A 56,455-nucleotide genomic window follows, 5' to 3' on the forward strand; every position below is an offset into this window, starting at 1 on the left:
CGGGCGCTGGTGGAGGACTGGATCAAGTTTTGTGGTCGTTGGCACGACATCGGCTGGGAAGCGTCGGTCGTTACCCGCCGAATTCTGTCCTGGCTGGCGCATTCGCCCTTCATTCTTCAGGACGGCGATCACGAGTTCTACCGCAGTTTCGTGCGGTCACTGGCTCGCCAGGTGCGTTACCTGCGCCAGACCATCAACGAAACGGAAGACGGCGTCGAGCGCCTGCATGCAGCCCTTGCCATGGCATCCGCCTGTATTTCCATGGCGGGACAGGGCCGCTTTGCACGCCAGAGCATCCGTCGTCTCGATCAGGAGCTGACACGCCAGATCCTGCCCGATGGCGGCCATATCTCGCGCAATCCGAAAGCGCTGATCGACATTCTCGCGGACCTGCTTCCGGTTCGCCAGGCCTTCGTAGCGCAAGGGCTGGAGGTGCCGCCGGCGATGGTGCAGTCGGTGGACCGGATGATGCCACTGCTGCGCTTCTTCCGTCATGGCGACGGGGCTCTTGCCCATTTCAACGGCATGGGCTCGACGCCGAGCGACCTTGTCGCCACCATCCTTGCCTATGACGATGCACGGGGCGCCCCACCGCAGAATGCGCCGCATTCCGGCTATCAGCGCTTAACCGGTGGCAATTCCGTTGTCCTGATCGACACCGGCCCTGCCCCGGCCATCGGCGTTTCCGGCGACGCTCATGCAGGCTGTCTTTCGTTCGAATTCTCCTCCGACAACAACCGGATCGTCGTCAATTGCGGCGTCTCGCCCAAGTCCAATCCGGCCTGGCGCCGGGTCAGCCGCTCGACGCCTGCACACTCCACGGCGGTGATCGAGGATACGTCCTCCTGCCGGTTCCTTTCGAACCGGCCGTTCGGGCATATTCTGGGCGCACCCATCCTGTCCGGTCCGGTCAGGGTGCCGGTGGAGCGGGAAGACGATGCGGCCGGCAGCCGGATCACGGCCTCGCATGATGGTTATGCCAGCGAGTTCCATGTTTTGCATGAGCGCGACATTCGCCTTGCAGGCGACGGCACGGTGCTGGACGGCATCGACACGTTTTCGGCAATCGGTCCTGTGGACAGCGAAAACCGCTATGCAATCCGCTTTCATCTGCATCCGGGCCTGCGCAGCTCGCTCATCCGCGGCGGATCAGCGGTGCTCCTGGTGTGCCGGGACGGCGAAGCCTGGGAATTCGAAGCGCCCGGGACCGAGGTCATGCTGGAAGAAAGCATCTATCTTTCGGATGTCTACGGCCACCGCAAGACCGAGCAGATCGTGATCTCCGGCGCCGTGCTCGAGGCCCCCTCCGTGGGGTGGCAGTTCCGCAAGACGGCGACGGCCAAACTCAGCCGGCGCGGCACCAGCGATTTTGACGAGCCGGACGAACTCCCGCTGGAAGAATAGAGACCTTCCGCTTTTGCTGAAGACGTGATAGGGCGACGGCAACTCCCGGACCGTCCCCAATTGCGAGGCAAATTCATGGCCATTGTGTCCAAAGCCGTACCCGTTCCCGAGCTGGTTCCCGTCAAGCGCGCCCTTCTGTCCGTCTTCGACAAGACCGGTCTTGTCGACTTTGCAAAAGCGCTGTCCGAGCGCGGCGTCGAGCTGGTCTCCACCGGCGGTTCCTACAAGGCGCTGAAGGAAGCAGGGCTTAAGGTTCTGGACATTTCGGAAGTCACGGGCTTTCCGGAAATCATGGATGGCCGCGTGAAGACGCTGCATCCGAAGGTGCACGGCGGTCTGCTGTCGATCCGTGATGATGCCGACCACCAGAAGGCGATGAGCGAGCATGACATCGTCGGCATCGATCTCTTCTGCGGCAATCTCTATCCGTTCGAGGACGTTGTCGCCTCCGGTGCCGACTACGCCACCGGCATCGAGAACATCGACATTGGTGGACCGGCAATGACCCGTGCGGCCGCCAAGAACCATGCCTATGTTACCGTGGTCACCGACCCGGCCGACTACGATGCAGTGATTTCCGAGCTTGATGCCAACGGCGGCAAGGCCCCGCTGGCCCTGCGCAAGAAACTGGCGCAAAAGGCCTTTGCCCGCACGGCTGCCTATGATGCCGCCGTCTCCAACTGGATGGCGGATCAGCTGGGCGAAGCAACGCCCGCCCATCGTGCGGTTGGCGGTTCGCTTGCCGAAGTCATGCGCTATGGCGAAAACCCGCATCAGACGGCAGGTTTCTACACCACCGGTGAGCAGCGCCCGGGTGTTGCCACGGCCAGGCAGCTTCAGGGCAAGACGCTGTCCTACAACAACATCAACGACACCGATGCCGCGTTTGAGCTGGTGAGCGAGTTTGATCCGGCCCGCACCAGCGCTGTTGCCATCATCAAGCACGCCAACCCGTGCGGTGTGGCCGAAGGCGCAAGCCTGAAGGAAGCCTACGAGCTGGCCCTGCGCTGCGATCCGGTTTCGGCTTTCGGCGGCATCGTCGCCCTGAACCAGACACTGGATGCCGCTGCGGCCGAGGAAATCGTCAAGATCTTCACGGAAGTGATCATCGCGCCGGATGCGGACGACGCGGCACGCGAAATCATCGCGGCGAAGAAGAACCTGCGCCTTCTGGTCACCGGCGGCCTCGCCGATGCACGCGCCAAGGGCCTCTTCGTCAAGTCCGTTGCCGGCGGTCTCCTGGTCCAGTCACGCGACAACGGTGTGGTCGACGACCTTGACCTCAAGGTCGTTACCAAGCGCGCCCCGAGCGAGCAGGAACTGGCCGATCTGAAATTCGCCTTCCGGGTTGCCAAGCACGTGAAGTCCAATGCCATCGTCTATGCCAAGGACGGTGCGACCGTTGGTGTCGGGGCCGGTCAGATGAGCCGGGTGGATTCCGCACGCATCGCTGCCCGCAAGGCTCTGGATGCGACCGAGGCCGCCGGTCTTTCCGAACCGCTGACGAAGGGATGCGTGGTCGCCTCCGATGCGTTCTTCCCGTTTGCAGATGGTCTTCTGTCGGCCGCCGAAGCCGGAGCAACCGCCGTTATCCAGCCGGGGGGCTCGATGCGCGATGACGACGTGATTGCGGCAGCCGACGAAGCTGGCCTTGCCATGGTCATGACCGGCATGCGTCATTTCCGGCACTGATTTCGGGTATTCGCCGATGAATTGAAGTGCCGGTTTTCATTCGAACCGGCACTTCATCTGAGCTTGTAAAACATTAGCAAGCTAACGATCCAAAATTACTGTCAAAAATAACAGGGGTCGTTAAGAAAAACCCTCCCACTGAAGACCTTGTTAACGCCCAACGGGTAGTCTGCAGCAAGCTTTGGCAGGTATTCGCCTGCCGTTTTCTTGCGATTCGCGGAGATTGCCGGTGTTTAGAAGAGCGAAGGTCACAACAAAGCTCATTGGGGCCAGTGCGGCGACCCTGACGGTTGCCCTTGTGGTCGGCATCAGTTTTATCGGATGGGAAGCGTCCCGCATTACGGGTGATCTTGCACGGTCCGAAGCCGAGACAGTGGCACGCGAGCAGGCGCAATTCGTCCAGCGCGGCCTGGAAAACGGCCTGAAATCCGCACAGACCTTGGCAAGTTCCCTCGGCGGCATGAAGAAAGCCGGATCGGTCGACCGTGAAGCCTGGAACGCCGTCGTTGAAAACCTGACGCTGACCAACAAGGACCTTTCGGGCACCTGGGGCGTGGTTGCCGGAGACGAGCTCGACGGCAAGGATGCCGAGTTCAAGGGCGACGAGAAATGGGCCGAAGACGGCGAATGGCAGCCCTATTACTTCCGCAAGGCGGACGGAACGCTGGCCTACCGGCCCATCGAGAAGATCGCCGTCGGTGATCTGAGTGCAACCAGCGACCTCTGGTTCAATGGTGCCTATGTGTCCGGCAAGGACTACATGACCGAACCCTACAGCTGGGAAGCCGATGGCAAGACCGTAACCGGTGTGTCGTTCTCCTCGCCGATCCGAGACGGGTCCAAGGTGATTGGTGCTGCCGGTGGCGACATCCTTCTGACCCCGCTGTCCGAAGTGCTTGGCCAGCAACGGCCACTGGACACGGGATCGGTTCACCTCCTGTCGCAGAACGGCGTCTGGATTGCCCACGCCGACCCGGCCGTTCTCGGCAAGCCATGGATGGAAGGCCAGTCCGAAGCCGACCTTGCCGTGCAGGACAAGCTTCTGGCGGCGGTCAAGAACGGCGAGCCATTTGCCTATGACGGATATTCCAACACGCTCGGCACGGAAGTGCACCGCATCGTCATGCCGGTCCATGTGACCGGTACCGATGCCAAGCTTGCCGTGGTGGTCAACGTGCCGCTGGCGACCCTCAATGCGGCTTCGTCTTCGATCACGACCATGATCGTCGGGGTCGGCGTCGTGTTGCTCATCGTCGTGGCTCTTTCCATCTATCTTGTCGGTAACACGATTGTTCGCCGTCCGCTGGAGCGCGCCGTGCGCAGCATCCAGGCGCTCATCGATCGCCGTTACGACGAGCCGATCCACGATACCGACCGCCAGGACGAAATCGGCGAGATCAGCAAGGCGCTGGAAGTCTTCCGCGACAAGGCCCGGCAGGCCGAGGCACTGGCCGCCGAGCAGGAAGAAGCGCAGCGTCAGCAGCTGGAGCGTGCAGGCCGGATCAGCGAGCTGTCGCAGGATTTCGACCGCCAGATCTCAGAGCTGACCCAGACGGTGATGCACCAGGTGCAGGACCTCAACGCGGCATCGATGACGCTGACGGCGGGAGCCGACGACACCAGCGAGAAGAGCACGGCAGTGGCTGCCGCTTCCGAGGAAGCGTCGTCGAACGTGGAAACGGTTGCGTCCGCGGCTGAAGAACTGATGGCATCGGTCGGTGAAATTTCCCGCCAGATGACCCAGTCCACCGAGATTGCCTCCCACGCCGTGGAACAGGCTCAATCGACGAACCGCAAGATCGAGGGGCTCGCGGAAGCTGCCAACCGGATCAGCGAAGTGGTCAAGCTGATCACCGACATTGCCGAACAGACCAACCTTCTGGCGCTGAACGCCACCATCGAGGCGGCACGTGCCGGCGAAGCGGGCAAGGGCTTTGCCGTTGTTGCCGCCGAGGTGAAGGAGCTGGCCAACCAGACCGCCAAGGCGACCGAAGAAATCTCCCTGCAGATCCAGTCGGTGCAGACGGAAACCGCCGGATCGGTCGACGCCATCAAGGGCATTTCCGAAACCATCGAAAAGATGAACGAGATCTCCTCGTCCATCCAGGCTTCGGTCGAACAGCAGGGCCTTGCCACCGACGAGATCGCCCGCAACATCCAGGAAGCCTCCAACGGCACCCAGGAAGTGGCGCAGAACATCGTAAAGGTGGCAGCCTCTGCCGACGACACCGGCAATGCCGCCCGTCAGGTTTCGGCCTCCGCCAACGTCCTGCAGACTGAAGCCGACCGGCTCAAGCAGGAAGTCGAAGGTTTCCTTGCCAGCGTCCGTCAGGTCGCCTGAGGCGAGACTGGCAACATCTGAACATGAAGCGCGCCGGATTTTCCGGCGCGTTTTTGTTTGAGCAATGCCCGCACCGTTTCCTGGCAAAGGCGTCTGTTAGCGCTCCCGCACCCGCAACAACAACAGGAGGCCAACACCGAAAAAGACCAGGATGACGGACATGCCTGCGGGTTGGCTGGCAGTCAGGGCGGTTACCACGCCGACGGTAAGCGGGGCCAGGAAGCTGGTGACCTTTCCGGAGAGCGCCAGAAGGCCGAAATACTGGGTCACGTGCTGCGGCGGGGCTATGCGGACCAGAAGACTGCGGCAGGAGGCCTGCAACGGGCCGGACACCGCGCCGATGACACCGCCGAGTGCAATGAACACCTGTTCCGGCAGCGACGCGAAGAGGGCACCCTCGGGGGCAGCAGCGGTCTTGATGACAAAGAACACCGTTGTCCGGTCGATGGAGATCATGCCGAGGCCGCAGATCATCAGAACGATGAGCGAGAAGACAATCACCGGCTTGGCCCCGAAACGATCATCCATCGGCCCGCCCAGCAACAGGCCCAGTGTTCCGGTGATGGTCAGGATGATGCCGAAAGTACCGATTTCGATGGATCCCCAGCCAAGCTGGCCGGCGGCATAAATTCCGCCGAACGCGAAGAGGGCGACAAGGCCATCCTTGAAGATCATGTTGGAGAGAAGAAACAGGAAGATATTCCTGTTGGTGCGTGCCTGGGCCAGGCTCATGCGCAGGTTTGCAAGGCCGGCGCGGATGGCCGGACCGATCTTTGCCTGGTGCGGCACGTCCGGCACGAACAGGAACATCGGCAACACGAAAACGAGATACCAGAGCGCGGAGAACGGCCCGACGGCGCGATCGCCTTCCTGGGTCGCCGCATCAAGACCCAGAACCGGCTCGAAACCCAGCAGGGTCTTGCCCGACTCGGGGCTGGCGGCGAAAAATCCGAGGGCGATCACCAGCGTGACCAGTCCACTGGCGTAGCCGAGTGCCCAGCCGAAACTGGACAGGCGTCCGATGCGTTCCGGCGGCACCAGCGAAGGCATCATGGCGTTGTTGAAGACGGTCGCGATTTCGATGGACAGCGTGCCGATGGCAAAGGCGACAAGCGCGATGGCGATGCCGTTCGGGCTTCCCGGAGCGGCGTACCAGAATGCCCAGCAACAGATGACAAACGGCAACGAAAAGAGAAGGATCCAGCGTTTTCGCCGGCCTGTTGCGTCCGCGATCGAGCCCAGTACCGGTGCTGCAAAGGCAATGCAGAGTCCGGCGGCCGCAGTTGCGTATCCCCAAAGCGATTGGCCTTCGGCCGGGGTCGCGGCCAGCGTCGAGGCAAAGTAAGGCGCAAAGACGAATGTGGTGATCAGCGTGAAAAAGGGCTGTGCTGCCCAGTCGAACAGGGCCCAGGAGAGGACGGCGCGCCTGTCGGTAGATTGCAACGGGATGTCTGAAACGGTTGTCATGGAAAAGGGCAACTCGCTGCCTGGGGGATCAAGGCCGGGACGAGCCCAACTCATTCATGCATACCGCTTCCCGCTCTTGAAGCCCACAGGTGTTTGCGAATATCCGGTGTCTGTTGCAGGAGAGAGTTTCGGTTGGCGTATGCGGCCCATCCTTCGAGACGCCGCTTGCGCGGCTCCTCAGGATGAGGGTGTGGGAAGGTAGGCCTCTCACCACCCTGGCAAGACATATCACCTCAACCTGAGGAAGCGTATAGCGCTGTCTCCAAGGTCGGGCCTCAGCCTCCATGCGCCTCCAGCGGATCCAAAAAGCGGACAACGAAGCGTCCGTGAGCAAGGTTCTCAAGGCCCCAACCGCGTCATCCCGGACACCGCGCAGCGAAGATCCGGGATCGGTGAGCCAAAGACCATCTTGGGAAGGTGCGCTTTGCCTTGGGTGCCGCTGGCTCTCCGTTCCCCGCTCGCGCATAGCGTTGCCGGGGCGAGGGCAATACCGCTGAAAAGCCAAGGCCGGCAGCGGAACTGCCGGCCCCATAACGCGATTTCCGCCCGGTTACGCGGTGCCGCAGATTTCCGCGAGCAGGCTTGCCGCCACGGAGAATTTCGACACGCTGAGACCGCCGTCGAGGATTTCGGAAACAGAGCGTTTGCGCCGGCCCACTTCCGCCTCGTGTTCTTCCAGCCAGCTTGTAAAACCGCCGGCGCGAACGGCCGCGATGGCCAGGGCGCGCTGCGCGGAGACCAGCATGGCCCGTGCCCGGTCGAGCGCGAGGCCGTCGTAGTAGTCCCGGACGTCGAGATCGTTGGCGAGTTCGAGCATCGCACCGAGCTGGAAGTGGTGAGCAACTTCGAAATAGGCCCTTGCAGCCGTATCCAGATCTGCCCCGGTTTCTTCCGACACGATGACGATATCGGGAATGGCCCGCTCGGCCGGCAGCCAGGCGATCCGCCGGGCGAGACTTTCCGGAACACCCTGCTCCACGAAGGCTGCGGTGCGCTCCGCCAGGACCGCGGCGGGTTCTTCCGGCAAGACCGCTTCCAGGCGGTCGCGCAGTGCGGCGATACCTGCACGGAACCGCTCGACAACGGCAAACAGGCCCTTGTCAAAGGACACGTTGCGCTTGAACCAGACGACCCGTTCCAGAAGCAGCGACTGGATTTCCGAATAGAGCTCCAGCTGCAGAGCGCCGTCGATCTTCGTGTCGAGCTGGTCGATCTCCGTGTTGAGATCGGTCAGGTCGTAGCTGTTGCGCACGGCAACGAAGCCCTGAGCGATTTCGGTCGCGGTTGCGTCGGTCTGGTCACGCAGACGGGTGATGAAGGTCGCCCCGCCCCGGTTGATCATCGAGTTGGCCAGCATCGTGGCGATGATTTCACGCCGCAGGCGGTGGCCGCTGATCTCGTCCTTGTAGGTGTCGGCCATCTGGTCCGGGAAATAGCGGAACAGTTCACGGGCCAGATAATCGTCGTCCGGAACCGAGCTTTCCAGCAGCGCGTCGTAAAGCGTGATCTTGGCATAGGCCAGCAGCACGCCCAGTTCGGCGCGGGTCAGCAGCAGCCCGGCCTTGCGCATCTCGTCGAGTGTTGCCTCGTCCGGCAGCTGTTCGACCACCCGGTCCAGAAGGCCTGCCTGTTCCAGCTGGCGCATCATGCGCACCTGGTAGCCGAAGTCTTCCATGCCGCGCAGTTCGGTCATGGAGATGGCCAGGGTCTGCAGGTAGTTGTTCCGCAACACGAGTTCGGCGACCTCGTCGGTCATTTCGGCCAGAAGTTCGTTGCGCTGCTCGATGGTCAGCTTGCCGGATTTCACCGCGGCGCCGAGGGCGATCTTGATGTTGACCTCCATGTCCGAGGAGTTCACCCCGGCGGAATTGTCGATCGCATCGGAGTTGCAGCGTCCACCCTTCTTGTTGAACTCGATACGGGCGAGCTGGGTCAGGCCGAGGTTGGCACCTTCGCCGATCACCTTAGCGCCGATTTCCGATGCGGTGATGCGGATCGGGTCATTGGCGCGATCGCCCACATCGGCGTCCGTCTCGGACTTGGCGCGAATATAAGTGCCGATACCGCCGAACCACAGCAGGTCGACTTCCATCTTCAGGATGGCGGTCATCACTTCCTGCGGCGTTGCGCTGCCCTTGTTCAGGTTGAGCAGGGACTGCATCTCCGGTGAAAGCGGAATGGACTTGAGCTGGCGCGAGAAGATGCCGCCACCCTTGGAAATCAGGTCGGTATTGTAGTCCTTCCAGGACGAGCGGCCGAGGTCGAACATCCGCTTGCGCTCTTCCCAGGTCTTTGCCGGGTCCGGATCCGGATCAATGAAGATGTCGCGGTGATCGAAGGCCGCGATCAGTCTGGTTGCCTTCGACAGCAACATGCCGTTGCCGAAGACGTCGCCGGACATGTCGCCGACACCGGCCGCCGTGAAGGGCTGGGTCTGGATATCCCGGTTCATCTCGCGGAAGTGCCGCTTGACCGCTTCCCAGGCGCCGCGTGCGGTGATGCCCATCTTCTTGTGATCGTAGCCGGCGGACCCGCCGGAGGCGAAAGCATCGCCCAGCCAGAAGTGCCTTCCTTCCGAAATGCCGTTGGCCGTATCGGAGAAAGTGGCTGTGCCCTTGTCGGCTGCAACCACCAGATAGGGGTCGTCACCGTCATAGCGCTGCACGCGCTCCGGCGGCAGGATGTTGTCCTCGCCGAGGTTGTCGGTCACGTCCAGAAGGGCGTTGATGAAGATCTTGTAGCTTTCGGTGCCTTCCTTGAACCAGGCATCGCGATCGCTCATCGGCGGCAGGTTCTTGGGCACGAAACCACCCTTGGCACCGACCGGGACGATCACTGCGTTCTTCACCTGCTGTGCCTTCACCAGACCGAGCACTTCGGTGCGGAAGTCCTGCGGCCGGTCAGACCAGCGCAGGCCGCCACGGGCAACCATGCCGAAACGAAGGTGCACGCCTTCCACGCGGGGGCTGTAGACGAAGATTTCCCGGAACGGACGCGGTTGGGGCAGGTCGTCGATCTGGCGGCTGTCGATCTTGAAGGCAAAGGTTGGCTTGGGCTGACCCTTCTTGTCGAGCTGGTAGAAGTTCGTGCGCAGGATCGATTCAATCGTGTTCTGGAACCGGCGCAGGATGCGGTCGTCGTCAAGGCTGGCGACGTCCTCCAGATCGGCGGTCAGTTCGCTTTCCAGCCGTTCCGTGCCGAGGTCCCGGTCCTTTTCGGTGACATCCGGGTTGAAGCGCAGGTGGAACAGTTCCACCAGTTTGGCTGCGATCTTCGGGTAGTTGTTGAGCGTGGACCACATGTAGTCTTCGGAGAAGCGGATGCCGGCCTGGCGCAGGTATCTCGACAGCGCGCGGATCACCGCCACGTCGCGCCAGGCAAGCTCCGCCGTCAGCACCAGGCGGTTATAGCCGTCGTCCTCCGCCAGCCCGGTCCAGACTGCCATGAACATGCTTTCCAGCCGGGGGTGCAGCTGATCGGAAAAGACGATGTCTTCGCCGCTGCGCGATTCCAGCGTCATTTCGTGCAGGTAGGACATGGGGGCATCGGCCGGCGTGATGCGGTAGGTCCGCTCGTTGATCACGCGGAAACCCATGTTTTCCAGAAGCGGCACGCGCGCGGACAGCGGGATCGGCGAACCGCGGTGATAGACCTTCAGCGACAGGCGGCTGTCCCTGGTGCCTGCCTGGCGGTGGAACGTGATGGTGGTGTCGTTCTTGTCGGACAGGGTTTCCAGCTTGACGATGTCGAACAGCGCGGACTGGGCGTTGTAGACTTCCTTGTAGCCGCCATGAAACGAAAGCGCGTAGCGGTCGGCCAGCTTGCGGGCCTGTGAAGGCGCGAATTCGTCCTTGAGCGCATCGCGCACACTGTCGGACCAGGTGCGCACCATGTCGGCAACGGCAGCCTCCAGCTCTTCCTGCTGGGGCGTCGGCGTTTCCCCGCGATCGCGGCCGATGATGTAGTGAACCCGCGCCAGCGGACCTTCTGGATAGGTAACGTACCAGGCCGACACGCGTCCTTCATAGACCGAGGCCAGATAGGTGCCGACGTTCAGGCGAACTTCGGTGGAATAGCGGTCACGCGGGACGAAGACCAGAATGGAGACATAGCGGTCGAACTTGTCCGGGCGGGACAGCACGCGAATGCGCGGGCGCTCGTCCAGCTGCAGGATGGCGATGGAAAAGTCGAACAGGCGCTCCCGTTCGATCTGGAACAGCTCGTCACGCGGGAAAGCTTCCAGAACGTTGCGGAGGGCGCGACCGGAATGGCTTTCCGACCCGTAGCCGGCGCGGGCCAGAACGCTGGCAACCTTGCGGCGCAGGAACGGGATGGTGCTGGTCGGTTCGGTATAGGCGGTCGAGGCGAACAGGCCGACAATGCGCAGCTCGCCGTTCATGTTGCCTTCGTCGTCATAAAGCTTGGCGCCGACGTAATCCATGTGCACGCGTCGGTGCACGGTGCTCTTCACGTTGGCCTTGGCGATGATCAGCGGTTCGGGTTTCTTCAGGAACTCGCGAATTTCCGGCGTGATCTGCACGAACTCCGTGCCGCGGCGGAGAACGCGCACGTCCGGGTCGGACAAGAGGCCGAGACCCGTGCCCTCATGGGGGGAAAGCTCGCCCTCCTCGACGCCGCCTTCGAACATGTATTCGCGCATGCCGAGGAAAATGAAGTTGTCGTTCTCCATCCACTCCAGGAAGTGGATTGCCTCCCACAACTCATCGCTGCTGCCGGGAATTTGCGTGGTCTTGTAGGTGTCGATGGCCTCCGCCAGGCGTTCCTGCATCGGCTTGAAGTCCGACACGACGGCGCGGACATCGGACAGAACCTTGTCGAGCCGCGCCTTGAGGGCCGCGCGGGCTTCGGGCGAATCAATCCGTGTCACGTGGATATGGATGAGGCTTTCCTGCCGGTCGGTCCGCTTCGGTGGTTTCTTGCGGGCCGTGGCGCTTGTCAGTTTGCCGTTGTCATCCCGTTCCACGATGAAGATCGGGTGCAGAACCAGATGCACTTCGATCTTGCTTTCCTGCAGCTCGTCCATGACGGAATCGACCAGGAAGGGCATGTTGTCGTTGACGATCTCGATAATCGAGACGCCCTTGACCTTGCTGCCCTGGGCCTTGAACGCCGGATCGGCGATGCTGACACGATGCGTGCCGAGTTCGTGGTTCTGGAAATCCTGCCAGGCGTCCCGGGCAAAGCCGGTCAGCTCTTCCGCGGTGTAGGCCACCAGGTCTTCCGCTGCGCCCCGGTCATAAAAGGCGCGGGAAAACTCGGCGAGAGCCGGATCTTCCTGATTCAAGGTTGCTTGGACCGCGTCGATGAGTTTGAGTTTCTCGACGTCGTGTTTGTCCGGCATTTTCCATCCCCTTAGGCGATCGTATGGTTTGGCTCTGTCGCTCGCTCGTTCTAAGACTTAAGTTCATATTTCAGCGACATAAACGGTTTCATGACGGGAGGAGCAAATTGTCAAGTAAAGTCACGGCCTTGCAAATCGATTCAAATGTAACATTGAGTGAAAAGACACAGGCTTATTTCGACTTGTGCCAGGAGAAGCTGGGTCTCGTTCCCAACGTCCTCAAGGCATATGCGTTCGACGAAACGAAGCTGCGCGCCTTCACCGACATGTACAACGACCTCATGCTGGGCGAATGTACACTCTCCAAGCTCGAGAGGGAGATGATTGCCGTTGCGGTATCCGCGGTCAACCGCTGTTTTTATTGTCTGACGGCTCATGGTGCTGCGGTGCGCGAGCTTTCCGGGGACCCCGTGCTGGGGGAACTGATGGTGATGAACTACCGCGTTGCGGACCTTTCGCCAAAGCAGCGGGCGATGCTCGACTTCGCCGTCAAGTTGACGGAGAAGCCGGCGGAAATCGTGGAAAGCGACCGGCAAGCCCTTCGGGATGTCGGGTTTACGGATCGCGACATCTGGGACATCGCCTCGGTAACGGGCTTCTTCAACATGTCCAACAGGGTGGCTGCGGCGTCCGACATGCGCCCGAATGATGAGTATCACTCAAGGGCCCGTTGAGATAACGGAGCGTCGCGCGGCGGTGACAAGCCGCGCGATTGGGTGTATGACGCTTGCGATTTTGCACCGATCTGCCTGACGGCTTTCGGGCCCTGGGGTTCGAAACTGGCGGCGATCATGAGAGGGAGAGGAACGGGCGATGGTTGCGCGCGTGTTTATTGATGGTGAAGCCGGTACGACGGGTCTGCAGATCCGCGAGCGCCTTGCCATGCGCCGCGACCTTGAGCTGATCTCCATTCCGGACGAAAGCCGGAAGGATCCGGCAGCCCGGGCCGACTACCTCAACAAGGCCGATATTGCCATTCTTTGCCTGCCGGATGCGGCGGCCAAGGAAAGTGTTGCCCTGATCGAGAACGACACCACCCGTGTGATTGATGCGTCCAGCGCCCACCGGGTTGCCGAGGGCTGGGCCTACGGTTTTGCCGAAATGGACCTCGACCAGGCCGACATCATCGCCGCAGCCATGCGCGTTGCCAATCCGGGCTGCTGGCCGCAAGGCCTGATCGCGGCGGTTCGTCCGCTGATCACCGCAGAGCTGCTGCCGTCGGACTTCAACCTGACCTATTTCGGCATCTCCGGGTATTCCGGTGGTGGCAAGGGCATGATTGCCGATTACGAAGCCGCCGGAACCAGCGCAAATTCGTTTGCGCCGTACGCGCTCGGGTTCAATCACAAGCACCTTCCGGAAATGACGGAATACGGCCTGCTCGACGCAGCTCCACTGTTCACTCCGACTGTTGGCGATTTCTACAAAGGCATGCTGACGGTGGTTCCGTTGAACCTGGCAGGCCTTGCCAAAGTGCCGACGGGCGAGCAGCTGCATGCGGCGATCGCCGATCATTTCGCTTCGGCACCTGGCGGTTTTGTCGAGGTCGCGCCGCTGGAAGCGCTCGAGAAATCCGACAGCCTCAACCCGCAGGCGCTCAACGACACCAACAAGCTGCATCTGCACGTCTTTGCAAATGACGCCAGGGCGCAGGCCGCGATCGTTGCCGTCTACGACAACCTGGGCAAGGGCGCGTCCGGCGCTGCGGTCCAGAACCTCAATCTGATGCTCGGTGTCGATCAGACAACCAGCCTTGCCGCGTAAGCGGCATCCGTTTTCAGGCCTTTCAGGAGAGAAGAAGAATGGAAAAATTTGAGACCCTGACCGGTGTCGCAGCCCCGTTGCCGATCGTGAACATCGACACGGACATGATCATTCCGAAGCAGTTCCTGAAGACGATCAAACGCACCGGCCTCGGCACCGCGCTGTTCCACGAAATGCGCACCAACGACGACGGATCGGAGAACGAGAGCTTCGTTCTCAACAAGGCTGCCTACCGCAATGCCAAGATCCTGATCGCCGGTGACAACTTCGGCTGCGGTTCCTCACGCGAGCACGCACCCTGGGCGCTGCTTGATTTCGGCATCCGCTGCGTGATCTCCACATCGTTCGCCGACATTTTCTACAACAACTGCTTCAAGAACGGCATTCTGCCGATCCAGGTTTCCGAAGACGAGCTGGAAACCCTGATGCATGCGGCAGAGCGTGGCGCCAACTTCACGCTGACGATCGATCTGGAAAGCCAGGAAATCAAAGGTCTTGAAAGCGGCGATATCGCCTTCAAGATCGACAGTTTCCGCAAGCATTGCCTGATCAACGGCCTCGACGACATCGGCCTGACCATGGCGAAGGCCGGTGAAATCGACACCTTCGAAAGCAAGATGGGCAACGACCGTCCCTGGGTCTGAGCCGGACTGCAATGACTTTTGAAAAGCCGGGTTTCACGACCCGGCTTTTTTGTTTTGGTTGCCTCAGGTTCTTTAAGGCGCGCGGCGCGTCGCCAAGACCTGATCCTCCACTCACAGGGTCAATCCTCCGGATTTCGATCACGACAACCGCATTCAGCCGTGTTGTCCTGAAGCCCATCAACCTTGTCATCCCTGCGCAGGCAGGGATCCAGTATTCACTGGGTTCGCAAGGTTTTCGAAGTCTGATCCCACGGCGTACTGGATCCCGGTCTTGCCGCTGACGCGACAAACCGGGATGACAAAGAATGCGGGAATGAGTGGTTCCAAATCGGATTGAATACAAAGGGGCGGCGCCGAAAGGCGCTTGCCGGTGAAGCGGGACAGGGAAAGCTGGATAACCGCCTCTCATCTTCTTCACGCAGGCTTGAAAAGCTTTTCAGTGTCCTTGAACGTTTCGTGCGATAGTCCGAACGCATGGATATGATGACCTTGGCACCATACGCTCCCTGGACCGACCGACGCGGCAACCTTTCCGGTCTGCGATTGGCTGTATTCATTGCCGTGCTTCTTCCGGCGTTGCAGATCTTCTACAGCCTCGCCTTCGGGCCAGTGCTGCCGGAGCCCTTCGAGATGGAGCTTCATGCCAGTGGCGACTGGACGGTGCGCTTCCTGCTTGTGACCCTGGCGGTAACGCCGCTGCGGAGGATCTTCTCCTGGAACAGGATCGTCGGTGTCAGGCGCATGCTGGGTGTGACAGTGCTTGCCTATGCGCTCTTGCACCTGGGGCTTTACACTGCGCAGGAAAGCTGGAACCTCGGCAAGGTCGTGTCTGAAATCGTTCTGCGTTTTTATCTGACCATCGGCTTTGTCGCGCTGTTCGGGCTGGCGGTGCTGGGTGCGACCTCCTTTGACAGCGCCATCCGCAAACTCGGGCGGAACTGGCAGCGGCTGCACACCCTGATCTATCCGATCGGCGTTCTCATGCTGTTCCACTTCTTCCTGCAGTCCAAGTCGGACGTCACGCAGGCCACCTTGATGGCAGGCCTTTTCGTGCTGCTGATGATCTACAGACTTGCTGTCAAGGCAGGCTTCAGCCTTGCAAACCCGCTGGTTCTGGCGGTTTGCGCGCTGCTGGCAGCTGCAGGGACTGCCGGGATCGAATTTGCCTGGTACGCACTTGCCACCGGCATTCCTGCCGACCGGGTGTTTCAAGCCAACTTCGCCCTTTCCGTTGCAATCCGTCCGGCTATCTGGGTCGGGATCATCGGGCTCGGGGTTGGTTTGGCGGCAATAGTTCAATGGATCGGCGGATTGCTCGGCCCCAAGCTGGGGCTGAAACGGGCGTAAAATATCGCCGAGCCTTCACCACCCACTACCATCATCCCGTGGCTTTGCCCTCGGACCCAAGTCGAGTGCCTTCCATCCCGGTCGGGTGTTTCATGCGGAAAGGTCACGGCATGGATTGCCTGGTCTGGCCCGGCAATGACGGAAAGAGGGTGTGGTCTCAGGAATTGGACCCGGTCTGGTTGGGGAGCCACCCCATGATGGGAGAAGCCGAGTTTCCAGGTTTCCCAGTCCCGTCATCCCATGGCTTGACCATGGGATCCATGCCGATCCCCTTATCTTCTGATGAGCTTGGATGTGTGGAACGGCCAGGATTACCGGATTACGTCCGGCAAAGACGGCGACACGTGAAGATTATCTCCAGGGAATGCGAAGACCCGCCGAGACTCAGACCCTGCCGCTGTTTGAATTGCGAGACAATCAGCGTCGGGACTTTTGCCCTACGACTGTTTCTCGTCGTCGCGCACGCGGCGTTCGGCGTTGATCTGCTCCAGTTCGGCCATCTTTTCGCCGATGGGGCGCAGGGCTGAAACCGTTTGGCGGAACTGGTTGGCGCGCTGGTCGAGCATGCGCTGTGCAAGTTCCGGGAATTCCTGGATCATGCGTTTGAAGAGCGCGCGGCGAATGCGGATGATGCGTACGCCGTCAACGGCTTCTGCCCGGCAAGGGCGCTTGTTTTCCGCAAGAAGAGCCGTCTCGCCCAGCAGTGTGCCCTGACCGACGCGCTCGATTTCCTCAAAGCCGTCCTTGGTCCTCGTCTGCAGGCTGACCGTGCCGCTGGTAATTACCAAACCGCCATCGGCGCGGTCGCCCTGATCGAACAGGCGCTGGCCGCGGTTGTAATCCATGCTTTCGGCGCTGAAGGCGAGCAGACGCAGCTGATCGTCCTGAAAGTCCGAAAGCATCGGGATTTGTTTGAGAATCGCAATGTCTTGGGCAAGGCTCATGCCCAAGAAATACGCCGATTACCGGTTACGGCACAAGCTTATATCCACCGGCTTCTGTGACAAGAAGCTCCGCATTGGACGGGTCACGCTCGATTTTCTGCCTGAGGCGGTAGATGTGGGTTTCCAGCGTGTGGGTGGTCACCCCGGAATTGTAGCCCCAGACCTCATGCAGCAGCACGTCGCGGGTCACGGGCTTTTCGCCGGCGCGGTAGAGGAATTTCAGGATGGAGGTTTCTTTCTCCGTCAGGCGAACCTTGGAGCCGCTGTCGTCCTGCATCACCTTGGCGGCGGGCCGGAACGAATAGCGGCCGATGGCGAAGGTGGCGTCTTCGCTCTGTTCGTGCTGGCGCAAATGTGCCCGGACACGGGCCAGAAGCACGGCAAACTTGAACGGCTTGGTGACATAGTCGTTGGCACCGGCCTCAAGCCCCAGGATCGTGTCGCTGTCGCCGTCATGACCGGTCAGCATGATGATCGGTGCCTTGAAACCGCCCTTGCGCAGCAGCTTGACCGCTTCGCGCCCATCTATGTCCGGCAGGCCGACGTCCATCAGCAGCAGATCGACGTGCTCTTCCTTGGCCATGGCGATGCCGGACGTGGCCGAATCCGCCTGGATCGTCTCAAATTCATCGTAAAGCGACAGCTGCTCCACCAGCGCTTCGCGCAGTTCGGTATCATCATCGACAATCAAAATCGTGCGGGCGGTCATCGTCGCGTCCCTCGCCAGAATCCAAAATCTCTTCACGACGACTTGTGCAAAGGACACAAGCGCGTTCCTGCTTCTATGTGCGTGGGAAATTGTTCCCGCACAAGCGGTGTCCCGTCAATTCTTCTTCACGCGGGGTTTAGGGGTGGTTTATCAAGAAGACCGGCGGAGCGGACAGGCGGAACGGACAGGATCATGAAAACCTTGAAAAAATCGGCGGGAATGCTGGAGGTTCGTGCGTCGCCTCTGAACCGGACACGCGGCGTGCTCAGTCTTGGGCGGATCACGGTCCCGTGTGCGCTCGGCCGGTCGGGCATTGTCATGCGCAAGCGCGAAGGCGATGGCGGCACGCCGGTGGGCCGGTTCGAATTGCTGCACGTCTACTATCGCCCGGACCGGGGCTTGCCGCCGGCAACGCTGCTGCCGACCGAGCCGCTGACACCGGCGTCGGGCTGGTGTGACGATCCTGGCCACCGCCTGTACAACAGGCCGGTGCAACTGCCTTTTTCGGCCAGCCACGAGAAGATGTGGCGCGACGACAGGCTCTACGACATCGTCGTCGTGCTGGATTGCAACCTGAACCCGGCCGTGAAGGGCCAAGGTAGCGCGATCTTCTTTCACATCGCGCGGCCGGGCTATTCGCCGACGGAAGGCTGCGTTGCCGTTTCGCCGGAACACATGCGCCTGATTCTTCAGAACATCGGCCTTGGCGCGGAGATGGTGATCCACGCCTGAGCCGGCCCGAACAGTCTTAAGGATTGGCACTGACCTGTGGCCGGTAGATGGTGAAACTGCCACTGACCGTGGTCGAGGTCCTGACGCCTGCGTCATCGGTTGTCGTTGCCGTGCGAATTCCGAAACCGTTGCGCTTGATGGTCTGGTCGTCGGTGACGTTGCTTTCCAGAAAGGTCGCCCTGTTGCCGTTGACGCTTTCCAGGATCGCCGTGTGCCGCGGTTCGCCGCGGGACATCGTCTGTTCCTCCCAGCTGCCGTCGGGCTGGGTTACACGAACCGTGACTTCGAAGCGGGTGAACTGGAAGACGTCGCCCGGCCGGGCGTCCGACAGGTTGTTGATCACCCGTCCCCAGACATAGGTGGAGGCCGGCTTGTTGAAGCCGACGTGCCGGAAAGCGTTGTCGACCAGCGTCCAGCACTGGCCATCGCCTTCCACCCGGCCAAGTCTCTCGGTGGCGAAATTGATCAGGCGTTGCGCCTGTTGAGCGTTTACGTCGGGCATGATCGTTATCCTTCATAACTGCCCCATGGACGCAATATTAGGTCGGCATGACCGCCAACTCTGTAACCCGCATCACGATTCCGTTGGCAATGAGGGCAACCGAACGCGCCTTGCCGCGTTTTTTGAAAAGTGTCTCACAGGCAGAGACGGCGGCCAACCGCATAGGTTTCCGCGGTCTTGTCTGGTATGACGAAGTTCGGGTTCACGGAGATAATCACGACATGCGCTGGAAAGGCCGCCGCGGCAGCAGCAACGTTGAAGACAGGCGTTCGATGGGCGGGAGACCACGCATGCGCGTCGGTGGCCGCCGGGTGAGAGGTGGTGGCCTCGGATTGACGGGCCTCCTGATAATCGTCGGCATTGCCTGGCTGACCGGCATCAACCCGCTGACACTTCTCGGCCAGCTGGATGGCGGGGGCGGTTACGATACGCAGTCCTATCAGACGCAGGCCCCTCGCAGTGCGGCCGACCAGGAAACCGCGCAATTTGTCTCCGTCGTACTGGCCGACACGGAAAACACCTGGGGCCAGATCTTCGAAAACGGTGGTGCGACGTACCCCGAGCCTACGTTGGTGCTGTTTTCAGGGTCGGTTTCATCAGCCTGCGGATATGCCAGTGCGGCCACCGGCCCATTCTACTGCGGAGCCGACAGCAAGCTTTACATCGACCTGTCCTTCTATCAGGAACTGGCAAACCAGCTGAATGCGCCGGGTGATTTCGCACAGGCCTATGTGCTGGCGCATGAAGTCGGTCACCACATCCAGAACGTGCTTGGCGTGCTGCCGGAATTCCAAAAGGCCCGGCGTACGCTCAGCAAGGCGGAAGGCAACGCTCTATCGGTACGTGTCGAGTTGCAGGCCGATTGTTATGCCGGCATCTGGGCGCATTATGCCGCCCGGCAGAAAGGGTTTGTCGAGGAAGGCGATATCGACGAGGCACTGAACGCGGCCAGCCGGATCGGTGACGATACGTTGCAGCGCCAGGCTCAGGGCTATGTCGTGCCGGAAAGCTTCAACCACGGTACCTCTGCGCAGCGGGCGAGCTGGTTCAAGAAGGGTTTCCAGTCCGGCGACCTCAATGCCTGCGACACGTTCAGCGCGGCGAGCCTGTAAGGGCACCAACACATCGCGTCATGCCATGGCACGTCCATGGCATCCATGCCGCTTGATCGGTTCTTTTCCCTACGCTTCCGGCTTTGAAAGGCCACGGATGGATTGCAGGGGCAAGCCCTGCAATGATGACCAAGTGATAACGGGCTGGCGCGTTTACGCATATCTGCGATGACTGCCTGCCCCACTGGTAATTTGCGGTGTTTTCCGCCATATAGGGGCAAATGTCCGCAAGATGGCGGACGCTTTTCCTTGAAGCTTTGAAGAAGTGCGACCGGTATGGCGTCTGAAACCAGACCCTTTTTGAAGATGAACGGCCTTGGCAATGATTTCGTGGTCTGGGATGCGCGTGAAAAACCGCTGCGCCTGACACCCGAAGCCATTGCCGCATTGGGAGACCGCGAGACGGGTATCGGTTTCGACCAGATGATCACCGTTGAACGGTCCTCGCTGGGTGTCGATGCCTTCATGCGCATTCACAACCGCGATGGCAGTGAAGTGTCCGCCTGCGGCAACGCCACGCGCTGCATCGGCCGTCTGCTGATGGAAGAAGCCGGCAAGGAGCTTGTTACCATCGAGACCGGTGCCGGGCTGCTGCACGCGTTCGATGCCGACGGCCCGCGCAGCGTGACTGTCGACATGGGCGTACCCCGGCTTGCCTGGAACGAAATCCCGCTTGCAGAAGAGTTTGCCGACACGCGTGCGATCGAACTTCAGATCGGGCCTATCGATGACCCGATCCTGCACACGCCGGCCGTCGTCAACATGGGCAATCCGCACGCGATCTTCTGGGTCGACGACGTGGAAGCCTATGAGCTTGAGCGGGTGGGTCCCTTGCTGGAACACCATCCGATCTTTCCGGAATACGCCAACATTTCGCTGGCCCATGTGTTTGATACCGACCAGATCCGGGTAAAGGTTTGGGAACGCGGCGTCGGCCTGACGCTGGCCTGTGGAACGGCTGCCTGTGCGGTTGGGGTTGCCGCTGCGCGTGATGGCCGGACCAGCCGCAAGACCACCATCCATCTGCCGGGCGGTCCCATCGGGATCGAATGGCGCGAGAGCGACAACCACGTGCTGATGACCGGTCTGACGGAAGTGGAATTCGAAGGCGAGGTCGATCTCGATACCCTGGCCTGGCGCAAGACCGCCACGGGCGACACCCCGCTGGCGGCTGGAGCCGCGTCATGAGCATCGATGTCGTGACCTTCGGCTGCCGGCTCAATGCATATGAGTCGGAAGTGATGAAGCGCGAGGCGGAGGCTGCCGGCCTCAAGGACGCCATCCTCATCAACACCTGTGCCGTTACCGGCGAGGCGGTTCGTCAGGCCCGCCAAGCCGTGCGCAAGGCCAAGCGCGACAACCCGAACGCCAGGGTGATCGTCACCGGCTGCGCCGCGCAGACGGAAAGCGAGACCTTCTCCTCCATGGAGGAAGTGGATCTGGTGCTCGGCAACACGGAAAAGCTTGAGCGCAAGTCCTATCAGGACGTTGCCGCCTTCGGCGTTTCCGAAACCGAGAAAGTGCGCGTCAACGACATCATGAGTGTCGAGGAGACCGCAGGCCATCTGATCGATGGGCTGACGGGCCGTGCGCGTGCATTCGTGCAGGTCCAGAACGGTTGCGATCACCGCTGCACCTTCTGCATCATTCCCTATGGCCGGGGCAATTCCCGCTCCGTGCCGATGGGCGTGGTCATCGACCAGATCAAGCGCCTTGTCGACAATGGCTACAACGAGATCGTGCTGACCGGTGTCGACATCACCTCCTATGGCGCGGACCTTCCGGGGACCCCCAAGCTGGGCACGCTGTCGGCGAAGATCCTGAAGATGGTTCCGGACCTGAAGCGCCTGCGGCTGTCTTCCATCGATTCCATCGAGGCGGATGACGACCTGATGCGGGTGATCGCCGAAGACGAACGGCTGATGCCGCATCTGCATCTGTCGCTCCAGGCCGGTGACGACATGATCCTGAAGCGGATGAAGCGGCGCCACCTGAGGGCCGACACGATCCGCTTCTGCGAAGAGGTTCGCCGCCTGCGGCCGGACATGGTTTTCGGTGCGGACATCATCGCCGGCTTCCCGACGGAAACCGAGGACATGTTCCAGAATTCGCTCCGGATCGTCGACGAATGCGGCCTGACGCATCTGCACGTCTTTCCATTCTCGCCGCGCAAGGGCACACCGGCAGCGCGCATGCCGCAGCTGCCGCGCAATGTCGTGAAGGAACGCGGCGCGCGCCTCAGGGCCAAGGGCGAGGAAGCGCTGGTCAGGCACCTTCAGGCCGAGGTCGGCAAGACCCGCCCGGTGCTGATCGAGAAGGAAGGCCTTGGCCGGACTGAACAATTCACGCAGGTCGAGCTGGGCAGCGGCAATGCCGGTGAGATTGTCGAAACCAGAATTATCGGACATACCGGCCGCCATCTTCTGGGCGAAGCCCTTTCCAGGGCTGCCTGAGGAAAGGTTCAGGGTTCGGGTGGTGACGAGCTGGCCTGTGGTGTGTGTCAGATTGGATTGAAGCCGGACAAACAGCCTCATCCTGAGGAAGCGCGCAGCGCTGTCTCGAAGGATGGGCCGCTTGCTCCGTGTATGCTGCCCATCCTTCGAGACGGTCCTGTCGGACCTGCTCAGGATGAGGCGGAATGTGTGGCCACTTCAGTTGCGACAGTTTAAGAACGCAGTAATGGGCAGATTTTTTAAGGCAGGTTCATGAGCGAGAAAAAGCGCGGCTTTCTTGGACGTCTCTTCGGCGGCAAAAGCAAACCGGAAGACGAGGCTGCTCCGGCCGCAGAGGATGCGGCACAGAAAGCAACATCCGCAGAACCGCAGGAAGATGACCCGGCACTCGACGTCGAGATGGACGTTCGGCCTGTCGCGGCGCTGAACGAGCCGTTCCAGCCGATCGCAATGGATGTCAGCCCTGGTATCGTTCCGGAACTTTCGCCAATGAAGCCGGCGGTGGAGCCGGAAGACATTCTGCCAACCGACACGGGACCCGACGTCGAGTCCGAGCAGGCAGAAACACCGGAACCTGAAGCGCCCCGGCCGGAAGAGCCCGAAAGCCAAGAATCCGCAACGCCAGAACCTGCAACACAGGCACCGGAACCGCAGGCACCGGAAATACAAACGCCTGAAACGGCCAGCGCACCGGAACCGGTTATCGAGCCGGCCCCCGCAGAAGCGCCTGTTGCCGCGCCAGTGCCCGCCGCACCGGTGGAACCTGTTGCCGAAGAGCCGAAACTGTCCTGGTTCCAGCGATTGAAGAACGGCCTGTCCCGGTCTTCCGCATCGCTCACCGAAGGCATCAGCTCGATCTTCACCAAGCGCAAGCTGGACGCCTCCATGCTGGAGGAGCTGGAGGATATCCTGATCCAGGCAGACCTTGGTGTCGACACGGCGATGGCGATTACCGACCGTCTGTCCGACGGGCGCTACAACAAGGAAATTTCGCCGGAGGAAGTCCGGGCGATCCTGTCCGAAGAGGTCGAGAAGGTGCTGGTTCCCGTCGCCAAGCCGCTCGATCTCGATACCGGCAAGAAGCCGCATGTGGTGCTGATGGTCGGGGTCAACGGTACGGGCAAGACCACCACCATCGGCAAGCTGTCACAGAAGCTGCGTTCCGAAGGCAAGACCGTCATGCTGGCGGCCGGCGATACCTTCCGTGCGGCCGCGGTGGAACAGCTGAAGATCTGGGGTGAGCGCACCGGGGCTGAAGTGATTGCGCGCGATACCGGCGCGGATGCCGCCGGACTTGCCTATGACGCGATGAAGGAAGCGCAGGCGAAGGGCGTCGATGTGCTTCTGGTCGATACCGCCGGCCGGCTTCAGAACAAGGCCGAGCTGATGGATGAGCTGGAGAAGGTCATCCGCGTGATCAAGAAGCACGACCCGGAAGCTCCGCACACGGTCCTGCTGACGCTCGATGCGACGACAGGCCAGAATGCGCTCAACCAGGTCGAGATCTTCGGCAAGGTTGCCGGCGTGACCGGTCTGGTGATGACTAAGCTCGACGGAACCGCCCGGGGCGGGATCCTGGTCGCGATTGCCGCCAAGCACGCAATGCCGGTGCATTTCATCGGTGTCGGCGAAGGTGTGGCAGATCTCGAGCCCTTCTCGGCCAAGGATTTTGCCAGCGCGATTGCAGGCATGGCTTAACGCGATCGTCCCGCAAGGCGCTGGACCCGTTCGTTTGGGCGCCTTGCGACATTTGCAAAGCAGCGCCGGGGAACCTCGCAGCCCGACGTGCGTTTAGTTAGCGTCGAAGTCTGGCGCGCGCGGAAACCCTTCTACTGACGGCAGCCGGGCACAAGCGCGGAAAGGCCGTCATGATTTCCAGATTGTTGCACTCGTTTCTTGTTGCTCTGCTGCTGTTTCTGCCCGGAGCACTGCCTGCATCTTCACAATCAGAAAGCCCTGCCGGAGCCATCACCGCCATGCCCGGCGCCGGCGACGATCAGGCCATCGAGCAGCGTATCAACGGCATCTATAACCAACTCGACGGGCTTTCCGGAATTTCGGTCGTCGTAAGATCAGGTGTGGTCAACCTGAACGGAACCGTGACCGAGGCAAGCCTTGCCACAAAGGCCGAAGAGCTTGCCGGCCGTGTCGACGGCGTCGTCGCGGTCCAGAACAATCTCACCGAGGAAACCGCGCTGGAGGAACGTCTCGTTCCGGTTTACGAGCGCTTGCAGGCGCGCCTGTCCCAAGGGGTGAACTATCTGCCGCTTGCCCTGGTTGCCCTGCTCGTCTGGATGCTGGCCAGTGCGGCCGGACTGCTGATCGCGCGCTTTGAATGGCCCTGGAACAGGCTCACGCCCAATGCCTTCATTGCGGATCTTGTCAGGCAGCTGATCAGGATCCTGTTCTTCACGATCGGGATCGTTCTTGCGCTGGATGTGCTGGGCGCCACTGCCGTCATCGGCACACTGCTTGGAGCAGCCGGCATTGTGGGTCTGGCGGTCGGCTTTGCTGTCCGGGACACGGTCGAAAACTATATTGCCAGTATCATGCTCAGCATCCGGCAGCCGTTCAACCCGAAGGACTTCGTCCGGATTGAAGGCTACGAGGGCTTTGTCATCAGTCTCACGTCGCGTGCTACGATCCTGATGGAAAAGGACGGGAACCATATCCGCATCCCCAACGCCATCGTCTTCAAGAGCACCCTCGTCAACTTTTCCACCAATCCACGGCGCCGCTTCGTCTTCGAATTGGGCGTCGATGCGGAAAGCAACCTCGACAAGGCGCTGGACGTTGGTTTGATGACGCTTCGCCGCCAGGAGTTCATTCTTCAGGACCCTTCTCCCGATGCCTGGATCGAAGCGTTGGGAGATTCCAACGTTGTTCTGAGTTTTGTGGGCTGGATTGACCAGACGCGGACCGATTTCCAGAAGGCCCGTTCCGAGGCGATGCGCCTCGTCAAGCTGGCGCTTGAATCAAACGGCTTCTCCCTGCCGGAGCCCATCTACCGGTTGAGGTTCGACGATGCGCCTGCGCTGGAGAGCCTCCTGCCGGACAGGCAGCAGGGGGATGAGGACCGCAGGAAGATCGCCCGTAAAGAGGCGGCGTTTCCGCAATCGGCAGAAGTGCCGAACGATACGGAAGCCGACCGGGATCTTGAAAAGCAGGTTGAACTGGAACGAAAAGCCGCCCAGTCGGACGACCTTCTCGATGAGCATGCGCCGAAGGAATTCGGGGCTAAATCAGCCAGGTGATCCTGACAGACAGGCGATTAATGAAGCAAATCCTGAGCAGCGTGTCAGGAAAGGCTGACCCTGCGCCATCGGGATTCGACAAAGGAGTAGATGGCAAAAACCATCAGGCCAACTGCCAGCGCGAACAGCAAGACCTGCCCATAAGGCAAACCCTGAATGTATTTCAGAGCATCCAGAGTGCTCGGCAGATCGCCGCCGGAGGTTGAGGCGCCCTCGATGCCAAGCCAGATCATTGCCGACAGAAGGGCGAACACGATCCCGCGTGCACCGAGGCCAAGAACCGACACGACGTGAACAATCCGCATCGGGGCTTCGTTTTCATCGAAGTGCTTGCTGTATCGGCCTGAACAGGCCTTCCACCAATGCGCAACCGCTATTCCCAGAAAGACAAGGGACAAGCCAGTCACGAATACCCGCTGGCCAAGAGCTTGCGAGATAGCGTTCATCAGGCCCGGCAGCAGTTTGCCATCATCCGTGCCCGTAATTCCGAGCAGGCCAATGGCGTAGAGTGCGAGCGCGCTATAGGTGGCGGCGCTTGCCAGAAGGGCCAGGCGCACGACGATCCCCTGCAGGTCCCGTCCATGGTTGTCCGCGTCCAGAACGGCCTGAACCAGCCGCCAGACGACAAAACCGAACAGGCCTGTCACAAGGACAGCCACCAGAACAGAGCCGAAGGGTTGGGACAAGAGAGTTACAAGGGCGCCTTTGGTTCCCTTGCTGCTGCCTGCGCCGATGGACGCGAGAATGGCAAAGAAAGATATGATGCCATAGACGATGCCGCGTGAAAGATATCCCGCGCGTGCGGCAGCTTGTAACCAGTGCGAGTACTTCATTCCCCTGGTCTTTCCGCCATCCCGGCATTTTCACAATCGGTAAAGCGCTGTGCGCCGGCTCCGCCAGAACGATTGGCGGGCCGACCAGCGGGCGGCGCCAGAGGGCGTGGTTGCCAAACCTGCAATATTCGGGAGGTTACCCCGGCTCAGCCGAGGCCGAGAAACGACAGGATGGCAACAACCACGACGACAAGTCCGACGAGATAGATAATGTTGTGCATGTTCAATTCCTTGCCAGAAACGGAAAAGGGCCGGACGCTGGGTGAACGGCAGGGGGCGGCCGTTCGTGGCGGGGGCTTGCGTCCGGCCCAAACTGTTGGAGATCGTCTGCCGGGGGCGCGGCAGGGTTACCGGGGCTAGGTTAGACCAGTCCGATGAAGGACAGGATCGCGCCGACAACGACGACGAGACCGACCAGATAGATGATACCGTTCATGCCTCTCTCCTTTCGTTGGAGAGAGAACTCGTCAAACAGGAAATGGTTCCGAGGAATCGAACAGGGAGCGAAAAATCAGCTTCCCGGTTGCCAGTCTTCCGGTGCCATGACGAAGCCTTCGAACTGAAATCCGGGGGCAACCGTGCAGCCGACCAGGGTCCACGCACCGAGCGAGCGGGCCTGCTGCCAGCCGTCACGGGGAACGATGCCTTGCGGGCGCTCGCCGGCCAGAAGGTCATTGCCCAGGGTCAGCACCTGCCGGGTGGTGCCGTCGGTGCTGATGGAAAGTTCCAGTGGGCTGCCGGCATACCAATGCCAGGTCTCGACCGCGTCAACCTTGTGCCAGCGGGAGAGAACGCCTTCGGGAAGCAGGAAATAGATCAGGGTAGATGCAGCCCGGCCGCCATCAACGGTGACGCTGTCGCGGAAGGTTTCGGCATAAAAGCCACCTTCCGGGTGCGGCTGCATGTCGAGAAGGTCGACGATCTTTTCGGCGGTCAGGCTGGCAGTAGAAGTCATGAAAAGTCCCGGCTGGATCAACTGGATTTCCGGGACGGGATCGCTCAGGAGGATTTCGACCCGGTGCAGAAAGCCAGATCATCAATGGTTTCGCGCAGGGCTGCAACCACTTCCTCGTAAAGAAGCTGCATGTCCAGCCTGTGTCCGCCGCCCAGATGACCCGGTATCGGTTCGGCCTGGCCGACGATGCGGCTGACCACGTCCCGTGCGCGCTGCTCCGCGGAGCGTGTCAAGTGGTCTTCGGAACTCGCAGGTGTCATGGTGTGTGCCCCTTCATGATCACGATGGCGTGCATATGGGGGCAACCAGTCGTTGTTTTAAGCCTTCCGGCCAAGAAAAACCGGAAGGCGGTGCAAGAATTCTGCTGCGGGACCTATAGGTATGATCAAGCGTTGTCCTTGCGCATGCGGATCTCGGAAAAGACTTCGGCAGCACTTTTGCCTTCCATGCCGAGTGCAGCGGCGACAGAAGCTTCACCTGCACGCAGGAACGGGTTCGTTGCTTTCTCTTTCGCCATGGTCGTTGGCAGTGTCGCGGCGCCTTTCTCGCGCAGCGCGGCAACTTCGTCTGCCCGCGCCTTCAGATCGGCGTTGTCCGGGTCGATTGTCAGGGCGAAGCGTGCGTTGGCCTGCGTGTATTCATGGCCGCAGTAGATGGTGGTGTCATCGGGCAGCTGGCGCATCAGTTTGGCAAGCGACGACCACATCATGTCCCTGTCGCCCTCAAAAACACGGCCGCACCCGAGCGAAAACAGAGTGTCGCCGGTGTGGGCCACCTTGATGGAGGCGTTGTACCAGGAGATCTGATCCAGTGTGTGGCCCGGGGTCGAGATCGCCTTGATCTCGTAAGGTCCGCACCGGACGTCGTCGCCGTCTTCCACGGTGCGGTCGAACTCGGCAATCTTCAGGCGTGAACGCTCGGGACCGATGACGGTCGCGCCAGTTTTCCGCTTGAGTGTGCCGAGACCCTGGACATGGTCCCAATGGTGATGGGTGATCAGAATATGCGTCAACGACCAGCCGGTCTGCTCCAGCGCCTTTTCGTAGGCATCGGCGTCGGGCACGTCGACGGCAATGGTCGTTCCGGTGTCGGTGTCGTGAATCAGCACGCCGAAATTGTCGTCGAGACAGGTAAACTGGTGAATTTCGGTGGTGTCGCTCAAGGCCATGAAACGGCTCCCTGCTGAGATCTGTCGGTTGAGATGCAGACTGGCAAAGTCAGGCGCCAAGGGCAAGGCAAGAGATCTTGCGCTCTCCCGCCGTTCCATGTTCAATCGCCGCGACCCTTCTTGACCGAGCAAGGCTGAATGTATCTCGACGTCGTTCATTTGCGCGCTTTTTACGATTTGCCACTCGGCAGGCTGCTTCGCAGCCTGATCGGCGCCCCTATCCGCAAGATGTGGCCGGACCTTACCGGCCAGGCTCTGCTCGGTATCGGTTACGCGGGCCCGTTCATGCGGCCCTACCTAGACACGGTCGACCGGGCGATCGCCGCCATGCCCGCTCCCCAGGGCGCGGTTCACTGGCCGCGCGAGCGGGATAGCGCCTGTGCGCTGGTGGAAGACCAGGACCTGCCGTTTCCCGATGCCTATTTCGACCGGGTGATGCTGGTACACGCTCTCGACCATTGTTCGGACCCTGCGGCCGTCCTCAGGGAGGCCTGGCGGGTGCTGGTGCCGGGCGGGCGACTGATCGCCGTCGTGCCGAACCGGCGCGGCCTGTGGGCGCAGTCGGAGCTTTCCCCCTTCGGCTATGGCCGGCCTTATTCGGGCAGCCAGCTCAAGGATCTTCTGAAGAGCTGCCAGTTCAACGTGACCGAGGACAAGGAAGCCCTCTTCATGCCGCCCTCGCGCGCCCGCACCATCCTGCGCGCGGCCCGCACCTGGGAAGGCATCGGCCGGCGCATCTGGCCCGCCTTTGGCGGTGTTCTGATCATGGAAGCGGAAAAGGTCGTCTTCCAGAGCCTGCCCGTCGACGGCAAGAAAAGCCGCTTCCGCGTTCTGCGGCCTGTCTTCATTCCCGAAGGCGTCGCGACAGGGCTGAAGCCTGTCAGGTCCGTTCATCGGGCGGAGACGGGCGACTTCTAACAGCCTCTGAGCCGTCATTCCGGACTAGCGCTGCAGAAGGCTGCGCGACGATCCGGAATCCAGCGCGCCAGTGTGAGCGCAGTGAACTCGATAAGGTTTTATCGGTGCGCTAATCGCGCGAAATATGTCTGGGTTCCGGATCTGCGTTCGGCTTCGCCTCCCTTGTCCGGAATGACGGCCGAAGGTTATCGAACCAGCTTACCGCTTCAGCAGGAACACGGCCTGTTCGGCGACGATGTTCCACACCCACCAGGGGGCGTTGACCGGGATCTTGTTGCCCCGGCCGCTGAGGGCGATGGCCTTTTCGACGTTCGCGTCCAGTTCCCGGCAAAGCTCGACGAAATCGCGCAGCGAGCAGAAGTGGATGTTCGGCGTGTCGTACCATTCGTAGGGCAGGTACTTGGTCACCGGCATGCGGCCGCGGAACAGGAGCTGGGCCCGGTTGCGCCAGTGGGCGAAGTTCGGGATCGAGATCACGACCTGATTGCCGATGCGCAGGAGCTCGCTGACGACCTTTTTCGGTTCGCGGGTTGCCTGCAGGGTCTGGCTCAGGATCACGACGTCGAACGCCCCGTCCGGATAGTCGGACAGGTCCTGGTCGGCATCGCCCTGAATCACCGACAGGCCGCGGGCTACGCAGCGGTTGACGCCTTCCTGGGACAGTTCGATGCCGCGTCCGTCCACCTGGCGTTCGCGCACCAGAAGGTCGAGCAGCTCACCGTCGGCCGACCCGATGTCGAGCACGCGGGCATTGTGCGGTACCAGCGAGGCGACAACCTTGTGGTCGCCGCGCACGTCTCCGCTCTTGGTCTGTCTTGGAGCCAGGTTCACGGGATCAGACCTCCTCACCCGGTGCGGGCAGGCCGCGGGCGTGTGCTGCGCCGGTGACGAAGCCGGAAATGGTCTGGAACATCTCCGGCACGTCCAGCAGGAACGAGTCGTGACCCCGGTCGCTTTCGATCTCGACGAAGGAGACGTTGGCCGCCGCCGCATTGAGCGCCTTGACCACGCGCCGGCTTTCGGACGTGGGGAACAGCCAGTCGGATGTGAACGACATGACGCAGAAACGTGTTTTCGTTCCCTTGAAGGCGTTCGCCAGAGAGCCACCGAACTGATGCGCCAGGTCGAAATAGTCCATCGCCCGGGTGACATAGAGATAGGAATTGGCGTCGAACCGGTCGACGAAGGTCATGCCCTGGTGGCGCAGATAGCTCTCGATCTGGAAATCCGCGTCGAAACCGAAGGTGACATTGTCCCGGTCCTGCAGGTTGCGGCCGAATTTCTGGTGCAGGGATTCGTCGGACATATAGGTGACATGCGCCGCCATGCGGGCAACCGCCAGGCCCTTGGTCGGCCTTTGTCCTTCCTGCAGGTAACTGCCGGCGCACCAGTTCGGGTCGGCCATGATTGCCTGCCGGCCGACTTCGTGGAAGGCGATGTTCTGGGAAGTGTGCCGCGCGGCCGCGGCAATCGGTACGGCCGAAAACACGCGCTCGGGATAGCTGGCCGCCCACTGCAGCACCTGCATGCCGCCCATGGAGCCGCCGATGACCGCAAACAGCGTGTCGATGCCAAGATGATCGACAAGGCGCGCCTGTGCCCGGACCATGTCGCGAATGGTGATGACAGGCAGTGCAAGGCCGTAGGGTTGCCCTGTCTCCGGGTTGATGGAGGCCGGTCCTGTGGTGCCGAGGCAGCCGCCGAGAACGTTGGAACAGATAACGAAATAATGATTGGTGTCGACCGGCTTGCCGGGGCCGACCATCTGGCTCCACCAGCCGGGCTTGCCGGTCACGGGATTGGTAGAGGCCACATACTGGTCGCCCGTCAGGGCGTGGCACACGATGACGGCGTTGGACTTGTCCGCGTTGAGCTCGCCATAGGTTTCATACGCAATCTGCCAGGGGCCAAGCTTTACGCCGGCATCGAGCTCCAGCGGTTCTTCCGCGTGAAAGCGCGCAAGTTTGCTCGAGGGCGAAACCGCTTCGCTTGCCTTCAGATCCTCCGGGGTGGCTGGACGTGATGTGTCTGCGGACATGGCTCTAAAGAATTATCTGTTGTCCCGGGCGGGAATATTTCAGGCCGGTTGAGCGGGCCACGGTCCGCCACCGGGAAACGGCAGGCACCCGGCAGAACGGCCAGACTGGCGACCTAGCCGTGCCGGAACGCCTGAGTCAATGTTTTCTTTTGCCTTTGGGCAATCACATGCCTATGACTATGCGCCGCTGAACCCAAACGAAGGCCGGAGCCACCTCATGTCTCACTTGCCGGACAGCGGGCTGTCGCTGGACGACCTCAGGACACGGGTCGACGAGATCGATGCACGCATCCACATCGCCCTGATGGAACGCGCCCAGGCCGAAGCCGGTATCCAGGCTGCCGGCCGCGCCGCGGGAGCTGCACCCGCCCTGTTTCAACCCGAACGTGACGCCGACCTGATGCGTCAGATGGTGGAGCGCCACCAGGGCGACCTGCCGCTGGCAACCGTCGAACACATCTGGCGTGATCTCATCTGTGCCTGCACCAGCCTGCAGGCAGACACCGCCGTCCATCTGGACGGCAGCGCCGATCTGATCGAGATGCTCGACCTGGCGCGCTTCTATTTCGGTTTTTCCGTGGAGCTGGTGCCGGGAAGCGATGCGGCCGACGTGGTCGGCGCCGTGACGGCGTCAGCCGGTGACCTGGGCCTTGTGGCGCTGATCGACCGGGCGGAGCTGCCCTGGTGGCGCGGCCTCAGCGAATCCGGCGCACTGGTGCGGGCGCGGCTGCCCTTCGTCATTCTGGACGAGCGCCCCGCCGACCTGCCGGCGCTGGTGCTGGCCAAGGCCGACAGCATGATCGACAACGCCGATATTGCGGTTTATGACGCCCGCTGGTCGGATCTTCTGCCGGGCAACCTGATGGACGAGGGCATTGAAGTGCTCAGTTTCTTCCGGTCCGCCGCCGGTGTCGACGCGCTGCTTGCGATTTCCGGCGAGCTGACGGAAGAGGATGTGCGCGCCGCCTGCCTCGCCGCAGGCGCCGCCCCGGAAGTTTTGAGACGTGTCGGCGGCTATGCCGCGCCGATCGACGGCAATGGCGATCCGGACGACACTTTTGCTGCCGAGGACGAGGAGCCTCAGGGATGAACGAGATGACGACAGTGACTGAAGCCGGCAAGGCAACCGCAAACCGTCCGCAGCCGCGGCCGGGCGTTCTGGATATTGCGCCTTATGTTCCCGGCAAGTCCAAGGGCAGCCACGGCAAGACCGTTCACAAGCTTTCGTCCAACGAAACGCCGCTCGGCACCAGCGATGCTGCCCGCGCGGCCATTGAAGCCGTGGCGCGGAACCTGGAACTTTATCCGGACGGGTCCTCTGCCGAACTGCGTGCGGCCATCGGCGAAGTCTACGGCCTCAATCCGGACCGTATCATCTGCGGTGCCGGGTCCGACGAGGTTCTCAGCCTGATAGCCTACGGTTATCTCGGCCAGGGCGACGAGGCGATCTATTCCGAACACGGCTTCCTGGTCTACGACATTGCCATTCGCGCCGCCGGGGCAACGCCGGTGATTGCACCTGAAAAGGACCTGACGACGGATGTCGATGCGATCCTGGCAAGGGTCACCGACAAGACGCGCATGGTCTTCATTGCCAACCCGAACAATCCGACCGGCACCTATCTGCCGTTCGAGGAGGTCAAGCGGCTGCATGAGGGCCTGCCGGCCAACGTCCTGCTGGTTCTGGATGCCGCCTATGCGGAATATGTCCGCCGCAACGACTATGAAAGCGGTCTCGAGCTGGCAGCGACGTCCGACAACGTCATCATGACGCGGACCTTCTCCAAGATTTACGGGCTCGCCAATCTGCGTCTCGGCTGGGGCTTCGGTCCGGCCCATGTGATCGATGCGCTCAACCGCATCCGGGGTCCGTTCAACGTCAACGGCATGGCGATTGCCGCCGGTATGGCCGCTGTTCGTGACCGTGATTTCGTCACGCGCTCGATCGAGCACAATGACACCTGGCTGCCCTGGGTGACGGCAGAGCTGGAAAAGCTTGGCCTGAAGGTGACGCCGAGCGTCGGCAATTTCGTGCTGGTTCACTTCCCCGACGAGGACGGCAAGCGCGCGGCGGATGCCGATGCCTATCTGCTGGAGCGCGGCTGCGTGCTGCGCATGGTCGGCAATTACGGGCTGCCGAACTCGATCCGCATGACGATCGGTTCGGAAGACGCCAACCGGGCCATCATTGGCCACCTGAAGGACTTCCTGGAACAGAAATAAGAACACATGACTGTTGCCCCCATTTTCGAGCGCATGGCCCTGATCGGCATCGGCCTGATCGGTTCCTCGCTCGCACAGGTCGCCCGCGAACGCGGCCTGGTCAAGGAAATCGCGATTTCCACCCGGTCTGCGGACACCCTGCAAAGGGCGGAGGAGCTGGGCCTGGGCGACAGTTATGCGCTCGACGCCGCCGTGGCGGTGGAGGGGGCCGACCTGGTGATCCTCTGCGCGCCGGTGGGGGCCAATGAGGCCATTGCCAAGTGGATTGCGCCTGCGCTGAAAAAAGGCGCGATCCTGACCGATGTCGGTTCCACCAAGGGCTCCGTCGTCGATCAGGTCAGCCCCCATGTGCCCGAGGGCGTGCATTTCATTCCGGGTCACCCGATTGCCGGGACCGAACAGTCCGGACCCGATGCCGGGTTTCCGACGCTGTTCGACCAGCGCTGGTGCATCCTGACACCGGCAGAGGACACGGATCCCGAGGCCCTCGAAAAACTCAGCGCCTTCTGGCGCGCCTGTGGTTCCGACGTCGACACGATGGACGCCAGACACCACGATCTGGTGCTGGCCATCGTTTCGCATCTGCCGCATCTGATTGCCTACAACATCGTCGGCACCGCGGACGATCTGGAGACGGTCACCAAGTCGGAAGTCATCAAGTATTCGGCGTCCGGTTTCCGCGATTTCACGCGTCTGGCGGCGTCCGATCCGACCATGTGGCGGGACGTCTGCCTGCACAACAAGGACGCGATCCTGGAAATGCTGGCGCGGTTTTCCGAAGATCTTTCCGCGCTTCAGCGGGCAATCCGCTGGGGCGATGGCCAGATGCTGTTCGACCTCTTCACCCGCACCCGGGGTATCCGCCGCTCGATCATCGAGGCCGGTCAGGAAACCGACGCCCCCGACTTCGGCCGTCATGCCAAGGACAAGGCCGGCACACCGGCGGAGTGACCGCTTCCATCAGGAACCGGTCTTGCCAAGGGAATTTCCCGGGCGTTGAGCCCCCATTGCATTCTAGCCCCTGAGGATCGCTCGACCCTCAAGGGCTTTTTTGTCTCGTCAGTTGGTCCGGTTGACGATGAAACGGGCAAGGGCGCTCAGGATCGCCGCACGGCTGCCGTAGGGCGCGAGAAGCGTTTCGGCTTCCTCCACCAGCCGGCCGAGCTCGTTGCGCGTCCTGTCGGTGCCCCAGAGGCCTACAAGCGTCGCCTTGCCGGCCTCCGCATCCTTGCCGGTGGCCTTGCCCATTGTTTCCGCGCTGGCTTCCACGTCCAGAAGGTCGTCCGCGAGCTGGAAGGCAAGGCCGATCACTTCACCGAAGCGGGTCAGCCGGTCGACATCCGCTTCCGCTGCATCCGCCAGAATGGCGCCTGCCCGGCAGGCGTAGCGCAGCAGCGCGCCGGTCTTCATGGATTGAAGCTGGCGGATCTCCGCTTCGGAGCGCTCGCGGTGTTCGGACTCCAGGTCAAGCATCTGCCCGCCCGCCATGCCGCCGATGCCCGACGCGCGGGCCAGTTCACGCGATAGCCGCAGGCGCACCGCTGCATCCGCATGCACCGCCTCGCCCGTGATCACGTCAAAGGCGAGCGTCAGCAACGCATCGCCGGCCAGGATGGCGGTCGCCTCGTCATAGGCCTTGTGCACGGTTGGCTGGCCCCGGCGAAGATCGTCGTCGTCCATGGCAGGCAGGTCGTCATGGACCAGCGAATAACAATGGATCAGTTCCAGCGCGCAGGCAGCCTGCAGAACGCCGTCATCCGCCCGCCCGAACAGATTGGCAGCCTCCATCACCAGAACCGGCCGCAGTCGCTTGCCGCCGTTGAGCGCGCCGTGGCGCATGGCTGCAAGCAGCCTTGGGGGGCGCACGGTTTCATCCGGCAGCGCCTGGGTGGCCAGAAGCGTTTCCAGCGTGGCCTCCACAAACTTGGCCTGGAATGTCAGATGCTGGTTTGGGTCAAGGGTCACGATTGGCTCCGGGACGGATCGGCAACATTTTCAAAGTCCGGGTTTCCCTGAAACCAATTCTCTGTATCGTCAAGGCTCGAATTTCAAAAAAATGCGGGAGCTACCTGCCCGATCTTTTCAAACTGACCCATTTGGAGATTTTTCCATGAAACTGCTGTCGAGCCTTCTGCGATCCTTCATCAAGCGCGGGCGCATGCGTGTGATCGACGTCGCGGGTGCCGTGCACGAATTCGGGTCGGGCGAGGACGGTCCGACAGTGACCATCCGGCTGCATGACAAAAAGCTTTACCGGTCGCTTTTTCTCAATCCGGAGCTGGCCGCGGGCGAAGCCTATATGGATGGAACCCTGACGATGGAGGAAGGGTCGACCTGCTATGACTTCATGTTCCTGTTTTCCATCAACAGGGCGCCGCTTGGGGCCAATCCCGTACAGGGCCTGTTGCGGAAGGGCTGGAAGCTCTTGCGGCGGCGCCAGCAGCAGAACAGCGTCGAACGGGCAAAGTCGCAGGCGCGGCATCACTATGACCTTTCAACCGACCTCTATCGGCTGTTCATGGATGAGGGCCTCAACTACAGCTGTGCCTATTACACCTCGCCTGACGACACGCTGGAACAAGCCCAGGCGGCCAAGCTGGCCCATCTGGTCGCCAAGCTGGACCTGAAGCCTGGGATGGAAGTGCTTGAAATCGGCGGCGGCTGGGGCTCACTCGCCATCCGCATGGCTCAGGCCGGTGCAAAGGTTACCTCGCTCAATGTCTCGCCAGAGCAAGTGAAGATCGCCGAAGAACGCGTGCGCGCTGCGGGTCTTGAGGACCAGGTGACATTCGTTCTGAAGGATTACCGGGAATTCGAGGGGCAATTCGACCGGATCATCTCGGTCGGCATGATGGAACATGTCGGCATCGGCCATCTCGACGAGTATTTCGGCCAGATCCGCCGATGCCTGACCGAAAAAGGCTATGCGGTCGTGCATTCCATCGGTCGCATGACGCCTCCGGGCACGACGGGGCCTTTTATTCGCAAGTATATTTTCCCCGGGGGTTACGTTCCTGCGCTGTCGGAAGTCTTTGCGTCTACCGAACGGCTTGGGTTATGGGTCTGCGATGCGGAAATCCTGCGGCTGCACTACTACTACACCATTCGCGACTGGCGCATTCGCTTCGAAGACAAGAGGGCGATTGCCGCTGATCTTTATGACGAAACTTTCTGCCGTATGTGGGAGTTTTATCTCTGTGCGGTCGAGCTGGGCTTCCTGCACGGATCCAACATGGTCTTCCAGCTCCTCCTGTCGAAGGAGCGGGATGCCGTGCCGATTGTCCGCGACTTCATTGTCGATAACGAACGGGAACTGAATGGTTAGGGTCAAACCTGCAACGGGTGGAAAGTCAGGCTCCGGGGGCGCGCCGGGGCGCCGCCGTGGCATGATCGGCCTTGTCCGCAAGCGCTTGTTGCAGCTGTTGCTGGTCCTGGTCCTGCTTCCGCCCGTTCTTACTGTCATCTATTCCGTCGTGCCGCCCATAAGCACGCTGATGATCGGGCGGTATGTCCAGTTTCTGTGGGTCGACCGGCAATGGGTGCCGCTTGAGCAGATTTCGCCAAACCTCGTCCGGTCGGTCATCACTTCGGAAGACAGCGGCTTTTGCGAAAACGACGGCGTCGAGTGGGACGCGCTTCAGGATCAAGTCGAAGCACTGAGCGAAGGCGAGAAGCCTCGCGGCGCAAGCACCATCACGATGCAGACCGCCAAGAACCTGTTTCTGTGGGGCGAGCGGTCCTACATCCGCAAGGGGCTGGAACTGCCGCTGGCCCTGATGCTGGATGCGATACTGACGAAGAAGCGGATCCTGGAAATCTACCTCAATATTGCTGAGTGGGGCGAGGGTATCTTCGGCGCCGAAGCGGCCGCGCAGGCCTGGTTCGGCAAGAGCGCCAAGGACCTGACACGGACCGAAGCTGCCAGATTGGCGACAGCCTTGCCAAATCCACGTGGCCGGAACCCCGCCAAACCAGGTTCCGGACACCGGAAACTGGCCGGCACGAACCTGGCCCGTGTGAAAGGCGCGGGGCCGATTTTCGGCTGTGTTCTGGGGAAATAGACGAAGGTGGATAGCGCTTCGCCACCGCCTGTTCTATCCAGACCAAGAATTTTTTCTCTATGGGGTGGCAAAACGTTGGCGTTGCCTGTATAACGCCGCGCATTCCAACACGCTGCGTGACGCCACGCCCCGGGCTAACCCGGTCCGGGCCGCGCGGTTATGGACCACGGAGAAAAACAAAATGGCCGTTCCAAAGAGAAAAACCTCGCGCTCCAAGCGCGGTTTTCGCCGTTCCGCGGACGCCCTCAAGCAGCCGACTTACGTCGAGGACAAGGATTCGGGCGAACTGCGCCGTCCGCATCACGTTGACCTGAAGACCGGCATGTACCGGGGCCGTCAGATCCTTTCCGCAAAAGACGACGCATAACACCCGTATTCTTCGTGAATGCAGGTAGCGTCCGGACCGGATCGCCGCATGGCAAATCAAGATTGAGGCTGGCCTTGTTTCGACGGGCCGGCCTTTTTCTTTTCAGCGCCTTGAATTGGCTATCAAGATCGTGTCAGCTCGCTCCGATTTCCGCCCGCTTCGGGTGTCCTTGAGTTCGGGAGCCGTTCATGCGCCTTTTTTCAGCCGTTCCTTTCACGCTTTTCTCGCTGCTGATCTATAACGCCCTTGCTTTCACGGTGGGCGCGGGAGAGCCTGGCTTCTGGGCGCAGCCGATGATCACCATACAGATGGTTTCCGGCGCAACCTTCGAGCTTCTGGCGAGCGATCTGCTCATCACGGTCGGGCTGTTCTTCCTGTTCATCGAAATTCTGAAGGCGACCCGCATCGGCACGACGGCCCTGCTGGACCACATGTTCTCGGTGCTGGTGTTCGTCGCCTACCTGGTGGAGTTCCTGGTGCTGCAGCCCGCGGCGACGTCGCTGTTCTTCATCCTCATGGCGATCTCGCTGATCGACGTGATCGCCGGGTTCTCGATTTCCATCACCGGCGCGCGGCGGGACGTTTCCTTCGGCCACGGGGACGTGCACTAAGACTGCTTGCCTGCCGACCGCCGCTATTCCGGACAAGGGTGACGCGGCCGAGCGCAGAGCCGGCATGCGGAATTCCTTTGCGTTTTAGCGCTGTCCACATTTGAGGAGAATGGGTTCGCTTTGCTCACGCCGATATCCGGTTGCCGGATCGGCGTGCAGAGCTTCGCTGCATTTGTCCGAATTAACGGTGCAGGGCAGGACCGAAGGGGTCAGGCGTCCTTGCCGTCCTCGACGATCGCGTGTTTCTGGATCAGAGGCAGCTGGGTCAGGGTGAAGACAAGGGTGATCGGCATGATGCCGAACACCTTGAAGCTGACCCAGAAATCGGTCGAGAAGCTGCGCCAGACGATCTCGTTGATCGCGGCAAGCACGAAGAAGAACACGCCCCAGCGGAATGTCAGCTTGCGCCAGCCTTCGTCCGTCAGCCGGAAGGCGCTGTCGAAGACGTAGCCGAGCAGCGCCTTGCCGAACAGCAATCCGCCCAGCAGAACCGTGCCGAACAGGCAGTTGACGATGGTGGGCTTCAGCTTGATGAACAGTTCGTCGTGGAGCCACAGCGTCAGGGCGCCGAAAACCAGAACCACCGCGCCGGACACCAGCGGCATGATCGGCAGGCGCTTCGTCAGCCACAGTGACACGACCAGCGAGATGCTGATGGCCACCATGAAGGCGGCGGTTGCCAGGAAGATTGGCTTGCCGACCTGTTGCAGCACCGGAAAGGCCGCCGCGATCTGTTCGCCGCGGGCATTGAACAGGAAGAACACGCCGAGCGGTCCCAATTCCAGCGCCAGCTTCAGGAGCGGGGAAAGTTCCTTGCGGGTGGGGTCGTTCGGGGCGTGTTCGAATTCCATGTTTTTCCGTTATCCTGTTCAGGAAGTCTGCTTCCGGACATAGGTGATGGAGGGTGCCAGGGTCAAGGACCCCGGTCCGATTCGGAAAATAGAGCCGGAAAATTTCAGGGCCAGTAGAGAGGCACCGGGAAGCGTGAAGATGAAACGTTGGATGCTGTGCCTCGCGGCCACCTTGCTGTTTACGGTCTCTGCCTTCGCGGCGACGCCTGTTCGCTGGGACCAGCTCAAGGATCCGGGGGCTGCAGCCTATGAGGACCCCTTTGCCGCGCTCAGCGGCACAGAGCTGCGGTCGCTGGGCACGGTGCTGCGGCTTCGCCAGCAGTTGGACGAGACGGCTGAGACTGACGCGGATCGTTCAACGCTGAAACGTCGTCTTCAGCAGGAAGAAGCCCAGCTTGCAGCGGCCGGCGTGCCGACGGACAAATTGCTGTCGCAACGCTTCGAGGTTGCGAAGAAACGAGCTGCTGCGTCGCTTGCCGGCAACAAGGCTCTGGCCGGGAGGGACATCGAGATTACCGGGTATGTGATCCCCGTGCAGGAACCCGGCAGCGATGAGGTAATCGCCGGCTACCTTGTTCCCGAGCAGGGCATGTGCAGCCACATGCCGGCGCCCGATCCCAACCAGATGATCCGGTACCGGCTATCGACAGGCTGGAGGGCGGAGTATGTCTATGAACCGGTCCGGCTAACCGGGCGACTGTCCTTGAAAACGACCCGCCAGGAAATCACGCTTCTGGACGGTCAGGTCGACATGATCGCGGCGTTCGAGATGGAAGTCACAGGCGCCCAAAGCCTGGGTGAGGAGACCACCCCGGACCCGATGAGCCGGATCTGGAAGTTCTTCAAGGGGCCCGTTCCGGAAAACTCCTGGAAGCACCCATAAAAAAGGCGCCACAACGGGCGCCTTTTCCTGTGATTGAGCTTTTGGGCTCAGCCGTTGGCGATGTACTGGCCGCCGTTGATGGTCATCACCGCGCCGGTCATGAAGGCGGCGGCGTCGGACGCCAGGTAGACCACCGTCTGGGCGATTTCTTCCGGATGGCCGAGGCGGCCGACCGGGATGCCCGAGATGATCGACTGCAGCACCTTTTCCGGCATGGCGGCAACCATGTCGGTGTTGATGTAGCCCGGGCAGACGCAGTTGACGGTGATGCCCTTGAAGGCGTTTTCCTGCGCCAGTGCCTTGGTGAAGCCAATCACGCCGGCCTTGGCCGCGGAATAGTTCGCCTGGCCCATCTGGCCCTTCTGGCCATTGATGGAAGAGATGTTGATGATGCGGCCCGAAGACCGTTCCCGCATGCCGTTGATCACCGGCTTGGTCATGGTGAACATGGAATCGAGGTTCGTCGACAGAACTTCGCGCCACTGCTCGAAGCTCATCTTGTGGAACATGCCGTCGCGGGTGATGCCCGCATTGTTGACCAGCACTTCCACCGGACCCAGTTCGCTTTCCACCTGGGCAATGCCTGCCGCGCAGGCGTCAGGATCGGAAACGTCCCACTTGAAGACGTGGATACCGGTCTCGGCCTTGAAGGCTTCGGCCTTTTCGGTGTTGCCGGCATATGTGGCCGCCACGGTGTAGCCTGCGTCTTTCAGACCCCGCGAAATTGCTTCGCCGATACCGCGCGTACCACCCGTGACCAATGCGACCTTGCTCATTCCCCTTCCTCCTGACTTCCAGTTCCGGGCCCTTTGGGCTCTCTGACATCAATTCAGTCTTGTTTGCTGTTCCCGATCATGGCCGGAGGCCCGGCCATGATCCTTCTTTCCCTTTGCGGCTTAGCGCTCCAGGCACATGGCGACACCCATGCCGCCGCCGATGCACAGTGTTGCAAGGCCTTTCTTGGCGTCGCGGCGGTTCATTTCGTGCAGCAGGGTGGTCAGGATGCGAGCCCCGGACGCGCCGATCGGGTGGCCGATGGCAATCGCACCGCCGTTGACGTTGACGATGTCCGGGTTCCAGCCCATGTCCTTGTTGACCGCGCAAGCCTGAGCGGCGAAGGCTTCGTTGGCTTCCACGAGATCGAGGTCGGCAGCGGACCAGCCGGCTTTTTCAAGCGCCTTGCGCGATGCCGGGATCGGGCCGGAGCCCATGATTGCCGGATCGACACCCGCAGTTGCCCAGGAGGCGATGCGTGCGAGCGGCTTCAGGCCGCGCTTTTCGGCTTCGGCGGCGCTCATCACCAGAATGGCGGCTGCACCGTCGTTGATGCCGGAGGCGTTGGCGGCGGTCACGGAACCGTCCTTGGTGAAGGCCGGGCGCAGCTTGGCGACGCTTTCCAGCGTGGCGCCGTGACGGATATATTCGTCATCGGCAACGACGCGCTCGCCCTTGCGTTCCTGCAGGGTTACCGCGGTGATCTCGTCCTTGAACTTGCCGGCCTTCTGGGCAGCTTCCGCCTTGTTCTGGGAAGCAACTGCGAACTCGTCCTGCTGGTCGCGGTTGATCTGCCACTTTTCGGCGACGTTCTCGGCGGTCTGGCCCATGTGGTAGCCGTTGAAGGCATCCCAAAGGCCGTCCTTGATCATGGTGTCGATCATCTTGTAGTCGCCCATCTTGTAGCCGGCGCGCATGTGGGCGCAGTGCGGCGACAGCGACATGTTTTCCTGGCCGCCTGCCATCATGATGGTGGCGTCGCCTGAAATGATCTGCTGCGCTGCAATGGCAACGGTGCGAAGACCGGAACCGCAGACCTGGTTGAGCGTCCATGCCGTCGCACTATCGGCAATGCCTGCCTTGATGGCAGCCTGACGCGCCGGGTTCTGGCCCTGACCGGCCGTCAGAACCTGACCAAACACGACTTCGTCGATGTCGCCGCCTTCGACGCCGGCCTGTTCCATGGCCGCCTTCATGACAATGGCACCGAGGTCATGCGCCGGGGTGTTGGCAAAGGCGCCATTGAACGACCCCACGGGCGTGCGGGTCGCACTGACAATGACGATATCGGTGAAAGCGCTCATCATACTCTCCAGACTTGAGGCCAATTGACCGTAGTGGACTGGTGCCGCAGGGGCACCTGTCGATGCTTATTATGCATGGACTAGAAACTGCGCTGAGATTTGTGTCAACCGTAACACTCCGTATCGAAGGCCTGTTTTCGCATTTGCGGTATAATCCTTTCGTCAGCGCACATAAAAAGGCTGGCACGATCCGATACGATTGGCTTAGTCTCTTACACGGAGGAGATGACAGGCCTGCGAAAGCCTTGTCGTCAAATGGGAAACTAGCCACAAGGCTGATAGGCGGAATTCACGGATGGCCAAGACCAACGAGCCGACAATCATCAAGAAATACGCCAACCGGCGCCTGTACAACACGGGCACCAGCACCTACGTCACGCTTGAGGACCTGGCGGTGATGGTGAAGGGGGAGGAGGACTTTGTCGTCTATGACGCGAAGTCCGGTGAGGATATTACCCGGTCGGTCCTGACCCAGATTATTTTCGAACAGGAAGGCAAGGGGCAGAATCTTCTGCCGGTCACGTTCCTGCGCCAGCTGATCCGCTTTTACGGCGACAGCATGCAGGGCCTCGTGCCGAGCTTCCTGGAATATTCCATGACCTCGCTCACCAAGGAGCAGGAAAAGCTGCGTTCGCAAATGAGCGAAGCTTTCGGCGCAACGGCGTTCGAGGCCATCGAGGACCAGGTCAAGCGCAACACGGAGATGTTCGAGCGGGCCATGAAGATGTTCATGCCCTTTCCGGCCGCAGGGGGAGATCCGGCTGCGACTGCCAACCCGGCGAGCCAGGCCAAGCCGGCAAAGTCCGGCGGGAACGATCTCGACGACATGAAGCGCCAGCTGGAAGACATGCAGAAAAAGATCAACCAGCTCAGCGAAAAGTCCTGAGGCGTTTACGCGACCTGCAATGAGCCGTGATCCGGACCGCATGACCGTCGCCATCATTGCGCTTGGCGATGATCCCGTGTTGCTGAAAATCCTCGAGACGTGGTTTGTCGAGGAATGGGCCGACTGGTATGGCCCGGGGCAACCCGGCGATGCGCGGGAAGATCTGGAAAAGTGCCTTCTGCCAAATGCTTGCCTGCCGCGCTGTCTGGTCGCGCTGGACGGAGATGGCAGGCCGTTGGGAACGGTCTCCCTGCGCGATACCTCGCCGGGGTCGGACCTTTATCCCGGCGCCTGGCTGACCGCATTGCTTGTGCATCGCGATTTCCGGAAAGCAGGTATCGGCATCAAGCTGATCGCTGCCGCAGAACGGGAAGCCGCCGGGATCGGATTTCCGGAAATTCTGACTGCAACGGCAACGGCCGGGTCGCTCGTCCTCAGACGGGATTGGCAGCAGGTCAAAACACTTCAATCGGCTTCGGGGCCGTTGGATATCTATCGCAAGGCCCTGGGGCCGGTCTGAACGGGCGTCAGCCCGGACCGCCGTCAAAATAAAGCCTCATCCCGAAGAGCGAGCTCACTCGAGTCTCGAAGGATGGGCCGCTTGCTCTTGTGTTTGCAGCCCATCCTTCGAGACGTGCCTATCGGCCCTCCTCAGGATGAGGTGAAGGGTAGGTGAGGCTTCTTGAAAGAAGGCAGATCCGGTCCTTCCCTCAGCCGCAGTCGGCAACCAGGCTTGCAGCGGCAATGCCGGCGACTGCGCAGGCTTCGTCATTGTCGGACGTGTCGCCGGTAATGCCGACAGCACCAAGGGTTTCGCCTTCGTCGTTCTTCACCAGAACGCCGCCGGGCACCGGTACGATGGCACCGCCGGAAACGCCGTTCAGAGCGTTGACGAAATGCGGACGGGACTCTGCATTGGCGTTCAGCCATCTTGTGCCGGTGCCGACGGCGAGTGCACCGATCGCTTTGCCCGTGGCGATCTGCGGACGCATGATCGAGGATCCGTCCTGCCGCTTGAGCAGGATGGCATGACCACCCGCATCGAGGACAGCAACGGTAAGCGGTTTCAGATTCAGCTCGGCTGCTTTTTCAAAAGCGGCAGAAATGATGGTCTCTGCCGTTGATAATGTCAGTTTGCGCATTTTCCCACTTCTCCTTAAGGTGCTGACCGCGATACCGATTTGCTAACAGAACATGGCATTGGCGAATAGGCGGCATTCCCGAGAAGCTATTGCTGCGATTCGGAAAGAAAGACACTTCGGCCAGGAGGAATTCAGTGAAGCGTGATTTTCAGGCCCCGGGCCGGTCCCCGGTTTTTGCACGCGAAGCAGCGGCTGCGACCTCTCATCCGCTGGCAACGAGCGCGGCTCTGGAAGTGCTTCAGGCAGGTGGTAATGCGGTTGATGCCGCGATCGCGGCAGTTGCCGTTCAATGTGTTGTCGAACCGCATATGACCGGTATCGGCGGCGACTGTTTTGCCATTGTCATGGAGCCGGATGGACGCCTGACGGGTTTCAATGGCTCGGGCGCAGCCCCGCGGGCCGCGACACCGCAAAAGCTTGCAGAGCTTGGCGTCAAGGACATCACCGACACGTCGCCGCATGCCGTGACCGTACCCGGTGCCATTCGGGCCTGGGAAACGTTGCTGAAGGCGCATGGTACCAAGAGTTTCAAGTCCCTGTTCAAGCGGGCAATTCAATATGCCCGCGACGGATTTCCGGTTGCCCCGCGTGTTGCGCGCGACTGGGCCGGGGATGTCGACAAGCTGCGCGCCGACGAGGTTTCGGCCGCGCGCTACCTGATCAAGGGCGAAGCACCCAAAACCGGCACGGTTCTGAAATACCCGCGTCTGGCAGACACTCTCGCGGCAATTGCCGAGGGCGGGGCGGATGCCTTCTATTCTGGCCCGGTTGCCGACGACATCGTGAGCGCGCTGCAGTCACGCGGCGGGCTGATGACCCAGGACGATCTGGCCGCTTGCCACACGACAGCGGTGTCACCGGTGTTGAGGGACTACAAGGGCCACACGGTGGCCGAATTGCCGCCAAACGGGCAGGGGATCGTTGCCCTGATCATGCTCGGTATTCTGGAACAGTTCGACCTGGAAAGCCTTGATCCGCTCGGTCCGGAACGTTTCCACCTGGAAATGGAAGCCGCGCGTCTGGCCTATGGCGTCCGGGAGCAATTCATCACCGACCCGGGCTATATGGATGTCTGCCATACACGGTTGATCGGCGCGGATTATATCGACCAGCTTGCCCGGCAGGTGTCGCTGACCAAGCGGATGGACTCGGTCCCGGCAAGTGCGCTGGCTCCGCAGACGGATACGGTTTACCTGACGATCGTCGACAGGGACGGACTTGCGGTTTCCTTCATCAATTCCCTGTTCAGCGGGTTCGGCAGCGGCATTGTCGCTCCGGAAACCGGTGTGCTGCTGCATTGCCGTGGCAGTTCGTTCCGGGCCGAGCCGGGACATGCCAATTCCATCGACGGCGGCAAGCGGCCGATGCATACGATCATCCCGGCAATGGTGCTGAAAGAAGGCGCGCCGTTCCTGTCCTTCGGCGTGATGGGTGGCCACTACCAGGCCTGTGGCCATGCACATGTGCTGACCAACATCATCGACTATGGCATGGATGTTCAGGCCGCCATCGACTTCCCGCGGATGTTCTTCGACATCGCCAGCCACGAACTGCAGGCGGAACGACTGGTGCCACCGTCCACGCTGGATGGCCTTCGCGCGCTGGGCCATTCCGTCGTTCCGGCGTCCGGCCCGATCGGCGGGTCCCAGGCCATCATGATCGACAAGGCCCGGCACTTGCTGACCGCAGGCTCCGATCCACGCAAGGACGGGCATGCCGGAGGCTACTGACCAGGCTTCGGCCGGCCACCTGACCGCGTCAATTTGAACCTTGTGATCGCCGCCTCACGGGTGTTTGGTGCGGTTGGACGCGCCGATAATCATATGAGGTTTTCAATATGCCCGGATTTTCGAGGCGGGAGATCCTGCTTGGCGGCGCCGGCGCGCTGACGGCGTTTGCAGCCGGTGGACTTGGTGCCAGGCAGGCACTGGCCGCCGAGCACAGCCTGACCCTTTCGAGGCTCAATCATTCCGTGCTGCCGGAAACGGTTACGGCTGACATGATGAGCTTCAGCCCCAGTGGTCCGCCACCGGTGCTGCGGTTCCGCAAGGGGCAGACCACCACGATCGACGTGAAGAACGCGCTTGATGAAGCGTCGGTGGTGCATTGGCACGGGCTCAGGATCGCCAACAACATGGATGGCGTACCCTATCTGACCCAATATCCGATCGAGGCGGGAAACGCGTTCCGTTACGAGTTCACACCGCCTGACGCCGGCACCTTCTGGTACCACCCGCACTGCAACACGCTGGAACAGATCGCCCGGGGAATGACCGGGGTGATCGTGGTGGAAGACGAGGAAGATGCCGGCTTCGACAGCGACCTGCCACTGAATATTCGTGATTTCCGGCTTGGGGGCGACGGCCAGTTCATTGCCTTCTACAAGCCTCGCAATGCCGCGCGAGGCGGCACGCTCGGAACCGTTTCGACGGTCAACTGGCAACCACAGCCCGTTTATGAACTTGCCGCGGGCTCTCTCGTGCGTCTGCGTCTGGCTGTCACCGATCTCACAAGGGTCGGCAGATATACAGTTTCCGGTGCCGAGGCGCTGGTGATCGCAATCGACAGCAACCCGTTGCCGCAGCCGGTGGCGATGGACGAAATCGTGCTTGCGCCCGGCCAGCGGGCTGATGTTGCCCTGCGTGTGCCGGACAGTGAAGACGAGGTCGCCAAGCTTGTTCTGAAAAAGCCGAATGGCGACAAGGTGCTGGCGACGTTCCAGCCCAAGGGCGCGTCAGCGGGCAGGGACCTGCGAGAACTGAAGCCACTCAAGCCGAACCCTGTGCCACAGGCAGACCTTGCCAATGCCGAGGTTCTGGATTTCGTGTTCGGCTGGTCTCCGGGCGGGGATGCGCCGCAGGCCAGCATCTGTGGTTCGCTCGGCTATACCTTCTGGTCGATCAACCGGGTGGCCTGGGGCGGGGATGTGCCGGGGCCATTCGATCCGCTGGCGACCTTGCGGCACGGCAAGTCCTACATCCTGCGCTTCCGAAACGAATCACCGAACGATCATCCGATCCATCTGCACGGCATGTCGTTCCAGTTGCTGCGGTCGAACAAGCGCAAGCTGCCGCCGCTGGTGACGGATACCGCGCTGCTTCTGGAAGAAGAAACCATGGAAGTGGCCCTGGTTGCCGATAATCCGGGCGACTGGGCATTCCATTGTCATGTGATCGAACACCAGAAAACCGGCCTGGCCGGTTTCCTGCGTGTAGAAGCCTGAGCGTTTTCCGACAGGTCAGGCAGACAGGGAGATCGTGTAGGAGCGTTCGTCGCCGTCTTCGGCGGCGGATGCATATTGCGCGACATGCTGCCGGCGTTCCAGCCAGGTCTGCTCGTCAAACGAGTCTCCGGCCAGAAGCTGAGTGGCATATTCGGCATGAGCGCCGTAATAGGCGTCACGCTGAGAAGCCTGTGCGGCGAGATGTGCGGGGACGGCATCCAGAGCGCCAAACTGACCATTTGAGGTCGAACCGAAGCCGATTCTTTCAGTCGGAGCGGTTACCGGCTTCTGCCGGATACGCATGGGATGGATGGCCGATACGGGTCTTACTTGCATTTCAGTCTCCGGGGTGGGCCAGTCCGTGACCAGTCTTTCGGAGGTCCGGGGAGTCCGGATCTGTTTTTCAATATAGGGTCTCTGACAACAGAAAAATGTGACGCGCGTCACACTTTGACGGGTGAAGGGTTTGCCCGCTGCTGTCTAGAGGTAACGGTTGTCAGCAGAATTTGTTCCCGGTGCCTTCTTTTGCCGCGGTGCTTCTGTCTCCAGCCTCTGCAGTCCGGGTGATATGCCCCTCCTTGATCCTCACCTGAAGCATGCTCGGGCAAACCAAAAAAAGACCCGGAGCAATGCCCCGGGTTGAAGGTCTCCAGTGGTACTTCTGGAACTTTAAAACAGGTTGGCCTAGCGCTCGGTCTTGAGCAGTCGGCCGGCAGGGCGCTGGCGTGGCAGAGCAGCAGTTGCCCGATAGGAGTTCACGCCGGTGAGAGGCTCTGTTTGCCTGCGGAACCTTGTCTGGGGCTCTCCATCTCGCGTCGCGATCAGATGGGCGAGGAAAATAGAGTTCGGGCGGTAGCGCGCGCTGAAGGCAATCTGCTCGCGCTCAAGCTCCGGTTCCACGGGAACGGGGAGATACGTGTCAAAGGTCGCCTGCCGCTCGGATTCCGTCTCTCCCACGGAGGGACGCTTCCGCCTCACATTGGCACGACCTGCAGAAGAAACCGGGTTAACTCGCACGATTTAACGCCTCATTGTTTCAGAATGGCACGCCCAAGGCTGCCTCACCTGAAACGTCGCAATCACCGTGCCACGTTAACCTCTTGTTAACTTTTTGTCCGCAGAAAACCGCCGATCCGCATTAACAATCGTTAATGCAGTGACGCAAAACCGGACACTTTTCAGTGGGAAGCGGGGATAGCGGTGGTAACCGGAACCGGCCCGTTGCAGGCAGGGTCAAGTCCTGACGGCAAAGGGAATCAGGTTTGACCTGCGGGGGGAGGACTCAAGCTGAACGGTGTTCCGACAGTTCTGGCAGCCGGACCGCGAGTGGCAGAGCGAAGTCTTCGGCGGTCAGTTTCTCACTCCTCAGAAGATGCTGCAGGCTCACGGCAACCGACATGGCATCGTCGAGAGCGTCGTGTTGCCGCCCGTCCGACGTCTCGAGGCCAAAATACTCCGCCAGACGACCGCTCGTCATTTTGCCCATATCCTCAACGGGGGTGCCCGCATTCAAGATCAGGCCGATGGCGTTGCCGAAGCGGTGGGCGGGGATGGGTGGTGTCAGGCCTTCGATATAGGAACTGATCGCCAGAAGGGTGAGTTCGTCCTTGCCCCAGGACCAGAAATTCGCCCCCTCTGCGAAGGCTGCGAATTTTTCCAGTGCGTCGGCGTGGGCAATGCCTTCGCGGTCGATGTCCGCCTGGGTAATGCCGGTCAGCTCGGTGAAGAAAGGATCTACATTCGGGTGCCTGCCGAACCTGTCCCTCGGCTTGATCAGGACATTGAATGTATCGAGAATGTCATAACCGCCCCCGAGCGAGAGTTTCACCGCGCCAATCTGGGCGACATTCGGATCCGGATCCAGCGGACCGCACCATTGCCGGCTCATGGCGCCGGGCGCGGTCAGATATTCGCAGTCGTAAATGATCACGTGATGCATGAAAAAGAGGTCCGTCCGATCAAAAGAAGGAAAAAGCGAGGGCGGCCAGAAACAGAAGAACGGTTGAATAGAACGTCAGGGCAAAGCCGAAGGCCCTGGCGGCAGCGCCTTTTTCATAACCGTTCCAGAACAGAGCGCGTCCGCACCAGAACAGGAGCGCGGCGGCAGGCAAGGCGCCGAGATACCCGGCCGGGGCAAGTGCTGCGAATGCGATGTAAGCAAGGGCGGCCAGCGTGGTCTGTTCCAGCGTGTTCTGGAGCACGGCCTGCAACACCTTGGCCTTTTCGGTGCCTGAGGTCAGTCCGCTGCCGTCGATATCCTCCGGTGTGAAAAAGCGATGCCGCGCCAGAAGGCCTATCGACAAAAGCAGCCAGAAAGCGCCGGCCAGCAGACATTGCGCTGCCAGCGTAAGGCGGGCTTGCGGCGAGCCGTCCGGCAGCCAGTCCTGCGGATACTGAACGGCGCCAAGGCCAAGCCCGGTGGCCGCGACGATTACCGCCGCAATCATGCCCTTCATGACGCCATGTTGTTTCGCTGTCAGGGGCAACCTGCTGCCTCGCTTTTGCTGACTGAACCGACACGGGAACAGGACCACACCGGGCTTTAAAAGAAAAGCGTTGGCAGGCCCCGGCGCAGACAGACTGGCGCGACCAGGAGGCCGCGCCAGTGCAAGAGATCGTCTTATGAGCCCGTCAGTCCGGCGCCTTGCCGGTCCAGGCGCTGCGGTCGATGTCGAGATCCGCGAAGTTGTCAGGGTTCAACACCGGTCGGGCGACACCTTCCCGAAGCTGGCTCTTGAAGTCGTCCAGGATCCGCTTGGCTGTCGGGAACAGCATCATCAGAGCCAGTAGGTTGACGACCGCCAGGACGCCCATCAGCGGATCGGAGAAGAAGAACACCGAGGTTGCATTCGGTGCCGTCGCCCCCAGGAACACGACGCCCATCACGGCGACCCTGAGAACGTGCAAGGCCATTGTGCTGGATGTCATCGAACTGAGGGCGTTTTCGCCGAGGTAGTAGTTGTAGATGATGGAGCTGAACGCGAAGAGCAGCACTGCGCCGGTCAGGAAATAACTCGTCCAGCCACCGAGGTGGGAGGCAAGCGATTGCTGGGTCAGGACGACGCCGTCAACGCCTTCTGCACCCGGCGCATAGACATCGCCGAGCAGGATGATCAGCGCCGTACAGGTGCAGATGATCATCGTGTCGATGAAGACCGAAAAGGACTGGGTGATGCCCTGGCTGATCGGGTGCCGGACTTCCGCCGTCGCGGCAACGTTGGGAGCCGAGCCGAGGCCGGCCTCGTTGGAGAACAGCCCGCGGCGCAGGCCTTGCGCAAGGGCTGCGCCCATGCCGCCGCCGACCACTTCTTCCAGGCCGAAGGCGTTGAGAACGATGGAATAGATGACGCCGGGCACCTCGGTGATGTTGAGAAGGATGATCACCAGCGCCATGCCGATATAGCCGACGGCCATGATCGGCACGATGACATCCGCTGCCTTTGCAATGCGGTGGATGCCGCCAAAGACGATCAGGCCGGTCAGCACGGTCAGGCCTATGCCCGTCCACAGCCGGCCGATGCCGAGGCTTTCTTCCGCGGCGCCCGCCACGGTGTTGCCCTGGAAGGCGTTGAAGCCGAAGGCGAAGGAGGCCATGAGGCAGAGTGCATAAAGCACCGCAAGCCAGCGGTAATCGGCGCCAAGGCCATGGATGATGGTGCGGGCGGGGCCGCCACGATAAGTGCCGTCACCCGTGGAGCGCTTGTAGAGCTGGGCGAGAGAACACTCGATCAGGCTGGTTGCCATGCCGACAAGGGCAACGGCCCACATCCAGAAGACCGCACCGGGTCCACCGAGGGTGATTGCGACTGCGACACCGGCGATATTGCCGCCGCCAACCCGGCCGCCGACAGACAGGAGCAGGGCTTCGCGGGCAGAGATGGCGTTGGGATCACCCGACTGGTTCTTGGAAGACAATACGCGGAACATACGCAAGAAGAAGCGTAGCTGAACGAAACCGGTAACGACCGTGAAGAAGATGCCAATGACGACGAGAAACGGGATGAGTGCCCACCCCCAGGTCAGGTCGCCGATTAGGGCGAAGAACGCCTCGACAAGCTGCATGGATCCAACCCTCCTTGTTTTCCGCAAGGCTGACGAAGGGTCAGCCTCATCGGAACCGGAAGGGTAGGCTTCAATTTCCGGGGTTTGCAATAAAAAAGAGAGGTGCTTGAAAATGCAGCTTTGAATTGCCGGGTTGATAGGCAGCCACCAGGCAACAAAAAACGCGGCTCGAATGAACCGCGTTTTTCAAATCGGATCGGGAAGCCTGCCTTAAGCGGCCAGAGCGCCCTGAGCCTGATCAACCAGGGCCTTGAAGGCATCCGGCTGGTTGATGGCGAGGTCGGACAGAACCTTGCGGTCGACTTCGATGCCGGCCTTGTTCAGACCGTCGATGAAGCGGCCATAGGTCATGCCGTGCTGGCGGGTTGCCGCATTAATGCGCTGGATCCAGAGCGAACGGAAGTTGCGCTTCTTGGCCTTGCGGTCGCGATAAGCGTACTGGCCGGCTTTCTCGACGGCCTGCTTGGCAACGCGGATGGTATTCTTGCGGCGGCCGTAATAGCCTTTTGCTGCCTTGATTACTTTTTTGTGGCGAGCGTGGGCGGTAACGCCCCGTTTGACGCGTGACATTTAGGTGATCTCCTTCGGGGCTGGCTTTATGCGTAGGGCAGGAACTGCTTCACGATCTTTGCATCCTGGTCGCTCAGCGTGGTGGTGCCACGGGCGTTGCGGATGAACTTGTTCGTGCGCTTGATCATGCCATGACGCTTGCCGGCCTGCGCGGTCTTCACCTTGCCGGTCGCGGTCACTTTAAAGCGCTTTTTGGCGCCGGACTTCGTTTTCAGCTTGGGCATTTTGCATCCTTTCCTTGGTGCATCCGTTCAGAACGGATACTCTTTTGTTGGTGCATTCAGAGCCGACACGGCATGCCCTCGGTTGTCGAAAACGGTCTGCGCAAGAACACAGAAAACCAGTCCACGACGAGCCGGACGACTCTGGACCGGGCGCTTATATGGGAGCTTTCCTTGGAATGCAACCGGTTCGCGCGCCTTTTTTGGCGGTTTCGGCCAGATCTGCGGCACGGTCCTCCGCGGCAAAAGCAGTGGCCGCGGAGACCGGTGTGCGCCAGCAAGGTCGATCAGGCAGCCAGATCGCATTCCTGCCGGGCGGCCAGAAGGCTGGCAGAGACCTTTTCAGGATCGGCGACGGTGCCTTGCACGGCAATGAAGCGGATATCCTCAACGCCCAGGAACGACAACAGGAACTTGAGGTAAGGCTGCACGAAGTTGGCCGCGGCAAAGGGCTGGCCGTCAAGATAGCCTTCGGCCCCATAGGCGGAAATCACCACCGCGCGCCGGGTTTTTGCAAGTCCCTGAAAGCTGTTGCCGTCAAACGAAAATGTGTGCCCGACACGAACGATCTGGTCGATCCAGGCCTTGAGCGCCGCGGGAACTGCGAAATTGTAGATCGGCGCGGCAATCAGCAGGGTGTCGGCTTCCTGAAGTTCGGCGATCAATTTGTCGGAAAGGGCTGTCGCTTCCTTCAGGTCTGCGGTCATGGAGGCGGGCTCGGTATAGAAACCTTCGATGGTCTTCTGGCCGATGATCGGGATGGAGCCATCGGCAACATTTCGCGTGATGACGCGGCAGTCGGGATGTTTGCGGCGGTAGCTTGCCTCGAAATGATCGGCAATGGCGGTCGAGTGCGAGCCGGTCTGGCGGGAACTGGAATTGATGCGCAGAAGCAGTGTCATGCGGGTATCTCCTGGTTGGATGATGCCCGGAGGTTATTTCTGCACATGTGGAGGAAAAACACTGTGGCTCGCAGGATATTCGTGCTTATTCTGCATGAATGGATCTGCAAGCCCTCAAGACAATCCTGCTCGTCCGCGACCTTGGCAGCCTGGCAGCTGCCGCGCGGGCGCTGGATCTCGATGCCTCGAATGTGTCCCGGACGGTTTCTGCAATCGAGCGGGAGCTTGGTCAGAGACTTTTCCAGCGCAGCACGCGCAAGCTGTCGCTGACGGAGGCGGGCGAAGCCTATCTCCAGCGGGTTGCGCCGCTCGTGGAGGAGATCGAGGCGGCGAACGAGGACATTGCCGCCAGAAGCCAGCAGCCACGGGGAACCTTGCGCATGACGGCGTCGGTTGCTTTCGTGCTGGAAGGAATCGTCCCGCTTCTGCCGGTGTTTCACGACCGGTATCCGGATATCTCGGTCGAGCTTTTTCCCTCCGACAGCAATCTCGATCTACTGGCCGAAGGACTGGACCTTGCTATCCGCCTGGCTGCGGCGCCGAAAGGCGATCTCATTTCCACAAAGCTGCTGCAAACCCATTACCGGGTGGTGGCCTCGCAGGACTATCTTGAAAGGGAAGGGCATCCGGAAGCGCCGGGTGACCTGTCTGCCCGAAATTGCCTGTGTTTTGCATTGCCGGATTTTCGCAATGCCTGGCGCTTCAGGCTTGGGGATGACGCGCCCTTCGATGTGGAAGTGTCCGGCAGAACGACAATTTCAAGCGCGCTTGCGCTACGCGAAGCAGCCAGGCTTGGCCTTGGTCCGGCATTGTTGGCCGACTGGCTGATTGCGAGCGACCTGAAAGACGGCAGGCTGGTCGATCTCTTTCCCGACCACACGTGTGCTGCGGCGAACTTCGAAACCGCCGCATGGATCCTTTATCCGAGCAGGGCCTATCTGCCGCTCAAGGTGCGGGTGATGATCGATTTTCTGAAGACAGAGTTCGGACGTTCCGGGAACTGATTAAACATCAGAGGATTTGTTCTTTTGAGATAATTTATCCAATTTATTGAAATGAAGAAGATTTTTTACCTCAAGGAATATTTATGAATTCAAATATTCATGATGTTTGATCGTGTTTCTGAATCTATTAACTGATGTATACGATTAAGTTTATTCATTTATGGCAATTTCACTAAGAAAGGCGCCATATTCAATCTTTACGTGTTATTTAGTGTAAAACTTTGTCCCATAATACATTTCTTTCTTGAGAATCAGGTCGTGAATATGTTGTTTTGAGGCTACGGAACAATAATTCGGACAACCTTGGATATGAATCCCAACATATGCCACGATCGAAAGATTGTTTTTGTACACAATCCCAAAGTAGCTGGTACGAGCCTGAGAGATTGGCTTGGCTTTGACGAAGTCTGGAATCACGGATTCCCGACGACAAATACGCCTGTAGAATGCTGGAATGACTACAGGGTTATTGTTGCTATACGAGATCCGATCGACCGGGCCTTGTCCGGGTACAGGTTCATGACCCGGGAAAAATATGTCGGAAGCTTCCGCAGCCGGTATCCTGACCTGCCAACCTGGGACCCGCTGACCTTCTTCCGGAAAATGTTCAACGAACAGATCTTCGTGGTGCCGCCGCAGTTCAAGTACACGATGCACATGCATTCCAACAAGGCGCCGGACTATCTGATCCGGTTCGAGAACATGGATCTTTCCCAGCTCGCGCAGGATCTCGATATCCAGAAGCCGTTGCCACGGGAAAACGCGAACCCGCAAACTGAAGTGGTCGATATTGCGGAAGATCTCTATGTGGCACTGATCGACCACTACAAGGTCGATTACCTGCTTTTTGGCTACAGGCCGGTGCCTTATCGCGATTTCATGCGCCTACAGGAAAAAGCTGCGGCTGCCTGAAGATCTGCATTCATTTCCATGACGAAATTCGCCCGGGCAGACGCATTGTCCACCCGGGCAAGGAATTGTCTCAGGCATTCACGTCGACGACGACACGGCCCTTGACCTGGCCTTTCAGGATGTCGGCACCAAGCGCCGGCAGGTCTTCAAGGGTCGCCGGGTGGATCATCGCTTCCAGCTTGTCCATCGGCAGGTCTTTCGCCAGCCGTTCCCAGGCTTTCAGGCGGCCGTCATAAGGCTTCATAACGCTGTCGATGCCCAGCAGGTTGACGCCGCGCAGCAGGAACGGGATGACGGTTGCCGGCAGATTGGCGCCGCCTGCAAGGCCGACGGCTGCAACAGATGCGCCGTATTTCATCTGGCCGAGAACACGTGCGAGCATCGGACCGCCGACAGCATCGATACAGCCCGCCCAGGTTTCGCTTTCGAGGGGGCGCTTGACCGTTTCGGCGACGTCATCGCGTGGCACCACGCGGGCGGCGCCAAGAGACTTCAGGTAATCCCAGGTGCTCTCGCGTCCGGTGACGGCGGCAACCTCGTAGCCGAGATTGGCCAGAATGGCGGTTGCGACGGAGCCGACGCCGCCAGCGGCACCGGTGACCAGCACCGGCCCGTTTTCAGGCTTCAGACCGTGCTCCTCAAGCGCCATGACCGCAAGCATGGCCGTGAAGCCGGCTGTGCCGATCGCCATGGCGTTGCGCGTGGTCAGACCTTCCGGCAATGGGACGAGCCACTCGCCCTTTACCCGTGCCTTCTGGGCGTAGCCGCCCCACCACGCTTCGCCGACGCGCCAGCCGGTCAGCACCACCTTGTCGCCCGG

Annotated in this window: 53 protein-coding genes (2 of these 53 running past the window's edge); 28 read left to right on the forward strand and 25 right to left on the reverse strand. The window is 60.9% G+C overall.

Annotated features, from left to right (window positions below):
- From Q666_RS39605 to Q666_RS39615, 3 genes are all read left to right on the forward strand, one after another.
- A protein-coding gene (locus Q666_RS39605) for a heparinase II/III family protein (protein WP_031270044.1) crosses the window boundary here: on the forward strand, positions 1-1,404 show its 3' portion. Its footprint begins 354 nt before the window's first position; the window shows 1,404 of its 1,758 coding nt (coding positions 355-1,758); its start codon lies beyond the left edge, outside the window; the stop codon is at positions 1,402-1,404.
- A gap of 75 nt (positions 1,405-1,479) precedes the next feature.
- On the forward strand, positions 1,480-3,096 hold the full coding sequence (gene purH, locus Q666_RS39610) for a bifunctional phosphoribosylaminoimidazolecarboxamide formyltransferase/IMP cyclohydrolase (RefSeq protein ID WP_023002562.1): 1,617 nt from the start codon (positions 1,480-1,482) through the stop codon (positions 3,094-3,096).
- A 229-nt stretch (positions 3,097-3,325) separates the two neighbouring features.
- Positions 3,326-5,437, forward strand: coding sequence for a methyl-accepting chemotaxis protein (locus Q666_RS39615; RefSeq protein WP_031270046.1), 2,112 nt, complete (start codon positions 3,326-3,328; stop codon positions 5,435-5,437).
- Positions 5,438-5,533: 96 nt separating this feature from the next.
- Here Q666_RS39615 and Q666_RS39620 read toward each other — a convergent pair whose 3' ends face one another.
- Both Q666_RS39620 and Q666_RS39625 read right to left on the reverse strand, forming a co-directional pair.
- On the reverse strand, positions 5,534-6,904 hold the full coding sequence (locus Q666_RS39620; protein WP_023002564.1) for an MFS transporter: 1,371 nt from the start codon (positions 6,902-6,904) through the stop codon (positions 5,534-5,536).
- A 550-nt stretch (positions 6,905-7,454) separates the two neighbouring features.
- On the reverse strand, positions 7,455-12,266 hold the full coding sequence (locus Q666_RS39625; RefSeq protein ID WP_023002565.1) for an NAD-glutamate dehydrogenase: 4,812 nt from the start codon (positions 12,264-12,266) through the stop codon (positions 7,455-7,457).
- A gap of 107 nt (positions 12,267-12,373) precedes the next feature.
- Between Q666_RS39625 and Q666_RS39630 the strand changes: the two genes are divergently transcribed.
- The 4 genes from Q666_RS39630 to Q666_RS39645 all read left to right on the forward strand — a co-directional run bounded on the left by Q666_RS39630 (position 12,374) and on the right by Q666_RS39645 (position 16,021).
- Complete coding sequence (locus Q666_RS39630) at positions 12,374-12,940, forward strand: peroxidase-related enzyme (protein WP_031270047.1); 567 nt, start codon at positions 12,374-12,376, stop codon at positions 12,938-12,940.
- Positions 12,941-13,079: 139 nt separating this feature from the next.
- Positions 13,080-14,030, forward strand: coding sequence for an N-acetyl-gamma-glutamyl-phosphate reductase (gene argC, locus Q666_RS39635; RefSeq protein WP_023002567.1), 951 nt, complete (start codon positions 13,080-13,082; stop codon positions 14,028-14,030).
- Positions 14,031-14,068: 38 nt separating this feature from the next.
- A complete protein-coding gene (gene leuD, locus Q666_RS39640) occupies positions 14,069-14,674 on the forward strand; it encodes a 3-isopropylmalate dehydratase small subunit (protein WP_023002568.1) in 606 nt (201 codons plus the stop codon).
- Between the two features lie 480 nt (positions 14,675-15,154).
- The gene (locus Q666_RS39645) at positions 15,155-16,021 is read left to right on the forward strand and encodes a protein-methionine-sulfoxide reductase heme-binding subunit MsrQ (RefSeq protein ID WP_208993977.1); all 867 of its coding nucleotides are present in this window, start codon (positions 15,155-15,157) and stop codon (positions 16,019-16,021) included.
- A 437-nt stretch (positions 16,022-16,458) separates the two neighbouring features.
- Here Q666_RS39645 and Q666_RS39650 read toward each other — a convergent pair whose 3' ends face one another.
- Both Q666_RS39650 and Q666_RS39655 read right to left on the reverse strand, forming a co-directional pair.
- Entirely contained in the window at positions 16,459-16,965 is a 507-nt protein-coding gene (locus tag Q666_RS39650; protein ID WP_023002570.1) for a cyclic nucleotide-binding domain-containing protein, read from the reverse strand.
- 25 nt (positions 16,966-16,990) lie between these two features.
- Entirely contained in the window at positions 16,991-17,674 is a 684-nt protein-coding gene (locus tag Q666_RS39655) for a response regulator transcription factor (RefSeq protein WP_023002571.1), read from the reverse strand.
- A 192-nt stretch (positions 17,675-17,866) separates the two neighbouring features.
- On the opposite strand from Q666_RS39655, the gene Q666_RS39660 reads away from it, so the two are divergent.
- The gene (locus tag Q666_RS39660) at positions 17,867-18,406 is read left to right on the forward strand and encodes a L,D-transpeptidase family protein (protein WP_035907882.1); all 540 of its coding nucleotides are present in this window, start codon (positions 17,867-17,869) and stop codon (positions 18,404-18,406) included.
- 16 nt (positions 18,407-18,422) lie between these two features.
- Here the strand turns inward: Q666_RS39660 and Q666_RS39665 are convergent, their stop codons facing one another.
- Positions 18,423-18,908 (reverse strand): hypothetical protein, encoded by a 486-nt coding sequence (locus Q666_RS39665; protein ID WP_023002573.1) that lies wholly within the window; start codon positions 18,906-18,908, stop codon positions 18,423-18,425.
- A 221-nt stretch (positions 18,909-19,129) separates the two neighbouring features.
- Between Q666_RS39665 and Q666_RS39670 the strand changes: the two genes are divergently transcribed.
- The 5 genes from Q666_RS39670 (at position 19,130) to Q666_RS39690 (ending at position 25,727) form a co-directional block, all read left to right on the forward strand.
- Positions 19,130-20,020 carry a neutral zinc metallopeptidase gene (locus Q666_RS39670; protein WP_023002575.1) on the forward strand — a complete coding sequence of 297 codons (891 nt, stop codon included), beginning with the start codon at positions 19,130-19,132 and terminating at the stop codon, positions 20,018-20,020.
- Positions 20,021-20,296: 276 nt separating this feature from the next.
- A complete protein-coding gene (gene dapF, locus Q666_RS39675) occupies positions 20,297-21,208 on the forward strand; it encodes a diaminopimelate epimerase (protein ID WP_023002576.1) in 912 nt (303 codons plus the stop codon).
- On the forward strand, positions 21,205-22,473 hold the full coding sequence (mtaB, locus tag Q666_RS39680) for a tRNA (N(6)-L-threonylcarbamoyladenosine(37)-C(2))-methylthiotransferase MtaB (protein WP_023002577.1): 1,269 nt from the start codon (positions 21,205-21,207) through the stop codon (positions 22,471-22,473). The genes dapF and mtaB overlap by 4 nt, the downstream gene beginning before the upstream one ends.
- 252 nt (positions 22,474-22,725) lie before the next feature.
- Positions 22,726-24,171, forward strand: coding sequence for a signal recognition particle-docking protein FtsY (ftsY, locus tag Q666_RS39685; protein WP_023002578.1), 1,446 nt, complete (start codon positions 22,726-22,728; stop codon positions 24,169-24,171).
- 170 nt (positions 24,172-24,341) lie between these two features.
- Positions 24,342-25,727 (forward strand): mechanosensitive ion channel family protein, encoded by a 1,386-nt coding sequence (locus Q666_RS39690; protein ID WP_031270052.1) that lies wholly within the window; start codon positions 24,342-24,344, stop codon positions 25,725-25,727.
- Positions 25,728-25,771: 44 nt separating this feature from the next.
- On the opposite strand, the gene Q666_RS39695 is transcribed toward Q666_RS39690, so the two are convergent.
- The 4 genes from Q666_RS39695 to gloB all read right to left on the reverse strand — a co-directional run bounded on the left by Q666_RS39695 (position 25,772) and on the right by gloB (position 28,683).
- Positions 25,772-26,560 carry a DUF1206 domain-containing protein gene (locus Q666_RS39695; RefSeq protein ID WP_023002580.1) on the reverse strand — a complete coding sequence of 263 codons (789 nt, stop codon included), beginning with the start codon at positions 26,558-26,560 and terminating at the stop codon, positions 25,772-25,774.
- Positions 26,561-27,071: 511 nt separating this feature from the next.
- A complete protein-coding gene (locus Q666_RS39700; protein ID WP_023002582.1) occupies positions 27,072-27,515 on the reverse strand; it encodes a cupin domain-containing protein in 444 nt (147 codons plus the stop codon).
- Positions 27,516-27,559: 44 nt separating this feature from the next.
- Complete coding sequence (locus Q666_RS39705) at positions 27,560-27,775, reverse strand: hypothetical protein (protein WP_023002583.1); 216 nt, start codon at positions 27,773-27,775, stop codon at positions 27,560-27,562.
- 125 nt (positions 27,776-27,900) lie between these two features.
- Positions 27,901-28,683 (reverse strand): hydroxyacylglutathione hydrolase, encoded by a 783-nt coding sequence (gene gloB / locus Q666_RS39710; protein ID WP_023002584.1) that lies wholly within the window; start codon positions 28,681-28,683, stop codon positions 27,901-27,903.
- A gap of 138 nt (positions 28,684-28,821) precedes the next feature.
- On the opposite strand from gloB, the gene Q666_RS39715 reads away from it, so the two are divergent.
- On the forward strand, positions 28,822-29,601 hold the full coding sequence (locus Q666_RS39715) for a class I SAM-dependent methyltransferase (RefSeq protein WP_023002585.1): 780 nt from the start codon (positions 28,822-28,824) through the stop codon (positions 29,599-29,601).
- 198 nt (positions 29,602-29,799) lie between these two features.
- Here Q666_RS39715 and metW read toward each other — a convergent pair whose 3' ends face one another.
- Both metW and Q666_RS39725 read right to left on the reverse strand, forming a co-directional pair.
- Entirely contained in the window at positions 29,800-30,432 is a 633-nt protein-coding gene (metW, locus tag Q666_RS39720) for a methionine biosynthesis protein MetW (RefSeq protein ID WP_023002586.1), read from the reverse strand.
- 4 nt (positions 30,433-30,436) lie between these two features.
- Positions 30,437-31,639, reverse strand: coding sequence for a homoserine O-acetyltransferase (locus tag Q666_RS39725; RefSeq protein ID WP_023002587.1), 1,203 nt, complete (start codon positions 31,637-31,639; stop codon positions 30,437-30,439).
- A 217-nt stretch (positions 31,640-31,856) separates the two neighbouring features.
- On the opposite strand from Q666_RS39725, the gene Q666_RS39730 reads away from it, so the two are divergent.
- The 3 genes from Q666_RS39730 to Q666_RS39740 are packed head-to-tail and all read left to right on the forward strand — an operon-like array spanning position 31,857 to position 34,813.
- Positions 31,857-32,729: a chorismate mutase gene (locus Q666_RS39730; protein ID WP_051990076.1), complete on the forward strand. Its 873-nt coding sequence runs from the start codon at positions 31,857-31,859 to the stop codon at positions 32,727-32,729.
- Complete coding sequence (gene hisC, locus Q666_RS39735) at positions 32,726-33,862, forward strand: histidinol-phosphate transaminase (protein WP_023002589.1); 1,137 nt, start codon at positions 32,726-32,728, stop codon at positions 33,860-33,862. The genes Q666_RS39730 and hisC overlap by 4 nt, the downstream gene beginning before the upstream one ends.
- A 6-nt stretch (positions 33,863-33,868) precedes the next feature.
- On the forward strand, positions 33,869-34,813 hold the full coding sequence (locus Q666_RS39740) for a prephenate/arogenate dehydrogenase family protein (protein ID WP_023002590.1): 945 nt from the start codon (positions 33,869-33,871) through the stop codon (positions 34,811-34,813).
- A gap of 108 nt (positions 34,814-34,921) precedes the next feature.
- Here Q666_RS39740 and Q666_RS39745 read toward each other — a convergent pair whose 3' ends face one another.
- Entirely contained in the window at positions 34,922-35,782 is an 861-nt protein-coding gene (locus tag Q666_RS39745; RefSeq protein WP_228872676.1) for a polyprenyl synthetase family protein, read from the reverse strand.
- A 190-nt stretch (positions 35,783-35,972) separates the two neighbouring features.
- Between Q666_RS39745 and Q666_RS39750 the strand changes: the two genes are divergently transcribed.
- The 4 genes from Q666_RS39750 to Q666_RS39765 all read left to right on the forward strand — a co-directional run bounded on the left by Q666_RS39750 (position 35,973) and on the right by Q666_RS39765 (position 38,901).
- Positions 35,973-37,187 carry a cyclopropane-fatty-acyl-phospholipid synthase family protein gene (locus tag Q666_RS39750; RefSeq protein ID WP_023002592.1) on the forward strand — a complete coding sequence of 405 codons (1,215 nt, stop codon included), beginning with the start codon at positions 35,973-35,975 and terminating at the stop codon, positions 37,185-37,187.
- Positions 37,180-37,923, forward strand: a complete 744-nt coding sequence (gene mtgA / locus Q666_RS39755; protein ID WP_023002593.1) for a monofunctional biosynthetic peptidoglycan transglycosylase — start codon at positions 37,180-37,182, stop codon at positions 37,921-37,923. The genes Q666_RS39750 and mtgA overlap by 8 nt, the downstream gene beginning before the upstream one ends.
- Before the next feature lie 181 nt (positions 37,924-38,104).
- A complete protein-coding gene (rpmF, locus tag Q666_RS39760; protein WP_006936667.1) occupies positions 38,105-38,290 on the forward strand; it encodes a 50S ribosomal protein L32 in 186 nt (61 codons plus the stop codon).
- Positions 38,291-38,478: 188 nt separating this feature from the next.
- Complete coding sequence (locus tag Q666_RS39765; protein WP_023002594.1) at positions 38,479-38,901, forward strand: hypothetical protein; 423 nt, start codon at positions 38,479-38,481, stop codon at positions 38,899-38,901.
- Positions 38,902-39,110: 209 nt separating this feature from the next.
- Here the strand turns inward: Q666_RS39765 and Q666_RS39770 are convergent, their stop codons facing one another.
- Positions 39,111-39,752 carry a septation protein A gene (locus Q666_RS39770; protein ID WP_023002595.1) on the reverse strand — a complete coding sequence of 214 codons (642 nt, stop codon included), beginning with the start codon at positions 39,750-39,752 and terminating at the stop codon, positions 39,111-39,113.
- Positions 39,753-39,891: 139 nt separating this feature from the next.
- Here Q666_RS39770 and Q666_RS39775 point away from each other — a divergent pair, with 139 nt between their 5' ends.
- A complete protein-coding gene (locus Q666_RS39775; protein WP_023002596.1) occupies positions 39,892-40,635 on the forward strand; it encodes a DUF3299 domain-containing protein in 744 nt (247 codons plus the stop codon).
- Positions 40,636-40,682: 47 nt separating this feature from the next.
- On the opposite strand, the gene phbB is transcribed toward Q666_RS39775, so the two are convergent.
- Together phbB and Q666_RS39785 are read right to left on the reverse strand one after the other, a co-directional pair.
- Complete coding sequence (gene phbB / locus Q666_RS39780) at positions 40,683-41,411, reverse strand: acetoacetyl-CoA reductase (protein ID WP_023002597.1); 729 nt, start codon at positions 41,409-41,411, stop codon at positions 40,683-40,685.
- Between the two features lie 120 nt (positions 41,412-41,531).
- Entirely contained in the window at positions 41,532-42,713 is a 1,182-nt protein-coding gene (locus Q666_RS39785) for an acetyl-CoA C-acetyltransferase (protein ID WP_031270058.1), read from the reverse strand.
- A gap of 295 nt (positions 42,714-43,008) precedes the next feature.
- Here Q666_RS39785 and phaR point away from each other — a divergent pair, with 295 nt between their 5' ends.
- Positions 43,009-43,599, forward strand: a complete 591-nt coding sequence (phaR, locus tag Q666_RS39790; protein ID WP_023002599.1) for a polyhydroxyalkanoate synthesis repressor PhaR — start codon at positions 43,009-43,011, stop codon at positions 43,597-43,599.
- Positions 43,600-43,618: 19 nt separating this feature from the next.
- A complete protein-coding gene (locus tag Q666_RS39795) occupies positions 43,619-44,119 on the forward strand; it encodes a GNAT family N-acetyltransferase (RefSeq protein ID WP_023002600.1) in 501 nt (166 codons plus the stop codon).
- Positions 44,120-44,309: 190 nt separating this feature from the next.
- Here the strand turns inward: Q666_RS39795 and Q666_RS39800 are convergent, their stop codons facing one another.
- The gene (locus tag Q666_RS39800) at positions 44,310-44,741 is read right to left on the reverse strand and encodes a heme-binding protein (RefSeq protein WP_023002601.1); all 432 of its coding nucleotides are present in this window, start codon (positions 44,739-44,741) and stop codon (positions 44,310-44,312) included.
- A gap of 134 nt (positions 44,742-44,875) precedes the next feature.
- Here Q666_RS39800 and ggt point away from each other — a divergent pair, with 134 nt between their 5' ends.
- Both ggt and Q666_RS39810 read left to right on the forward strand, forming a co-directional pair.
- Positions 44,876-46,471, forward strand: coding sequence for a gamma-glutamyltransferase (gene ggt / locus Q666_RS39805; protein ID WP_023002602.1), 1,596 nt, complete (start codon positions 44,876-44,878; stop codon positions 46,469-46,471).
- A gap of 107 nt (positions 46,472-46,578) precedes the next feature.
- On the forward strand, positions 46,579-47,964 hold the full coding sequence (locus Q666_RS39810) for a multicopper oxidase family protein (RefSeq protein WP_023002603.1): 1,386 nt from the start codon (positions 46,579-46,581) through the stop codon (positions 47,962-47,964).
- 15 nt (positions 47,965-47,979) lie between these two features.
- On the opposite strand, the gene Q666_RS39815 is transcribed toward Q666_RS39810, so the two are convergent.
- The 8 genes from Q666_RS39815 to Q666_RS39855 all read right to left on the reverse strand — a co-directional run bounded on the left by Q666_RS39815 (position 47,980) and on the right by Q666_RS39855 (position 53,719).
- Complete coding sequence (locus Q666_RS39815) at positions 47,980-48,300, reverse strand: hypothetical protein (RefSeq protein ID WP_152533280.1); 321 nt, start codon at positions 48,298-48,300, stop codon at positions 47,980-47,982.
- Positions 48,301-48,648: 348 nt separating this feature from the next.
- Positions 48,649-48,921, reverse strand: coding sequence for a hypothetical protein (locus tag Q666_RS39820; protein ID WP_031270062.1), 273 nt, complete (start codon positions 48,919-48,921; stop codon positions 48,649-48,651).
- A gap of 325 nt (positions 48,922-49,246) precedes the next feature.
- Positions 49,247-49,903: a 3'-5' exonuclease gene (locus Q666_RS39825; RefSeq protein ID WP_023002606.1), complete on the reverse strand. Its 657-nt coding sequence runs from the start codon at positions 49,901-49,903 to the stop codon at positions 49,247-49,249.
- 19 nt (positions 49,904-49,922) lie between these two features.
- The gene (locus tag Q666_RS39830; protein ID WP_031270064.1) at positions 49,923-50,450 is read right to left on the reverse strand and encodes an MAPEG family protein; all 528 of its coding nucleotides are present in this window, start codon (positions 50,448-50,450) and stop codon (positions 49,923-49,925) included.
- Between the two features lie 145 nt (positions 50,451-50,595).
- Positions 50,596-52,026 (reverse strand): alanine/glycine:cation symporter family protein, encoded by a 1,431-nt coding sequence (locus tag Q666_RS39835; protein ID WP_023002608.1) that lies wholly within the window; start codon positions 52,024-52,026, stop codon positions 50,596-50,598.
- 210 nt (positions 52,027-52,236) lie between these two features.
- Positions 52,237-52,596 (reverse strand): 50S ribosomal protein L20, encoded by a 360-nt coding sequence (rplT, locus tag Q666_RS39840; RefSeq protein ID WP_023002609.1) that lies wholly within the window; start codon positions 52,594-52,596, stop codon positions 52,237-52,239.
- Positions 52,597-52,622: 26 nt separating this feature from the next.
- Positions 52,623-52,820 carry a 50S ribosomal protein L35 gene (rpmI, locus tag Q666_RS39845; RefSeq protein ID WP_023002610.1) on the reverse strand — a complete coding sequence of 66 codons (198 nt, stop codon included), beginning with the start codon at positions 52,818-52,820 and terminating at the stop codon, positions 52,623-52,625.
- Between the two features lie 284 nt (positions 52,821-53,104).
- A complete protein-coding gene (locus Q666_RS39855) occupies positions 53,105-53,719 on the reverse strand; it encodes an NAD(P)H-dependent oxidoreductase (RefSeq protein ID WP_023002612.1) in 615 nt (204 codons plus the stop codon).
- A 98-nt stretch (positions 53,720-53,817) separates the two neighbouring features.
- Between Q666_RS39855 and Q666_RS39860 the strand changes: the two genes are divergently transcribed.
- Both Q666_RS39860 and Q666_RS39865 read left to right on the forward strand, forming a co-directional pair.
- Positions 53,818-54,723 (forward strand): LysR family transcriptional regulator, encoded by a 906-nt coding sequence (locus Q666_RS39860; protein WP_023002613.1) that lies wholly within the window; start codon positions 53,818-53,820, stop codon positions 54,721-54,723.
- A 519-nt stretch (positions 54,724-55,242) separates the two neighbouring features.
- On the forward strand, positions 55,243-55,635 hold the full coding sequence (locus Q666_RS39865) for a hypothetical protein (protein WP_023002614.1): 393 nt from the start codon (positions 55,243-55,245) through the stop codon (positions 55,633-55,635).
- A 70-nt stretch (positions 55,636-55,705) separates the two neighbouring features.
- Here Q666_RS39865 and acuI read toward each other — a convergent pair whose 3' ends face one another.
- A protein-coding gene (gene acuI, locus Q666_RS39870; protein ID WP_031270065.1) for an acryloyl-CoA reductase crosses the window boundary here: on the reverse strand, positions 55,706-56,455 show its 3' portion. 243 nt of this gene lie beyond the right edge of the window; 750 of the gene's 993 nt are visible here — the last part of the coding sequence; its start codon lies off the right edge, out of view; its stop codon occupies positions 55,706-55,708.

The organism is Labrenzia sp. C1B70 (assembly GCF_000475395.1).
In the GTDB taxonomy this organism is placed as follows: domain Bacteria; phylum Pseudomonadota; class Alphaproteobacteria; order Rhizobiales; family Stappiaceae; genus Roseibium; species Roseibium algicola.

What these genes read in the sequence shown, in the direction of transcription:
- purH (WP_023002562.1), top strand. Translation starts at nt 1,480, where the DNA reads ATGGCCATTGTGTCCAAAGCCGTACCCGTTCCCGAGCTGGTTCCCGTC.
- Q666_RS39620 (WP_023002564.1), bottom strand. Translation starts at nt 6,904, where the DNA reads ATGACAACCGTTTCAGACATCCCGTTGCAATCTACCGACAGGCGCGCC.
- Q666_RS39625 (WP_023002565.1), bottom strand. Translation starts at nt 12,266, where the DNA reads ATGCCGGACAAACACGACGTCGAGAAACTCAAACTCATCGACGCGGTC.
- argC (WP_023002567.1), top strand. Translation starts at nt 13,080, where the DNA reads ATGGTTGCGCGCGTGTTTATTGATGGTGAAGCCGGTACGACGGGTCTG.
- leuD (WP_023002568.1), top strand. Translation starts at nt 14,069, where the DNA reads ATGGAAAAATTTGAGACCCTGACCGGTGTCGCAGCCCCGTTGCCGATC.
- Q666_RS39645 (WP_208993977.1), top strand. Translation starts at nt 15,155, where the DNA reads ATGATGACCTTGGCACCATACGCTCCCTGGACCGACCGACGCGGCAAC.
- Q666_RS39650 (WP_023002570.1), bottom strand. Translation starts at nt 16,965, where the DNA reads ATGAGCCTTGCCCAAGACATTGCGATTCTCAAACAAATCCCGATGCTT.
- Q666_RS39655 (WP_023002571.1), bottom strand. Translation starts at nt 17,674, where the DNA reads ATGACCGCCCGCACGATTTTGATTGTCGATGATGATACCGAACTGCGC.
- Q666_RS39660 (WP_035907882.1), top strand. Translation starts at nt 17,867, where the DNA reads ATGAAAACCTTGAAAAAATCGGCGGGAATGCTGGAGGTTCGTGCGTCG.
- Q666_RS39665 (WP_023002573.1), bottom strand. Translation starts at nt 18,908, where the DNA reads ATGCCCGACGTAAACGCTCAACAGGCGCAACGCCTGATCAATTTCGCC.
- Q666_RS39670 (WP_023002575.1), top strand. Translation starts at nt 19,130, where the DNA reads ATGCGCTGGAAAGGCCGCCGCGGCAGCAGCAACGTTGAAGACAGGCGT.
- dapF (WP_023002576.1), top strand. Translation starts at nt 20,297, where the DNA reads ATGGCGTCTGAAACCAGACCCTTTTTGAAGATGAACGGCCTTGGCAAT.
- mtaB (WP_023002577.1), top strand. Translation starts at nt 21,205, where the DNA reads ATGAGCATCGATGTCGTGACCTTCGGCTGCCGGCTCAATGCATATGAG.
- ftsY (WP_023002578.1), top strand. Translation starts at nt 22,726, where the DNA reads ATGAGCGAGAAAAAGCGCGGCTTTCTTGGACGTCTCTTCGGCGGCAAA.
- Q666_RS39690 (WP_031270052.1), top strand. Translation starts at nt 24,342, where the DNA reads ATGATTTCCAGATTGTTGCACTCGTTTCTTGTTGCTCTGCTGCTGTTT.
- Q666_RS39695 (WP_023002580.1), bottom strand. Translation starts at nt 26,560, where the DNA reads ATGAAGTACTCGCACTGGTTACAAGCTGCCGCACGCGCGGGATATCTT.
- Q666_RS39700 (WP_023002582.1), bottom strand. Translation starts at nt 27,515, where the DNA reads ATGACTTCTACTGCCAGCCTGACCGCCGAAAAGATCGTCGACCTTCTC.
- Q666_RS39705 (WP_023002583.1), bottom strand. Translation starts at nt 27,775, where the DNA reads ATGACACCTGCGAGTTCCGAAGACCACTTGACACGCTCCGCGGAGCAG.
- gloB (WP_023002584.1), bottom strand. Translation starts at nt 28,683, where the DNA reads ATGGCCTTGAGCGACACCACCGAAATTCACCAGTTTACCTGTCTCGAC.
- Q666_RS39715 (WP_023002585.1), top strand. Translation starts at nt 28,822, where the DNA reads ATGTATCTCGACGTCGTTCATTTGCGCGCTTTTTACGATTTGCCACTC.
- Q666_RS39725 (WP_023002587.1), bottom strand. Translation starts at nt 31,639, where the DNA reads ATGTCCGCAGACACATCACGTCCAGCCACCCCGGAGGATCTGAAGGCA.
- Q666_RS39730 (WP_051990076.1), top strand. Translation starts at nt 31,857, where the DNA reads ATGTCTCACTTGCCGGACAGCGGGCTGTCGCTGGACGACCTCAGGACA.
- hisC (WP_023002589.1), top strand. Translation starts at nt 32,726, where the DNA reads ATGAACGAGATGACGACAGTGACTGAAGCCGGCAAGGCAACCGCAAAC.
- Q666_RS39740 (WP_023002590.1), top strand. Translation starts at nt 33,869, where the DNA reads ATGACTGTTGCCCCCATTTTCGAGCGCATGGCCCTGATCGGCATCGGC.
- Q666_RS39750 (WP_023002592.1), top strand. Translation starts at nt 35,973, where the DNA reads ATGAAACTGCTGTCGAGCCTTCTGCGATCCTTCATCAAGCGCGGGCGC.
- mtgA (WP_023002593.1), top strand. Translation starts at nt 37,180, where the DNA reads ATGGTTAGGGTCAAACCTGCAACGGGTGGAAAGTCAGGCTCCGGGGGC.
- rpmF (WP_006936667.1), top strand. Translation starts at nt 38,105, where the DNA reads ATGGCCGTTCCAAAGAGAAAAACCTCGCGCTCCAAGCGCGGTTTTCGC.
- Q666_RS39765 (WP_023002594.1), top strand. Translation starts at nt 38,479, where the DNA reads ATGCGCCTTTTTTCAGCCGTTCCTTTCACGCTTTTCTCGCTGCTGATC.
- Q666_RS39770 (WP_023002595.1), bottom strand. Translation starts at nt 39,752, where the DNA reads ATGGAATTCGAACACGCCCCGAACGACCCCACCCGCAAGGAACTTTCC.
- Q666_RS39775 (WP_023002596.1), top strand. Translation starts at nt 39,892, where the DNA reads ATGAAACGTTGGATGCTGTGCCTCGCGGCCACCTTGCTGTTTACGGTC.
- phbB (WP_023002597.1), bottom strand. Translation starts at nt 41,411, where the DNA reads ATGAGCAAGGTCGCATTGGTCACGGGTGGTACGCGCGGTATCGGCGAA.
- Q666_RS39785 (WP_031270058.1), bottom strand. Translation starts at nt 42,713, where the DNA reads ATGAGCGCTTTCACCGATATCGTCATTGTCAGTGCGACCCGCACGCCC.
- phaR (WP_023002599.1), top strand. Translation starts at nt 43,009, where the DNA reads ATGGCCAAGACCAACGAGCCGACAATCATCAAGAAATACGCCAACCGG.
- Q666_RS39795 (WP_023002600.1), top strand. Translation starts at nt 43,619, where the DNA reads ATGAGCCGTGATCCGGACCGCATGACCGTCGCCATCATTGCGCTTGGC.
- Q666_RS39800 (WP_023002601.1), bottom strand. Translation starts at nt 44,741, where the DNA reads ATGCGCAAACTGACATTATCAACGGCAGAGACCATCATTTCTGCCGCT.
- Q666_RS39810 (WP_023002603.1), top strand. Translation starts at nt 46,579, where the DNA reads ATGCCCGGATTTTCGAGGCGGGAGATCCTGCTTGGCGGCGCCGGCGCG.
- Q666_RS39815 (WP_152533280.1), bottom strand. Translation starts at nt 48,300, where the DNA reads ATGCAAGTAAGACCCGTATCGGCCATCCATCCCATGCGTATCCGGCAG.
- Q666_RS39825 (WP_023002606.1), bottom strand. Translation starts at nt 49,903, where the DNA reads ATGCATCACGTGATCATTTACGACTGCGAATATCTGACCGCGCCCGGC.
- Q666_RS39835 (WP_023002608.1), bottom strand. Translation starts at nt 52,026, where the DNA reads ATGCAGCTTGTCGAGGCGTTCTTCGCCCTAATCGGCGACCTGACCTGG.
- rplT (WP_023002609.1), bottom strand. Translation starts at nt 52,596, where the DNA reads ATGTCACGCGTCAAACGGGGCGTTACCGCCCACGCTCGCCACAAAAAA.
- rpmI (WP_023002610.1), bottom strand. Translation starts at nt 52,820, where the DNA reads ATGCCCAAGCTGAAAACGAAGTCCGGCGCCAAAAAGCGCTTTAAAGTG.
- Q666_RS39855 (WP_023002612.1), bottom strand. Translation starts at nt 53,719, where the DNA reads ATGACACTGCTTCTGCGCATCAATTCCAGTTCCCGCCAGACCGGCTCG.
- Q666_RS39860 (WP_023002613.1), top strand. Translation starts at nt 53,818, where the DNA reads ATGGATCTGCAAGCCCTCAAGACAATCCTGCTCGTCCGCGACCTTGGC.
- Q666_RS39865 (WP_023002614.1), top strand. Translation starts at nt 55,243, where the DNA reads ATGACCCGGGAAAAATATGTCGGAAGCTTCCGCAGCCGGTATCCTGAC.